Genomic DNA, 56,831 nt, shown 5'->3' with positions numbered 1-56,831 from the left:
TCCTGACCGAGACCGGGCTCGCGGACCTTGCGCCGCGGGAGGACTGACGGGCCGTACGGACGCGCCCGTGCGGCGCAGCGGGCCGTTACTCACTTTCGGGTGAGGAGGCGGGGGCGAAACCGCCCGATCCCGCAGCAAGACGGGTTTTCACGGCATAAATGGTTGCTACAGGCGACTGTCACAGATGTCTCTCGTGTCCGTCATGGCGCCCGCGCGTCCCCCGTCGGCGCCGGGGAGCGGGGCGCAGGGTGTGGGCGTGCGGCCGACCGGTCGCCACGCGCACCACACACCCTTGTGAAGGGGGACCTCGTGTCCGTTCTTGCCTCCGTCCGCAGACTGACCGCCGCCGGGGTACTGGCCGCCGCCCTGGTGGGCGCGGCGGCGCTGCCGGCCGCCGCCGCGAACCGGCCGTCGGCCCGTCCGCTCCAGGCGGTCTCCGCCGGCGACGCGCGGCACGGCTTCCCGGGGCCGGACGACCGGTGGGGCCACCGCCGTGACGACGACCGGTGGGGACACCGCGATGACGACGACCGGTGGGGCCACCGCCGGTACGACGACCGGTGGGGCCACCGCCATGACGACGACCGGTGGTACGGCCGCGGCCACCGCCACGACGACCGGCGCCACGGCCACCACGACGGCTGGGACGGCCGTCGTGACGACCGCGACCACCGCCGGGGCCACGGGCACTGAGGCGCGGCACGCCGCCGGCACCGGGGCCGGGCAGGAAGCTTCCTGCCCGGCCCCGCCACGCGCCACGGCGGCCCGCCACGCGCCGCCCTGATCCCCGGTCGCCGGTGTCACCTGCCACAATTGCCGCGCAACCTCAGTGGAGAAGGCGGTACGGGATCGTGACGACACCCGGGTCCATCGAAGCAGGATCCATCGAAGGCAGGATCGCCGAGGAACTCGGCGTACGGGAGCGGCAGGTGAAGGCCGCGGTGGAACTGCTCGACGGCGGTTCGACCGTGCCCTTCATCGCCCGCTACCGCAAGGAAGCGACCGAGATGCTCGACGACGCGCAGCTGCGCACGATCGAGGAGCGGCTGCGCTATCTGCGGGAGCTGGAGGACCGGCGGGCCGCGATCCTGGAGTCGGTGCGCGAGCAGGGCAAGCTCACCGAGGAGCTGGAGGCCCGCATCCGCGGCGCCGAGACCAAGGCGCGGCTGGAGGACGTCTACCTCCCGTACAAGCCCAAGCGGCGCACCAAGGCGCAGATCGCGCGGGAGGCGGGCCTGGAGCCGCTGGCCGAGGGCCTGCTGAGCGACCCGTCGGTGGAACCGTCGGCCGCGGCCGCCGCGTTCGTGGACGCGGACAAGGGCGTCGCCGACGCGCAGGCGGCCCTGGAGGGCGCGCGGGCGATCCTCACCGAGCGGTTCTCGGAGGACGCCGACCTGATCGGCGAGCTGCGCGAGCGCATGTGGGTGCGCGGGCGGCTCGCCGCGAAGGTGCGCGAGGGCAAGGAGGAGGCCGGCGCCAAGTTCGCCGACTACTTCGACTTCGCCGAGCCGTTCACCGAGCTGCCCTCGCACCGCGTGCTGGCGATGCTGCGCGGCGAGAAGGAGGAGGTGCTGGACCTCGTCCTGGAGCCGGAGGAGCCCACCGACGGCCCCTCGACGTACGAGGGGATCGTCGCGCACCGGTTCGGGATCGCCGACCGGGGCCGCCCGGCCGACAAGTGGCTCCAGGACACCGTCCGCTGGGCCTGGCGCACCCGCATCCTGGTGCACCTCGGCATCGACCTGCGGCTGCGGCTGCGCACCGCCGCCGAGGACGAGGCGGTGAACGTGTTCGCGGCCAACCTGCGCGACCTGCTGCTCGCGGCCCCGGCCGGCACCCGCGCCACCCTGGGCCTGGACCCCGGCTTCCGCACGGGCGTGAAGGTCGCCGTGGTCGACGCGACCGGCAAGGTCGTCGCCACGGACGTGATCCACCCGCACGTGCCGGCCAACCGGTGGGACGAGGCGCTCGCCAAGCTGGCCCGGCTCGCCAAGGAGCACGCGGTCGAGCTGGTCGCGATCGGCAACGGCACGGCGTCCCGCGAGACCGACCGGCTCGCCGCCGAACTCATCGCCAAGCACCCGGAGTTGAAGCTCACCAAGGTGATGGTGTCGGAGGCCGGCGCCTCGGTGTACTCGGCGTCGGCGTACGCCTCCCAGGAACTGCCGGACATGGACGTGTCGCTGCGCGGCGCGGTCTCCATCGCCCGGCGCCTCCAGGACCCGCTGGCCGAACTGGTGAAGATCGACCCGAAGTCCATCGGCGTCGGCCAGTACCAGCACGACCTGTCCGAAGTGAAGCTGTCCCGCTCACTGGACGCGGTGGTCGAGGACTGTGTGAACGGCGTCGGCGTGGATGTCAACACCGCCTCCGTGCCGCTGCTGTCGCGGGTGTCGGGCATCTCGGCCGCTCTCGCCGAGAACATCGTGGCGCACCGCGACGCCAACGGCCCCTTCACCTCCCGCGGGGAGCTGAAGAAGGTGGCGCGGCTCGGTCCGAAGGCGTACGAGCAGTGCGCGGGCTTCCTGCGCATCCGCGACGGCGTCGACCCGCTGGACGCCTCCAGCGTGCACCCGGAGGCGTACCCGGTGGTGCGGCGCATGGTGAAGACCACGGGCCGGCAGGTGGCCTCCCTGATCGGCAACACGGGCGTGCTGCGCTCGCTGCGGCCGGCCGACTTCGTGGACGACACCTTCGGTCTGCCGACCGTCACCGACATCCTCAAGGAGCTGGAGAAGCCGGGCCGCGACCCGCGGCCGGCCTTCAAGACGGCCACCTTCAAGGAGGGTGTGGAGAAGATCTCCGACCTGTCCGCCGGGATGGTGCTGGAGGGCGTGGTGACGAACGTGGCGGCCTTCGGCGCGTTCGTGGACATCGGCGTCCACCAGGACGGCCTGGTGCACGTGTCGGCGATGTCCAAGACGTTCGTCAAGGACCCGCGGGACGTGGTGAAGCCGGGTGACATCGTCAAGGTGAAGGTCCTCGACGTGGACATCCCGCGCAAGCGGATCGGGCTCAGCCTGCGCCTGGACGACGAGGCGGCGCCGCAGCAGGGCAGCGGTGGCGAAGGGCGCCGGCGCGGCGGTGCCCGGCCGCCCCAGCAGCGGCAGGGCGGCCAGGCGGACCAGGGCCGGCGGCAGGGCCGCGGCGGCGACCGCGGCGGCCGTCCCGCACCGGCCCCCGCGAACAGCGCCATGGCCGACGCGCTGCGCCGCGCGGGCCTGCTGGACCCGAAGCAGCGCTGACCCGCCCCGCCCCCGTGGGGCCGGAGTCCGGACGGGCTCCGGCCCCACGTCGTTTCTTCGGCATCAGCAGGAACCGGCTGAAACAGACTTTTCCCCGTATCGAGGGGTTTGGCGCGATGAAGCACGCGAAGTGGGCACAGTGTCTCCTCGCCCCCACCACACTCGCCCTGTGCACATGCCCGTGCACGCGAAACGATGGGGAGGACCCGTGTTCCGTACTTCCAGGCAGCGTCTGGCGGCGTGCACGGCCGCCGCGGCCCTCGCCGCGACGGCGGCCTCGCTCGCCGCCCCGGCGACGGCCACCGGCGCGGCGGCCCGCGGTGAACTGACCTACGGCACCGTCATCCTGCTGCAGAACCGGTACGGCGGCGACGGCGGCTACCTCGACACCAACGGCGTCTCCAGCCGGCCGGGTGCCACCTACAACGTGAGCACCAACAACCGGCCCAACAGCCGCGGACCGGCCACCTCACAGTGGCGGGTCGTCTCCGCCACCGGCAAGGCCACCGGGTCCCGCGTCGTCAGCGGGGACGTCGTCTACCTCGTGAACCAGTACGGCAACCACACCTACCTCGACACCAACGGCGTCTCCGGCCGGCAGGGCGCCAAGTACGAGGTGTCCGCGACCGCCACCAAGGACCGCGGCCCCGGCACCGGCAGGTGGCACATCTTCGGTGTGACGTCCTCGCCCACCGACGGCCACATCCGCACCGACGACACCGTGCATCTGCTCAACGACTACGGCTCCGCCAACGGCGGTTTCCTCGACACCAACGGCGTCTCCAACCAGGGCGGCGGCGCCAAGTACGCCGTCTCCACCAGTCCCTACAGCGACCGCGGCACCGGCACCGGCTCCTGGAAGGTGCTGCCGGCCACCTGATCCGGCACGGCGGGCCCGGGGATGTCGTCGTGCTCCCCGGGCCCGGCGTCAGCGCTCGGTCACCTTGCCCGCCGCGACCTCCCAGCGCCGGGTCACCCGGACCGCGTCCAGCATGCGGCGGTCGTGGGTGACCAGGAGGAGGGTGCCCGCGTAGGAGTCGAGGGCGGACTCCAGCTGTTCGATGGCGGGCAGGTCGAGGTGGTTGGTGGGCTCGTCCAGCACGAGGAGGTTGACGCCCCGGCCCTGGAGCAGGGCGAGGGCGGCGCGGGTGCGCTCGCCCGGGGAGAGGGTCGCGGCCGGGCGCAGTACGTGCTCCGACTTGAGGCCGAACTTGGCGAGCAGGGTGCGCACCTCCACCGGCTCGGTGTCCGGGACGGCCGCGCAGAACGCGTCGAGCAGGGCCTCGGGGCCGTGGAAGAGGCCCCGGGCCTGGTCGACCTCGCCGACGAGGACGCCGGAGCCGAGGGCCGCGTGCCCGGAGTCCAGCGGGACCCGCCCGAGCAGCGCGCCCAGCAGGGTCGACTTGCCGGCGCCGTTGGCCCCGGTGACCGCGATCCGGTCGGCCCAGTCGATCTGCAGGGAGACCGGCCCGAAGGCGAAGTCGCCGCGCCGGACCTCGGCGTCCCGCAGCGTCGCCACCACGGCGCCCGAGCGCGGGGCGGCGGCGATCTCCATGCGCAGTTCCCACTCCTTGCGCGGCTCCTCGACCACCTCCAGTCGCTCGATCATCCGCTGGGTCTGCCGGGCCTTGGCGGCCTGCTTCTCGCTGGCCTCGCTGCGGAACTTGCGGCCGATCTTGTCGTTGTCGTTGCCGGCCTTGCGGCGGGCGTTCCTGACGCCCTTGTCCATCCAGGTCCGCTGCATCTGCGCCCGGTCCTGGAGGGCGGCCCTCTTGTCGGCGTACTCCTCGTACTCCTCGCGGGCGTGCCGCCGGCCCACCTCGCGCTCTTCCAGGTAGCCCTCGTAGCCGCCGCCGTAGAGGTTGATCTGCCGCTGGGCCAGGTCGAGTTCGAGGACCTTGGTGACGGTGCGGGCGAGGAACTCGCGGTCGTGGCTGACGACGACGGTGCCCGCGCGCAGCCCGGCGACGAACCGCTCCAGACGCTCGAGACCGTCGAGGTCGAGGTCGTTGGTGGGCTCGTCCAGCAGGAAGACGTCGTAGCGGGAGAGCAGGAGGGAGGCGAGGCCGGCGCGGGCCGCCTGGCCGCCGGAGAGCGAGGTCATCGGCTGGTCGAGGTCGACGGCGAGACCGAGCGAGTCGGCGACCTCCTCCGCCCGTTCCTCCAGGTCGGCGCCGCCGAGCCCGAGCCAGCGCTCCAGGCTCGCCGCGTAGGCGTCGTCCGCGCCGGGCGCGCCGTCGACCAGGGCCTGGGTGGCCTCGTCCATCACCCGCTGGGCCCCGGCCACGCCGGTGCGGCGGGCCAGGAACTCCCGCACGGTCTCCCCCGGCCTGCGTTCGGGCTCCTGCGGCAGGTGGCCGACGGTCGCGGCGGGCGGCGACAGCCGCAGTTCGCCCTGCTCGGGCGGGACGAGTCCGGCGAGCATCCGCAACAGGGTGGACTTGCCCGCGCCGTTGGCGCCGACCAGCCCGATCACGTCCCCGGGTGCCACGACGAGGTCGAGCCCGGAGAAGAGGGAGCGGTCGCCGTGCCCGGCGGCGAGATTCTTGGCGACGAGGGTGGCAGTCATCAGAAGGCAGATCCTAGTGCGCCCGGCGCCCGCCGCTCAGCCCGGTTTCCCGCGCGTCCGCCGGTGCCGGGGGCCTGTGAGTATCCCCACGTCAGCGGATGTGCGCCGGGCTCTGCCGGGAACGCGCGGGCGGGGCCTATGGTCCAGGCGTGGACAGTGTGAACAGCAGGTCGCGTGACGAGGTGATCGTGGTCGGCGGCGGGGTCGTCGGACTGACCACGGCCGTGGTACTGGCGGAGGCCGGGCGGCGGGTACGGGTGTGGGCGCGCGAGGCGGCCGAGGAGACCACGTCGGCGGTGGCCGGCGGGCTGTGGTGGCCGTACCGCATCGAACCGGAGCGGCTGGTCGGCGCCTGGGCGCTGGAGACCCTCGCGGTGTACGAGGAGCTGGCGGCGCGGCCCGGGGAGACGGGCGTACGGCTGGTGGACGGCGTCCACCAGGGGGCGCGCCTGGACGAGCTGGGCGACTGGGCGGGCCGGGTGCCGGGCCTGCGGGCGGTACCGGACGGGCTGGCCGCGCGGCTGCCGGTGATCGACATGCCGACGCATCTGGCGTGGCTGCGGGACCGGCTCGTGCGGGCGGGCGGCACGGTGGAGGCCCGTGCGGCGACCCGGCTCGCCGAGGTGCCCGCCGACGTGGTGGTCAACTGTTCGGGCCTCGGGGCGCGTGCGCTGGTGCCCGATCCCGGCGTGCGGCCGGTGCGGGGTCAGCTGGTGCTGGTGGAGAACCCCGGGATCACCACGTACTACACCTCGGTCGACCATTCCTCGCCGGTCGCCGCGTACTTCATCCCGCAGCCCTACGGGCTGATCCTCGGCGGTACGGCGCAGGAGGGCGACTGGTCCACGGAGCCCGACCCGGCCACGGCGGCGGAGATCATCGCCCGGTGCGCGCGGGTGCGGCCGGAGATCGCGGGGGCGCGGGTCCTGGCCCACCGGGTGGGGCTGCGGCCGTACCGGGACGCGGTACGGCTGGAGCGGGAGGAGTTGCCCGGCGGGCGGACCGTGGTGCACTCGTACGGCCACGGCGGCGCGGGGGTGACGGTGGCCTGGGGCTGTGCCCGGGAGGCGGCCGGTCTGGTGCCGGCCGCGGCCGGCTGAACCGAGCGGGGGCGCGGGACCCGCGGCGGTGATGCGGTCCCGCGCCCGGGTGGAGCGGTGCGGTCAGTCGCCCGGGAGGCGGCCGGCCGGGCTTGGTGCGCGCAGCCCCTTCAGCGGTTCCGGTGCGGGGGTCGTCGTCGTGCCGGAGGTGGCCCGGGCGAAGGCCTGTGCCCCGCCCACCAGCGGCAGCCGGGCGGAGGTGCCGGCCAGCCGGACCGTGATCGTCGGCCTGGTGGCCGGTGGGTCGATGAGGTCGCGGTCCGTGCCCGCGACGATCAGGGCGAGCCGGTGGCCCTTGGGGATCACGTGGTCGGTGGCGGCCAGCGAGAGGGTCATGGTGTAGGGCCTGCCCGGGGTGAGCGGGCCGCCCGCGGCGAGCGAGGCGTGGTGGCCGAGGTCGGCCCAGCCGCGGCTGAACACCGTGTAGTCGACGTCGGCCGTCTTCGCCGCGGTCTCCAGGTAGCAGGCGCTGTCCCCGGCCGTGCTCTCGCCCCAGCAGGTGCGGTTCTTCAGCGTGGTGATGCCCTCGCCGGCGTCGGAGTAGTCGCGGATGGTGTCCGGGCCGACGTCCACCAGGACCGCGGACAGGTGGGCGGAGGCGGTGGACGACGTGGCGGTGACCGTGACCTGGGAGGAGCCGGACAGACGCAGGTCGCGGGTGAGCGGCGCCGTGACGAAACCGGCCTTCTGCGGGGTGGTCTCGCCGATGTGCGCGGCCCAGTCGGTCTCGCTCAGCCGCGGGTCGTCGGTGAAGGTCTCGGTGCCGGTGGCCGGGCGTGTGCCGAGGGTGCCGACGCCGGGGAGGGTGCCGGGAGCCGGGCGCAGGGTGGTGGTGCGGGTGCCGGCGGGCGGCCAGGTGGCGGAGGTGACCCACTGGTCGGGGTGGCGTTCGATGTCGGCCATCGGCTCGCGGTCGATGCCGTTGTGGTAGCCGAGGAGTTCGTGGTCGAACCAGCGGTGCAGGGTGTCCACCCAGGCGCCGCGCCGGTAGTCGAACGGGTCGACGTGGCCGGTCTGGGAGAGCCACAGCTTGCGCTTGACGCCGTGGGCCGCCAGCGCGTCCCACCACTGGCCGAAGTGCTTGGTGCGCACGTTGAGGTCCTGCATGCCCTGGGCCACGAACACGCTGGCGCGCACCTTGGCCGCGTCCTTGACGTAGTCCCGCTCGGTCCACAGCGGGGTCCAGTCGCCGCTGCGCGGGCTGCCGTCGGCGAGCCTCTTCTGTTCGGCGGCGCAGCGCGCCTGCGCCGCGTCGCTCTCGACGTAGCCGGCGAGGTCGTCGGGGCCGCCGTCGTAGAGCGGGGCGCCCTGGGCGAAGTAGTAGTCGTACCAGGAGGAGATGGCGCTGATCGGCACGATGGTCTTCAGGCCCTGGACGCCGGTGGCGGCGACGCCGTTGGCGATGGTGCCGTCCCAGCTCTTGCCGATCATGCCGGTCCGGCCGTTCGACCAGGTCGCTGCGACGGTCCGGGTGCCGGTGCGGCTGGTGTACGCCGTGGCGCGGCCGCCCAGCCAGTCGATGACGGCCTTCGCGGACCGGACGTCCGACCGGCCGCCGACGTCGACGCAGCCGTCGGAGCGGTTGGTGCCGGCGAGGTCGACGCCGATCACGGCGTAGCCGCGGGGCACGAAGTAGTTGTCGTAGAACAGCGGCATCTGGACGATGCCGCCGTCGGCGTCGTACGTCTTGACCTGGCTCTCGTTGCCGCGCCCGCAGCAGGAGTAGTACGGGCTGGCGTCCATGATGACGGGCACCTTGCGGCCCGCGCGGGCGGGTTCGGCGGGGCGGACGATGTCGACGGCGACCCGGTCGGTGCGGCCGTCGCCGTCCCCGTCGAGGCCGGTGTCCACCCACACGGACTCGCGGACGGCGTGGGCGTAGGAGTAGACGGGCTCGCTCTCGCGGGGTGGCGCGGCCTGGGCGGCGGCCGGGGTGAGGAACGCGGCCAGGAGGGCGGCGACGGCCGCCGCGACGCACGCTCGCCAGAGCGTGGGCCGGGTGCGGGGGCGCCCGCGGGCAGGTGTGCTGTTCGGCATGCGCGGACGGTACTCCCGCCAACTCCCGTGCAGAAGAGGGCTTTGCGGTATCCGGGTGGCGCGTTGCGGCCGAATGGCGATCGTGTGACGGCAGGGACCATGGACAGGCCGGGGAGCAGCGGGCCTGAATAGGCTCCGGACAGTGTTCCCCCAACGGACTTGCAGTCCAGACGACTTGGAGCTGACGTGCACCGCAGAATCATCGCGCCGGGCGCACTGGCGGCGGCCTCCCTCCTGCTGGCGATCCCGGCATCGGCCGCGAGCTACTCCCCCGGCGCGCCGGGCATCGGCGACCCCTACTACCCGTACTACGGCAACGGCGGCTACGACGTCTCGCACTACGACCTGAGGCTGCGCTACCAGCCGAAGACGGACGAGTTGCAGGGCACCGCGACGATCCTGGCGCGTACCACCCAGGATCTGTCCAGCTTCGACCTGGACTTCCTGCTGGACGTGAGCGAGGTGCGGGTCAACGGCGCCAAGGCGGCGTTCCGCCACGCCGAGCAGCACGAACTGGTGATCACGCCGCGGACCCCGCTGGCGAAGGGCACGCCGGTCACGGTCGTGGTCCGCTACCGCGGGGTGCCGTCGACGAAGAGCGCCTACGGCTTCGACACCTGGCACCGCACGCCGGACGGAGCGGTCGCGGCGGACGAGCCCGAGGCCGCCTGGTGGTGGTTCCCCAGTAACGACCACCCGAGCGACAAGGCGACCTACGACGTGTCGGTGGCCGTGCCGGACGGCACCCAGGCCATCTCCAACGGCACGCTCCAGTCGACCCGCTCCGAGCGGGGCTGGACCCGCTACAGCTGGCGGCAGAGCAAGCCGCAGGCGACCTATCTGGCCACCCTGGCGATCGGCAGGTTCGACATCACCACCGGCACCTCGGAGCGGGGGGTGCCGGTCCTCAACGCGTACAGCAGGGATCTCGGCGACAACGACGGGGCCGCGCGGGCGAGCGTGGAGCGCACCGGGGAGGTCGTCGACTGGCTGAGCAACTACTTCGGGCCGTATCCGTTCGCCTCGGCGGGCGGCTACGTCCCGAACACCACGACCGGTTACGCGCTGGAGACCCAGACCCGGGTCTTCTACAGCCCCAAGCAGTTCGCGAAGGGCACCAACACCTCGGTGGTGGTGCACGAGCTGGCCCACCAGTGGTACGGCGACGACGTGTCGGTCAAGGACTGGAAGGACATCTGGCTCAACGAGGGCTTCGCGACCTACGCGCAGTGGCTGTGGTCGGAGCACGAGGGCGAGGGCACGGCGCAGGAGCTCGCCGACTACGTGTACGCCTCGCACCCGGCCGACGACCCCTTCTGGACGGTGGCGCCGGGTGACCCGGGCGCGGACGACCAGTTCGACGACGCGGTCTACGACCGGGGCGCGGCGGCCATCCAGGCGCTGCGCGACGAGGTCGGCGACACCGCCTTCTTCCGCATCCTCAAGGGCTGGCCCAGGAGCCACGCCTACGGCAACGCCTCGGTGGCCGACTTCGAGAAGTACGCGGAGCAGGTCTCGGGCAAGCCGCTGGCGGGCCTCTTCGACACCTGGCTGTACCAGCGGTCGAAGCCGGCGGCGGGCGCGGCCCGCTCCTTCGCGGCGGCGGGTGCGGCGGGCACGGCGGTGCCGCGGCCGACGTCGTGGCGGAAGATCGAGGCGGCGCACGGGGGGCACGGCCGCTGATCCGCGCAGCGTCCCGGCCCCGCGGGCGGGCGGCGGGCCGGGCCGGCCGCCGCCCGCCCGCGGGAGGTCACGGCCGCGCCGCGCGGGTCCCGGCGCGGATGCCGGCGGGCGACTCGCGCGGGGCCGGCGACGCGGTGGCGGCGGTGCCCGTGGTGCCCCGCGGTTCCGGCAGCCACACGGTCAGCAGGGCCATCGCCGCCGTGCACACCGCGACGGCGAGGAACAGCAGGCGCACGTCGCCCCCGGTGAAGACGAGCACCGAGGTCAGCACGATGCCGCCGACGTTGCCGTACGCGCCCACCAGTCCGGCGATCTGGCCGCCGGAACGGCGGTTGACCAGCGGGACCATCGCGTAGACGGCGCCGTTGCCGCCCTGGATGAAGACCGACGCCAGCGCGACCAGCGCGACACCCGTCCACAGCCCCCAGCCGCCGGTCATCCGGGAGAGTACGGCGAAGACGGCCACGGCGCCGGTGAGCAGGATCCGCAGGGCCGTCCGCCGCTGCGCGAGCGCGTCCGACAGCAGCCCGCCCGCGGGGCGCGTGACCAGGTTGGTGCAGGTGAAGGCGCTGCCCGCGGCGGCCGCGGCGGCGACGCCGAGGCCGAAGGTGTCGGCGAAGTAGGCGGGCAGGAGGGAGGCCATCGCCAGCTCGGTGCCGAAGGTCACGAAGTACGCCAGCGCCAGCAGCGCGACCAGCCGGAAGGGGTAGCGCTCGGCGGGCGGATGGGCGTCGGCGAGCGCCGGACGGTTCACCGACAGGGTGCGCGCCGCCTGCACCGCGTAGCCGGCCACCAGTACGGCGACGACGGCGACGAAGCCGGGCCGGGGGAGCACTCCGGCGTCGTGCACCCGGTACGCGACGAGCCCGAGGACGGCGAGCGGCGGCAGTTGCACCACCAGCAGCCCGAACACCGCCCGGCGGCTGGTCACTTCCAGGGCGCCCTGGCGGCGCGGCCGGTGGTACGCCGACCCCTCGGGGGTGTCCCGCACGGCGAAGAGGTAGACGACGCCGTAGAGGGCGCTGAGCACGCCGACGGTCGCGATGCCCCAGCGCCAGCCGCCGGTGTGTCCGGCGAGGAGGACGGAGAGGCCGGGCAGGACGAGGGAGGCCGCGGCGGAGCCGAAGTTGCCCCAGCCGCCGTAGAAGCCCTCGGCCGTGCCGATCTCCTCGCGGGGGAACCATTCGGCGACCAGGCGGATGCCGACCACGAAGCCGGCGCCGACGACGCCGAGCAGCAGCCGGCTGAGGACCAGGACCGGGAAGCTCGACGCGGTCGCGAAGACCGTGTTGGGGACGGCGGCGAAGATCAGGACGGCCGCGAACACCCGGCGGGGGCCGAAGCGGTCCAGAAGCATGCCCACGCCGATCCGGGCGGGCACGGTCAGCGCCAGGTTGCACAGCGAAAGAGTGAGTAACTGGCCTTCGTCCAGGTGGAGTTCGTCGCCGATCTGGCGGGCGAAGGGTGCCATGTCGAACCAGACGAGGAAGGTGAGGAAGAACGCCAGCGTGGTCAGGTGCAGGACGCGGTGACGGCCGCGGAGGGACGCCAGCGCGCCGAGCCGGCGCAGCGCCGCGGCGAACGAGGGCGGCGCGGGGGGCGGAGGGGACGAGGGCATGGTGGACTCCCGCGGGAACGGTGGAGGGCGGACGCCGGGCGGTGGGCGGTCAGCGGGCGGCGGGCGGGGCGACCCGCACCGGCCAGACCAGCAGCCGTGCCGGGGTGCCGTCGGGTGCGGTCTCCTCGTCCAGGCACGACCCGGTGCGCAGGTCGAAGGCCTGCTTGTACATGGGCGAGAAGACCACCGGCACCTCGCCGCGGCTGCCGGTGAGGCCGCGGGACAGGACGTAGGCGTCGCTGAAGGGGTCGTAGTTCTGGACGGCGTACAGCCCGCCCGCGCGGTCCCGGAAGAGCGCGATCTGCTCACCGTGCAGGAGGACGGCCACACCGCGGCCGGGGAGCAGGTCGTCGTACCGGCACACGGTGTGCCACGCGCCCTCGTGGGCGAGCTGGATCTCGGCGGTGTGCATCAGACGCGCACCTCCAGGCGCGGCCCGGCGACGGTGACCGGGCGGATCTGGCCGCGCTCGGGGGTGAAGCGCACGGCGGGGTCGGGGACGCCGGGGGCGTTGACGAAGGAGACGAAGCGGCGCAGCCGGTCGGGGTCGGCGAGGGTGGCGGCCCACTCGTCCTCGTAGGCCGCCGTGTGGCGCCGCATCAGGTCGTCCAGGTCGTCGCAGATGCCGAGGGAGTCGTTCATGAGGACGTCCCGCAGGTGGTCCAGGCCGCCGTCGAGCCGCGCCACCCAGGGGGCGGTGCGTTCCAGCCGGTCGGCGGTGCGGATGTAGAACATGAGGAAGCGGTCGATGGTGCGGATCAGCGTGGGGCGGTCCAGACCGGTGGCGAGCAGGTCGGCGTGGCGCGGGGTCATGCCGCCGTTGCCGCCGACGTAGAGGTTCCAGCCCTCGGCGGTGGCGATCACCCCGAAGTCCTTGCTCTGCGCCTCGGCGCACTCGCGGGCGCAGCCGGAGACGGCCGCCTTGATCTTGTGCGGGGAGCGCAGGCCGCGGTAGCGCAGCTCCAGTTCGATGGCGAGGCCGACGGAGTCCTGCACGCCGTAGCGGCACCAGGTCTCCCCCACGCACGACTTGACGGTGCGCAGCGCCTTGCCGTAGGCGTGGCCCGACTCGAAGCCCGCGTCGACCAGGCGGCGCCAGATGCGCGGCAGGTCGTCGACGCGGGCGCCGAACATGTCGATGCGCTGACCGCCGGTGATCTTGGTGTAGAGGCCGAAGTCGCGGGCGATCTCGCCGATGGTGATCAGCCCTTCGGGGGTGATCTCGCCGCCCGGGACGCGGGGCACCACCGAATACGAGCCGCCGCGCTGGAGGTTGGCGAGGAAGTGGTCGTTGGTGTCCTGGAGCGCGGCCTGTTCGCCGTCGAGGATGTGGCCGCCCGCCAGACCGGCGAGGATCGAGGCGACCACGGGCTTGCAGATCTGGCAGCCCTCGCCGCTGCCGTGCTCGTCGAGCAGCCGGGAGAACTCCGTGATGCCCTTGACCCGGATGATCTCGTACAGCTCGGCGCGGGTGTGGGTGAAGTGCTCGCACAGACCGCGGGCGGCGGCGACGCCGCGGGCGGCCAGTTCGCCGGCGACGATGGTGCCGAGCAGCTTCTCGCAGCTGCCGCAGCCGGTACCCGCCCTGGTGCACTTCTTCACCTCGGGCACCGAGGCGTGGCCGTCGGCGACCGCCTGGCGGATCGCGGCCTTGCCGACATTGTGGCAGGAGCAGACGATCGCCTCGTCGGGCAGCGGGGCCGGGCCCGCGCCGGCCTGCGCGGGCAGCAGCAGCCGCTCGGGCGGCACGGAGAGCGGGGCGCCCGCCAGCAGCGGGCGCAGGGTGGCGTAGTCGTCGGTGTCGCCGACCAGGACGCCGCCGAGGAGCCGGCCGTCGGCGCCGACGACCAGCTTCTTGTAGACGCCGGCGCGGCTGTTGGCGTACACCACGTCGAGGGCGCCGTCGGTGGTGCCGTGCGCGTCGCCGAAGCTGGCGACGTCCACGCCGAGCAGCTTCAGCTTGGTCGAGGTGTCCCCACCGCCGAACTCGCCTTCCCCTTCGGCGATCTGGCGGGCGGCGGCCTCGGCCATGGCGTAGCCGGGGGCGACCAGACCGTAGACCCGGCCGTCGGCGGCCTGGGCGCATTCCCCGATGGCCCAGATGTGCGGGTCCTCGGTGCGGCAGGCGGTGTCCACGACGATGCCGCCGCGGGCGCCGACCGGCAGGCCGCACGCGCGGGCGAGCTGGTCGCGGGGGCGCACTCCGGCGGAGAAGACGACCAGGTCGACGTCGAGTGCGGTGCCGTCGGACAGCACCATCGAGCGCACCCGGCCGTCGGGGCCCGTGGTGATCGCCTCGGTGCCGGCGCCGGTGTGGACGGTGACGCCCAGTTCCTCGATCTTGCGGCGCAGCAGCAGCCCGCCGGCCTCGTCGACCTGGAGCGCCATCAGCCGCGGGGCGAACTCCACGACGTGGGTGTCGAGCCCCGCCGCGCGCAGCGCCCCGGCCGCCTCCAGACCGAGCAGTCCGCCGCCGACCACCGCGCCGGTCCGGGCCCGCGCCGCCTCCGCCTTGATCGCGGCGAGGTCGTCGAGGGTGCGGTAGACGTGGCAGCCGCCCGCGTCGTGGCCGGGCACCGGCGGTACGAAGGGGTAGGAGCCGGTGGCGAGCACCAGGGCGTCGTAGCGGATGGTGCGCCCGGCCGCCGTGGTCAGCGTGCGGCGCTCCCGGTCGACGGCGGTGGCGGGTTCGCCGAGGCGCAGGTCGATGCCGTGCTCGGCAAGGAACTCCGGCGGGCACAGGGACAGTTCGTCCTCGGTGGTGCCGGAGAACCAGGAGGTGAGGTGCACCCGGTCGTAGGCGGGCCGGGTTTCCTCGGCGAGGACGGTCACCCGCCAGCCGGGGCGGGGCCGTTCGAAGAACGCCTCCAGGAAGCGCTGGCCGACCATGCCGTGGCCGACGAGGACCAGGTCGCGCAGGGGTGCGGTCTCGGAGTGCATCACGCGGCTCCTTCTTTGGTGAGCAGGTGGAGCGGGTCGTCGGGGAGCGCTTCGTCGCACTCGTAGGCGCGGGTGAGGTCGCCGACCGTCGCGAGGTCGCCGAGGAGGATGCCGCCGACGAGCCGGTCGCCGCGCAGCACGAGCTTCTTGTACGAGCCGTACGGCCCACGGGTGGCGTCGGCGATGCGCAGCACGTCGGTGCCGGCCGCGTCGCCGGTCTCGCCGAACGCCGCGTACTCCAGCGGGCCCGCGGTCAGCCGGACCAGCGGCCGGGAGCCGCCGTAGCCGGTGTCCGGACCGGCGCCGGCGAGCCGCGCGGCGAGGACGTCGGCCTGGTCCCAGGCGGGGCCGGCGAGGCCGTGCGTGACCCCGGCGTGTTCGGCGCAGTCGCCGATCGCGAAGACGTGCGGGGCGGACGTGGCGAGCCGGTCGTCCACCACGATGCCGCCCCGGACCGTGATCCCGGCGGCGTGCGCGAGCCCGGTGCGGGGGCGGACCCCGCAGGCGAGGACCACCAGGTCGGCGTCGAGCAGGTAGCCGGTGGCGAGTCGGACGCCGGTGACCCGGGTGTCGCCGTCGAGGGCGCGGGCCCGGTTGCCGGGGTAGGTGTGCACGCCCAGCTCTTCGAGGGCCCGGCGCAGCGCGTCGCCCGCTCCCTCGTCGAGGTGGCGCTCGATCAGGTGGGGGGCCTGGTGGACGATCTCGGTGGGCAGGCCGAGCGCGGCGAGCGCCCGTGCGGCGCTCACCCCGAGGACCCCGCCGCCGATCACCACCGCGCGGCGGGCGCGCGCCGCGTCCTCGGCGAGCCGCGCGCAGTCGGCGAGGCTGCGGAAGGCGTGGACCCCGGCCTTCAGTCCGCCGTCGGCGGTGCGCAGGCCCCGGATCGGCGGCAGCACCGGGTTGGCGCCGGTCGCGAACACCAGTTCGTCCCAGCCGGCCTCCGCGCCGTCCGCCAGCGTCAGCGTCCGGGACCGCACGTCCACCGCGACGACCTCGCGGCCGGTGCGCACGGCGACCCGGGGCGCGCCGCACGGCAGCGCGACGGCGGCGGCGTTTAGGCGGCCGGTGAGCACATCGGCGAGGAGGGTGCGGTTGTACGGGCGGTGCGGCTCGGCGCCGTACAGCGTCACGTCGTCGCCGCGCTCCCGCTCGACGAGCTGCTGCGCCAGCCGGGCCGCCGCCATCCCGGCGCCGACGACGGCGATCCGCGCGCTCACCGGGCGGCCTGCGCGCGCTCGATGCGCACCGCGCACACCTTGAACTCGGGCATCCGCGAGATCGGGTCGAGGGCGGGGTGCGTGAGGGAGTTGGCGCGGCCCGGCCCCGGCCAGTGGAAGGGCATGAAGACCGTGTCGGGGCGGATGTGGGGGGTGACGCGCGCCGGTGCGGTGGCCCGGCCGCGGCGGGTGGTCAGGACGAGCGGGTCGCCGTCGGTGACGCCGAGCCGCTCGGCGAGGCGGGGGTGCAGCTCCACGAACGGCCCGGGAGCGGCCCGCTCCAGCTCCGGCACCCGCCGGGTCTGCGCGCCGCTCTGGTACTGGGCGAGCACCCGGCCGGTGGTCAGCCGCAGCGGGTAGTCCGCGTCCGGCTCCTCCGCGGCCGGCCGGTGCGAGACGGCCGCGAACCGGGCCCGTCCGTCGGGCGTGGCGAAGCGGTCGAGGAACGGCCGGGGCGTGCCGGGGTGGTCCTCGGCCGGGCACGGCCAGAAGACGCCGTCCTCCTCGCGGACCCGTTCGTAGGTGATGCCCGCGTAGTCGGCGGGGCCGCCCGCCGAGGCGGCGCGCAGTTCGTCGAAGACCTCCCGCGGATCCTCGGGGAAGCCGCGCCGCACCCCGAGCCGGGCGGCCAGCTCGCGCAGCACGTACAGGTCGGTGCGTACGCCCTCGGGCGGGGCGAGCGCCGCCTCGCGCAGCAGCACCCGGCCCTCCAGATTGGTCACCGTGCCGGTCTCCTCCGCCCACTGGGCGACCGGCAGGACGACGTCGGCCAGTTCGGCGGTCTCCGAGAGCACCACGTCGCTGACGGCGAGGAAGTCCAGCTGCCGCAGCCGGATGGTGACGTGCGCCGCGTGGGGCGCGGAGACCACCGGGTTGGAACCCATCAGCAGCAGGGCGCGCACCCCGCCGGGCTGTCCGAGGCCGTCGAGCAGTTCGTAGGCCGAGCGGCCGGGGCCGGGCAGGGTGTCCGCATCGACGCCCCACACGGCGGCGACGTGGGCGCGGGCGGCGGGGTCGGTGAGGGACCGGTAGCCGGGCAGCTGGTCGGACTTCTGGCCGTGCTCCCGGCCGCCCTGGCCGTTGCCCTGGCCGGTGAGGCAGCCGAACCCGGAGCCGGGGCGGCCCGCCTTGCCGGTGGCGAGGCACAGGTTGATCCAGGCAGCCACGGTGTCGGTGCCCTTGCTGTGCTGCTCGGCCCCGCGCGCGGTGAGCACGATCCCGGTGGCCGCCCGCGCGAACCGGCCGGCCACCTCGCGCAGCACCGGTACCGGGACGCCGGTCAGCCGCTCCACCCGCTCCGGCCAGTGCGCCATGGCGGCCGCCCTGGCCTCCTCGAACCCGGTGGTGCGGGCGGCGATGAACGCCTCGTCGCACAGCCCCTCGGCGATCACCAGGTGCAGCAGGCCGAGCGCGAGCGCCAGATCGGTGCCGGGCACCGGCTGCACGTGCAGGTCGGCGAGTTCCGCGGTGCGGGTGCGGCGCGGGTCGACGACGATCAGCCGGCCGCCGTTCTCGCGCAGCTCGCGCAGTCGGCGGACGGCCGGCGGCATCGTCTCGGCCGGGTTGCCGCCGACCAGCAGCACGCACTCGGCGCGGGCGACGTCGGCGAGCGGGAAGGGCAGGCCGCGGTCGAGGCCGAAGGCGTGTCTGAGCGCGGCGGCCGCCGAGGACATGCAGAACCGGCCGTTGTAGTCGATGTTCGCGGTGCGCAGCACCACGCGGGCGAACTTGCCCAGCAGATACGCCTTCTCGTTGGTGAGCCCGCCCCCGCCGAACACGCCGGCGGCGTCCCGCCCGTAGCGCCGCCCGGCGTCCGCGAGCCCCGCGGCCACCCGGTCGAGCGCCTCCGCCCAGGACGCCTCGCGCAGCCCGCCGCCGTCGCGCACCAGCGGTGCCGTCAGCCGCGCTCCGGGGGCGAGCACCCGGGCCGCGGTGCGCCCCTTGCCGCACAGCGCGCCCCGGTTGACCGGGAAGTCGGGCCGCTCCAGCACCTCCACCGGTGTGCCGTCCGGCTGGTCGGTGCGCGCCAGCCGCATGCCGCACTGCAACGCGCAGTACGGGCAGTGGGTGTCCACGGCCGTGGTGGTCGTCGTCATGCCGTGAGCGTCGCCGGGGCGGGTTTCGCGGCCGGGTCGGCCGTGTTGCGCCCGCGGTACGGCCGTCTCACAGCGCCGGCGGTACGGGGTGACGTCCCCGACATCTTCCGTAACGCGCGCGGACGCCCGCTTACGCCGCCGTGACGTGCGGGCAACCGGCTCGCAACGCGGCCGGTCGATGTTGAAGGGCATGGCAACGGGCACCGGCACAGACACCACGGCGGCACGGCGGGGCGGTCCGCTGACCGGCTTCACGGTCGGGGTGACCGCCACGCGCCGCCGCGAGGAACTCACGGCGCTGCTGGAGCGGCGCGGCGCCCGGGTGGTCGAGGCGCCCATGATGCGCCTCGTCCCGCTCGGCGACGACACCGCGCTGCGCGAGGCCACCGAACGCTGTCTCGCCGGGCCGCTCGACTACGTCGTCGCCACCACCGGGGTGGGCTGGCGCTGCTGGATGAGCGCCGCCGACGACTGGGGCACCGGCGCGCGGCTCGCCGCCGCCTGCCGCGCGGCGGTGGTGCTCTCCCGTGGCCCCAAGGCGACCGGCGCGGTCCGGGCGAGCGGGCTGGACGAGGCGTTCTCGCCGCGCTCGGAGGCCAACGACGAGCTGCTCTCCTGGCTGCTCGCCCGTCCGCTGGCGGGCCGCCGGATCGCCGTGCAGGAGCACGGGGTGCCGCTGGACGGCTTCGCCGCCGCGCTGCGCGAACGCGGCGCCGAGGTGATCGCGGTGCCGGTCTACCGCTGGGGGCCGCCGGACGACCCGGAGGCGGTGCGCCGCCTGGTCGAGCTGACCGTCCGGCGCGAGCTGCACGCCCTGTCCTTCACCAGTGCCCAGGCGATCGAGGCGCTGCTGGCGGGCGCGGACGGCTTCGACCGGCGCGCCGAGGTGCTCGCCGCCCTGCGCGACGACGTGCTCGCGGTGTGCGTGGGGCCGGTGTGCGCCCGGCCGCTGCTGGAGCTGGGCATCGAACCGGTCTGCCCGGAGCGCGGCCGGCTCGGCGCGCTGGTGCGCACCCTCGCCGAGGCGCTGCCGGCCAGGATGCGCCGGGAACTGGTGTACGAGGGCCGGCGGGTGGTGCTCCAGGGCAGCGCGGTGCTCACCGACGACATGCAGGTCACGCTGCCGCCGGTGCTCGCCGCGGTGCTGCGGGCCCTGTCCGACCGGCCGGGCCATGTGCTCAGCCGCGCCGAGCTGCTGCGCCGCGCCTGGCTGGCGGACCGCGCCGACGAGCACGCCGTGGAGGCCGCGATCGCCCGGCTGCGCGCCGCGCTCGGCCCGCACTCCGCGCTGATACGCACGGTGCCCAAACGCGGCTACCGGCTGGCGGTGACGGTATGAACGGGATACCGGAGCTGGCACGCGAGAGCCTCGGGGAACGCCCGGTCCTCGTCGCCGTGGGGCACGGCAGCCGGGGCCCGCAGCACGAACAGACGATCGGGCGGCTCGTCGACGCCGTACGGCGCGCACAGCCCGGACTGCGGGTCGAAACGGGCTGGCTGGACCTGGTGCGGCCGCCGCTCGCGCAGGTGCTGGCGGGGCTCGACGCCCCGGCGGTCCTGGTGCCGCTGCTGCTCGGCGGCGGTTACCACGTGCGGGTCGACATCCCCGCGGTGCTCGCGGCCGCCCCGGGCGTGCGGGCCCGGGTGGCGCGCGCCCTCGGGCCCCACCCGCTGCTCGCCGAGGCCCTGGGCGACCGGCTGGCGGAGGCGGGCTGGACCCCCGGCGGCGCCGTGGTGCTGGCCGCGGCCGGGTCGACGGATCCGGGCGCCAACGCGGACACCGCGCGGATGGCCCGGCTGCTGGCGCGACGGCTCGGCTCCCCGGTGGTGCCGTCGTTCCTGTGCGCCGGCGCGCCGACCCCCGCCGAGGCGGTGGCCGAGCTGCGGCGGCGCGGCCACGACCGGGTCGCGGTGGCCCGCTATCTGATGGCGCCCGGCTTCTTCGGCGGCCGGGCCGCCGCGGCGGGCGGCTGCGTCACCTCACCGCCGCTCGGCGCACACGAGTCGGTCGCGCGGCTGGTGCTGCGCCGCTACGACGACGCGGTACGCACGACCGTGGCGCCCGCGCCGCCGACCGGACGGCCCGTGTCGCGTTGAGGACGTCCCCCGCCCGGCAGGGCGGGTCGTACCGTGGCCGTCATCCGCCGGCGCGAGCGGGGCCGCCGGCTCGGTTCCCGGTGTGGTCACCGTGGTCGTACACCGTGACCGATATTCCCCGTCCGACCAGCCGCTCGGTGACGAGCGGCTCGACGCGGGACCACTTGCCGCCGGCCAGACCGCAGCCGATGCGGGGCATGTGCCCGACGGAGTGGTGGCGTCACCCCGGACGAACGTGATCTCCGGCATGACGCCACCATAGGGGTGGCCACCGACAGTGGCCTCGGGCCGCTACTTCACCGGCGCGGAGGGTTCCTGGTCGGCGCCGGCGTTCACGCGGCGGCGGACGCCGAACCAGCCGGCGACCAGCATGACGGCGATCACCGGGATGAGCAGCAGGGTCTTGCGGCCGACCTCGTGGTCGTCCCACATCATGCCGAGGCAGACCAGCAGGAAGACGATGGTGGCGATCTCGGTGAGCGGGGAGAACTTCAGCTGGAAGTGCGGCCGGGTCACCAGGCCCGCGCGGGCCCGGCGGACGAAGATCGCGTGGCAGATCATGATGATCACCCACGTGCTGATGATGCCGAGCGAGGCGACGTTCAGCACGATCTCGAAGGCCTGGCTGGGCACCAGGTAGTTCAGGCCGACGCCGAGCACGCAGATGCCGCAGGTCAGCAGGATGCCGCCGTAGGGCACCTGGCTGCGGCTCATCACCCGGGTGAACTTGGGCGCGGAGCCCGCCACGGCCATGGAGCGCAGGATGCGGCCGGTGGAGTACAGGCCGGAGTTCAGCGAGGACATGGCGGCGGTGAGCACCACGAGGTTCATCACGTCGCCGGCCGCCGGGACGCCGATCTTGGACAGGACCGTCACGAAGGGGCTCTGGTCGGCGGAGTACACCGAGCCCGGCAGCAGCAGGGCGAGGAGCACGACGGAGCCGACGTAGAACAGGCCGACCCGCCACATGATCGAGTTCACCGCGCGCGGGACGACCTTCTCCGGCTGCTCGGTCTCACCCGCGGCGACGCCGACCAGCTCCAGCGCGGCGTACGCGAAGATCACTCCCTGCATGACGAGGACGACCGGCATCAGGCCGTGCGGGAAGATGCCACCGTGGTCGCTGATCAGGCTCAGGCCCGGGGTGTAGCCGTCGACGTGGTGCTGGCTGGCCAGCAGGAAGATGCCGATGAGCATGAAGCCCACCAGGGTGGCGACCTTGATGATCGCGAACCAGAACTCCATCTCGCCGAAGATCTTCACCGAGATCAGGTTCACGGTGAGCACCACCGCGAGCGCGATCAGCGCCAGCACCCACTGCGGGATGGGCGTGAAGAAGCTCCAGTAGTGCGTGTACAGCGCGATCGCGGTGATGTCGGCGATGCCGGTGGTCGACCAGTTCAGGAAGTACATCCAGCCGGCGACGTAGGCGCCCTTCTCACCGAGGAACTCGCGCGCGTAGCTCACAAAGGAGCCGGAGGAGGGCCGGTACAGGACCAGCTCGCCCAGGGCGCGCACGACGAAGAAGGCGAAGATGCCGCAGACCAGATAGGCCAGGGCGAGCGCCGGGCCCGCGTTGTGCAGACGGCCTCCGGCGCCGAGGAAGAGCCCCGTGCCGATGGCGCCGCCGATGGCGATCATGTTGACATGGCGGGCCTTGAGGTCCTTGCTGTAACCGGCGTCGCCCGCGTCCGAGGGCGTCTGGACCGCCCCGGTACGGGTGGCGGCCTGTGCCGATTCCACGGCGTCCTTGCTCACGGGTGGTACCACTTCCTGGTGCGCCCGGACCACGGGGGTCCGGGGGTCGTGCAGGGCTCGGCCCGCACCACCCCGATGAGTCGCGGTACAGACCAAGCCAGCAGCTTCGCAGACGGTTCCCGCATTTGGCGGTGATCCAAGTCACAGAGCGTTACTTCTCACACGATCCGCCCAGCGTCCACATGATGTTCACCACACCGTACACACGGACGAACCGACCGGACTCCGGGCCGGGTGCCCGGCCCGGCGCGGCCTGCCGCCGGTCACCCGCCGACGGGTTTCACAGCACTGGTGTGACAGCGATACTGCTGCGCATGACGACCGATGCCGGGGAGATGAGCCTCACCGTCGACGAGCTGGCCGCACGGGCGGGGGTGACGGTGCGGACCGTGCGCTTCTACGGCAGCAAGGGACTGCTGCCGCCGCCGGAGATCGGCCCCCGGCGGGTGGGGCGGTACGGGGCCGGGCACGTGGCGCGGCTGGCGCTCATCGAGGAGTTGCAGCGCCAGGGGATGACGCTGGCGGCGATCGAGCGGTACCTGCGGCAGCTCCCGTCCGACCTGTCCCCGCACGATCTGGCGATCCACCGGGCGGTGGTCGCGTCCTGGGCGCCGGACGCCGTGGAGACGCTCTCCCTCGCCGAGCTGGAGCGGCGGGCGGGGCGGGCGCTGTCCGAGCGGGACATGGAGCGCCTGGGGGCGATGGGCGTCCTCGTGGCGGACGGCGAGGCGGGGGCCTTCCGCGTCGACTCCGGGCTGCTGCGGCTCGGGCTCGAACTGCTGGACGTCCCGCTGTCCCAGGAGGCGATCCTCGCGGCGCGCAAGGTGCTGCTGGAGCACTCGCGCGCCGCGGCCCATGAACTCGCCCGGCTCTTCCGCGGCGAGGTGGCCGAGCGGGACACCCGCGATGTGCGGGACCTGTCGGCTCATATGCATCCGCTGGTGGTGCAGGCGCTGCTGACGACCTTCCAGCGCTCGCTGCGGGAAGAGCTGAGCGAGTGGATCAGGGGATCAGGAGCGGGCTGAGTCCGTGAAGCGCTCCCCCCGCTCCGCCTTCTCCACCAGCAGCGCGGGCGGGGTGAAGCGGTCGCCGTAGCGCTCGGCGAGTTCGCGGGCGCGGGCCACGAAGCCGGGCAGGCCGACGCCTCCCCCTGCACCGCCGTCGTAGCCGTTGATGTACTGGAGCACGCCGCCGGTCCAGCCGGGGAAGCCGATGCCGAGGATGGAGCCGATGTTGGCGTCGGCCACGGAGGTCAGCACCCCTTCCTCCAGCAGCCGCACGGTGTCCAGCGCCTCGGCGAAGAGCATGCGCTCCTGCATGTCCCGGAACGGGATCTCGTGGCCGGGCCGGGTGAAGTGCTCCCGCAGGCCCGGCCAGAGCCCGGCGCGCCGGCCGTCCTCGGCGTAGTCGTAGAAGCCGGCGCCGCCGCTGCGGCCGGGGCGCTGGAACTCGTCGATCATGCGGTCGACGACGGCCTCGGCCGGGTGCGCGACCCAGGTGCCACCGGCCTCCTCCACGGCCCGCCTGGTCTCGTTGCGGATCTTGCGCGGCAGGGTGAGGGTCAGCTCGTCCATCAGGGAGAGGACCTTGGCCGGGTAGCCGGCCTGGGCGGCGGCCTGTTCCACGGAGGCGGGCTCGATGCCCTCGCCGACCATGGCGACGCCCTCGTTGATGAAGTGGCCGATCACCCGGGAGGTGAAGAAGCCGCGCGAGTCGTTGACGACGATCGGGGTCTTGTTGATCTGCCGGACGAGGTCGAAGGCGCGGGCGAGGGCCTCGTCGCCGGTGCGCTCGCCCTTGATGATCTCGACGAGCGGCATCTTGTCGACCGGCGAGAAGAAGTGCAGCCCGATGAAGTCGGCCTGGCGCTGCACGCCCTCGGCGAGGGTGGTGATGGGGAGCGTGGAGGTGTTGGAGCACAGGAGGGCGTCGGGCGCCACGACCGACTCGATCTCCTGGAAGACCTTGTGCTTGAGCGCCGTGTCCTCGAAGACCGCCTCGATCACCGCGTCGCAGCCCGCGAGGTCGGCGGCGTCACCGGTGGGGGTGATCCGGGCGAGCAGCGCGTCCGCCTTCTCCTGGCTGGTGCGGCCCTTGGCGACGGCCTTGGCGCACAGCTTCTCGGAGTAGCCCTTGCCCTTGAGCGCGGCCTCCAGAGAGACGTCTTTGAGGACGACCTCGATGCCCGCGCGGGCGCAGGAGTAGGCGATGCCGGCGCCCATCATGCCCGCGCCGAGCACCGCGACCCTGCGGACCTGGCGGGGCTCGACGTCCTTCGGCCGGTTGGCGCCGGAGTTGACCGCCTGGAGGTCGAAGAAGAACGCCTGGATCATGTTCTTGGCGGTCTGCCCGGTGACCAGCTCGGTGAAGTAGCGGGTCTCGATGGTGCTCGCGGTCTCGAAGTCGACCTGGGCGCCCTCGACGGCCGCGGCCATGATGCGGCGCGGCGCCGGGTAGGGGGCGCCGTTCGTCTGCTTGCGCAGGTTGGCGGGGAAGGCGGGCAGGTTGGCGGCGAACTTCGGGTTGGCCGGGGTGCCGCCGGGGATCCGATGGCCCGGCACGTCCCAGGGCTGCCGGGACTCGGGGTGGGCGTCGATGAAGGCGCGCGCCTTGGCCAGCATCTCCTCGCGGGTCTCGGCCACCTCGTGGACCAGCCCGTTCTCCAGGGCGCGCCGCGGGTTGTACTGGGTGCCCTGGAGCAGCACCTTCAGCAGCGCGTTGGTGATGCCCATCAGGCGCACGGTGCGAGTGACGCCGCCGCCCGCGGGCAGCAGGCCGAGGGTGACCTCGGGCAGGCCGATCCTGGAGCCGGGGGCGTCCAGCGCGATGCGGTGGTGGGAGGCGAGCGCGATCTCGTAACCGCCGCCCAGGGCCGCGCCGTTGATGGCGGCGACGACCGGCTTGCCGAGGGTCTCGATGCGGCGCAGCGCGGCCTTGATCTCGGTCGCGGCGTCGAAGACGTCCTGGGCGTCCCGGGGGCCGGCCTTGATCATGTCCTTGAGGTCGCCGCCGGCGAAGAAGGTCTTCTTGGCGGAGGTGTAGACGATGCCCCGGATGGAGTCCTTCTCGGCCTCCGCGCGCGCGGCGATCGCCGTGATGGAGGCCCGGAAGGCCTGGTTCATGGTGTTCGCGGACTGGTCGGGGTCGTCCAGGACCAGGGTCACGACACCGGTGTCGTCCTGCTCCCAGCGGATGGTGGTGCTCTCGGTCATGTGAGTCGTCTCCGTTGAAGTGGCTTGTTTCCGCGGGGAGTTCAGATGCGCTCGATGATGGTGGCGATGCCCATGCCGCCGCCCACGCACAGGGTGGCGAGGCCGTAGCGCTTGTCCTGGCGCTCCAGTTCGTCCACGAGGGTGCCGAGGATCATGGCGCCGGTCGCGCCGAGCGGGTGGCCCAGCGCGATGGCGCCGCCGTTGACGTTGACCTTGTCCAGCGGGATGCCCATGTCCTTGACGAAGCGCAGCACGACGGCGGCGAACGCCTCGTTGATCTCGACCAGGTCGATGTCGTCGATGGTCAGGCCCGCCTTGGCGAGGGCCTTGCGGGTGGCGGGGGCCGGGCCGGTGAGCATGATGGTGGGCTCGGAGCCGGAGACGGCGGCGGAGACGATCCGGGCGCGCGGGGTGAGGCCGTAGCGCTCGCCGACCTCCTTGGAGCCGATCGCGACCAGCGCGGCGCCGTCCACGATGCCGGAGGAGTTGCCCGCGTGGTGGACGTGGTCGATCTTCTCCACCCAGTGGTACTTCTGGAGCGCCACGGCGTCGAAGCCGCCGAGTTCGCCGATGTCCGCGAAGGACGGCTTGAGGCCCGCGAGGGAGTCGGCGGTGGTGCCGGGGCGCGGGTGCTCGTCGTGGTCGAGGACGACCAGTCCGGCGCGGTCCTTGACGGGGACGACCGAGCGGGCGAAGCGGCCCTCCTTCCAGGCGGTGGCGGCGCGCTCCTGGGACAGGGCCGCGTACTCGTCCACGTCCCGGCGGCTGAAGCCCTCGATGGTGGCGATCAGGTCGGCGCCGATGCCCTGGGGCACGAAGTTCACGGCCAGGTTGGTCATCGGGTCGTTGAACCAGGCACCGCCGTCGGAGGCCATCGGCACCCGGGACATGGACTCCACGCCGCCCGCGAGGACCAGGTCCTCCCAGCCCGAGCGGATCTTGGCGGCGGCCAGGTTGACGGCTTCGAGGCCCGAGGCGCAGAAGCGGTTCTCCTGTACGCCCGCCACGGTGTCCGGCAGCCCGGCGGCGACGGCGGCGATCCGGGCGATGTCGGAGCCCTGGTCGCCGACGGGGCCGACGACGCCGAGCACGATGTCGTCGACGGCGGCCGGGTCCAGGTCGGGGAAGCGGTCGCGGATCTCGTGGATGAGGCCGACGACCAGGTCGATGGGCTTGGTGCCGTGCAGGGCGCCGTTCGCCTTGCCGCGGCCGCGCGGGGTGCGGATCGCGTCGTACACGTACGCTTCGGTGCTCACTGGTGTGCCTTTCGGGAGGGTCGGCCGGGCGGGGTTCGGTCATCGTCGGGTCGGTGGGCCCGGTCGGCGGCCGGGGCGGGCCGGTCGCCGTCGGCGAGTGCGGGTACGTCCCAGTCGCGGGCCACGGCCTCCGTGTCGGCGCCGGGCAGCGCCGGGCCGGTGCGGACGGTGGCGGGGGTGGCGGAGAAGCGGGGCGCGGGGGCCGGCTGGGTGAGGCCCGCGTGCGCGGTGAAGGTGCCGCGGGCGGCCAGGTGCGGGTGGTGCGGGGCCTCGCGCAGCGAGAGTACGGGGGCCACGCAGGCGTCGGTGCCCTCGAAGACGGCGGTCCACTGCGCGCGGGTGCGGGTGCGGAAGCGGTCGGCGATCCGGGTGCGCAGTTCGTCCCAGCGGCTGAGGTCGCCGCGCGCGTCCAGCAGGTCCGGCAGGTCCAGCAGGCGCAGGAACTGCTCGGAGAACCGGTCCTCCAGGGCGCCGACGGCCATGTGTCCGCCGTCGGCGGTCTCGTAGGTGCCGTAGTAGGGGCAGCCGCCGTCGAGGAGGTTGGCGCCGCGCCGGTCCTGCCAGGCGCCGGCGGAGAGCATGCCGTGGATCATCGCGGACAGATGGGCGGTGCCGTCCACGATGGCGGCGTCCACGACCTGGCCGGTACCGGTGGCGCGCGCGTGGTGCAGCGCGGCGAGGACGCCGACGACCAGGTAGAGCGAGCCGCCCGCGTAGTCGCCGAGGAGGTTGGCGGGCACGGCCGGGGGTTCGCCGGGGCGCCCGATCAGGCCGAGGGCTCCGGTGACGGCGATGTACGACACGTCGTGGCCCGCGCGCTCGGCGAGGGGGCCGTCCTGGCCCCAGCCGGTCATCCGGCCGTACACCAGGCGGGGGTTGCGGGCGTGGCACTCGGCCGGGCCGACGCCGAGGCGTTCGGCGACGCCCGGGCGGTAGCCCTCGACGAGGACGTCGGCGCGCTCGGCGAGGTCCAGGACGCGGGCGGCGCCGTCCGGGGACTTGAGGTCGACCACCACCGAGCGCTTGTTGCGGTTGGTGACGTCGTGGGCGGGGTCGATGCCGAGGCTGGGGCCGCCGGGGCGGTCCACACGGACCACGTCGGCGCCGAGGTCGGCCAGCAGCATGGCGGCGAACGGGCCCGGCCCGATGCCGGCCAGTTCCACCACGCGCACGCCGTGGAGCGGGCCCCGCGCTGCGGTGCTCATGCCGTCCCCCAAGTGTGTGACACAACTGATGTAACACCGGTGATGCTAGGAACGCGTTCCATCCGGCACAAGACCTGAACGAGCAAGCGCTTAGCCAAGTGCCCGTCCGGCCGGGGCCACCCGGCCCGGGGAGCGCGCGGATCTCACGCTAGCCGCGGCCGCCGACGGCGGCGCGGGCTGCACGACCAAGGGGTGGCATGAACGGACCGGACAGCACGGATCGTCCCTATGACCTGGTGCTCTACGGTGCCACCGGCTTCGTCGGCGCCCTGACCGCGCGGTATCTGGCCGCGCACGCGCCCAAGGAGCTGCGCTGGGCGGTGGCCGGCCGCGACGAGGCCAGGCTGCGGCGGCTGCGCGCGGCGCTGCCCGGCGGCGCGGACATCGGTGTGCTGCGCGCCGACGCGTCCGACCCGGCCGCCGTGCGCGAGCTGGCCGGGCGGGCGCGGGTGGTGGCCACCACCGTGGGCCCCTACCTGCGGTACGGCGAGGAACTGGTGGCCGCCTGCGCCGACACCGGGACCGACTATCTGGACCTCACCGGCGAGCCGGAGTTCGTGGACCTGGTGTACGTACGGCACGACGCCCGCGCGCGGGAGACCGGCGCGCGCCTGGTGCACGCCTGCGGCTTCGACTCCGTACCCCACGACCTGGGCGTGTACTTCACGGTGCGGCAGCTGCCCGAGGGCGTGCCGCTGCGGGTGGACGGCTATGTGACGGCCCACGCGGCCTTCTCCGGCGGCACCCTGGCCTCGGCGCTCGACCAGCTCGCGCGGGGACGGCGGTTGGCGGCCGCCGCCCGCGAACGGGCCCGGCACGAGCCCCGGTCGCCCGGGCGCCGGGTGAGCGCACCGACCGGGGCGCCGCGGTTCGCCCCGGAGGTCGGCGCGTGGGCGCTGCCGCTGCCCACCGTCGACCCGCGGATCGTGCGCCGTTCGGCGCGGGCCCTGGAGCGCTACGGCCCCGACTTCCGCTACCGGCACTTCGCCGCCGTCCGGCGTCTGCCGGTCGCGCTCGGCGGGGTCGCCGCCGTCGGCGCGCTCGCGGCGGCCTCCCAACTGCCGCCCGTCCGCCGCTGGTTGTCCGACCGGCTGCGGCCGGGTGAGGGGCCGAGCGCGCAGCGGCGGGCGAGGAGCTGGTTCAGGGTGCGCTTCGTCGGCGAGGGCGGCGGGCGCCGCGTCCTCACCGAGGTGGCGGGCGGCGACCCCGGCTACGACGAGACCGCGAAGATGTTCGCCGAGGCGGCGCTGTGCCTCGTCTTCGACGACCTCCCGCCGACGTCCGGCCAGGTGACCACGGCGCAGGCGATGGGCGACGCGCTCACCGGGCGGCTGCGGGCCGCGGGGATCGGGTTCCGGGTGGTGGCGCGGCGGTAGCCGGCCGGTGTGCCCGGCACCTCTACCCCGGTTTGAGACTTCCGGCCCGTGCGGGGCGAGCCTTCCGTGCCCGTCGTCGCCGAAGTCTCACAGGGCGCGTCAATGAGACGATGGAGACCTGGACCGGTGGAGCCCGAGGAGGCGCGGCAATCGTGAAGTTCGTGCTCGAAGTGACCGTGGACGAGAACGCCCCGGCTCGGGAGCGGGCCGCCGAACTGGGGCGGATCCTGCGCTACTGGGGCGGCAGTCTGCACCACTACCCGCTGGAGCCGGGCGACGGCTCGGCCGTGTACGACTCCGGGTATCAGGAGGTCGGCGCCTGGCGGGTCACCGCCTGCTGAGCGGCCGGAGCCGCCGTCGCCTCCCGCAGGGCCCGGCGGCACAGGGCGTCGGCGCGCCGGGTGGTCTCGGGGAGGCGGTAGGCCGGGGTGAGGGCCAGGGTGTGCGCCACGGCGTTGTCCAGGCTCACCCGGTGGCCGACCGAGACGAAGACCGGCTTGACCCGGTCCCGGGTGCGCAGAGCCCGGCCGACCTCCTCGGCGCCGGCGAGCAGCGGCGTGGAACTGCCCCGGGCGGCGGCGGGATCCTCGTGGGTGAAGGTGAACGGGTTCTTGGCGACGCCGATGGTGGGCAGGCCGGTGAGCACGCCGAGGTGGCTCGCCAGGCCGAAGCGGCGCGGGTGGGCCAGTCCGTAGCCGTCGCACACCACCAGGCCGGGTGGGCACGGCAGGGCGTCGAGGGCGGCCAGCACCGTGGGGATCTCCCGGAAGGCGAGCAGTCCGGGCACATAGGGGAAGGACACCGGGCCGACGGCGGTGGCCTCGGCCACCACCTCCAGGGTGGCGGCGTCCAGGACGACGGCCGCCGCCGCGACCAGGTCGCGCTCGTCGTCGTACGCCACGTCGACCCCGGTCACCCGGCCGCTACCGGGCGGCGGCCCCGGCTCGTCGAGCACCACCCGGTCCCGCAGCTCGTCCTGGACCGCGCGGGCCTCCTCCTCGGTCGCGGGCCGGGCCAGGGGTATGCCGGGGGTCGTCATGACGGCCGACTCTAGCGCCTGTCACCGGCGGCGAGCGCCGGGGTAGGCTCGCGATCATGTTCGTACTGGAACTGACCTACACCAAGCCCCTCGACGCCGTGGACGCCCTGCTCGCCGAGCACGTGGCGTGGCTGGAGGAGCAGTACGAGAAGGGCGTCTTCCTCGCCTCGGGCCGCAAGGTGCCGCGCGACGGCGGGGTGATCCTGGCCATGGCCGAGGACCGCGCCCGCGTCGAGGAGGTGGTGGCGAGCGACCCGTTCACCGTGGGCGGGGTGTGCACCTATCGGATCACCGAGTTCATCGCCACCAAGACGGCCCCGGAACTGGCCCGGTACCGGCAGACCCTCGGCTGAGCCGCCCTTCCCGGCTCCCGCCGTCAGCCCTTCTTGGACTTCAGCGCGCGCTGGAGCTCGTCCTTGTTCATGTGCGAGCGGCCCTCGATGCCGCGCTGCCTCGCCTCGTTGTACAGCTGGTCGCGGGTCGGGCCGTGGGAGCCGACCCGGTTGCCCGACCGCTGGCCGCCGCGCCTGCTGGACGACATGTCCTGCGTCGAGGTGCGGCTGGCGGTCTTCGACTCGCCGGCGCGGGCGCGTTCCTTGTTGACGGTCCGTGCGGCGATCTCCTTCGCGCGTCCCTCGCTCTCGCCCCGGTCCTGCGCGCTCTCCTTGATGTGCTCGTACTGCCGTTCGCGCTTGGGGCTGGAACCGGCTGGCATGATCGCTCCTTTCCGCTGTGACGCCGGCACGAGTACCCGGCTCGCGGTGCTCCTACCTCACCGTTCCAGCCGGGCCACCCTGCCCTGCTCGCCCGCCGCCCAGCAGCCGAGGTCGGGGGTGCAGGACACGGTGTCGTACGAGCCGGTGTCGATGGTGCGCCAGGTCCGGCCGCCGTCGATGGTCAGATCGGTGCCGGTGGGCCCGACGGCGAGCGCGGCCGAGCGGCTGTGCGGGAGCCAGGCGACCCCGGAGCGGTAGCCGGGCGGGGGCGTGGCGGCGGGCCGCCAGCTGCGGCCGCCGTCGGCGGTGACGGCGGCGGCCCGGGGCGAGGGCTGGTCCGCGCGGTAGTCGCCGCCGACCGCGAGGCCGTGGGCGCGGTCGCGGAACGCGAGGGCGAAGACGCCGCGGGCCGGATCGCCGGCCGGGACCGGGGTGTCGGCGGCGGTCCAGGTCAGGCCCCGGTCGGCGGAGTGCAGGACGCGGGCGCGGGCGCCGCCGCCGGTGGCCGCCCAGGCGTCCCTGCTGCCGGAGGTGACCAGGCACTGCCCGCTCGCCGCGAAGCCCGCCTCGCCGTCCAGGGCGGGCGGCATGCCGGACGCGGGCAGCAGCCGCCAGGAGCGGCCGCCGTCGTCGGTGGCGAGGACGCGGAACCTGCCGTCCACCGGGTCGCCCAGCGCGAGGCCGTGGCGGCGGTCGAAGAAGGCGAGGCAGTCGTAGAACGCGTTCGGGTCGGTGTTGCGGAAGGACTCGGTCCAGGTCGTCCCGCCGTCGTCGGTGCGGTACACCCGGGACGCCTCGCCCTCGCCGATGGCCAGCACCACCGCGTGCCGGGCGTCGAAGGCCTCGACGTCCCGGAACTCCAGGCCGCCCGCGCCGGGCGGGGAGACGTCGCGCCAGGTCGAGCCGCCGTCGCGGGTGAGCAGGACGGTGCCCGCGGTGCCGGCCAGCCAGGCGGTGCGCCGGTCCACGGCCGCGAGGCCCCGGAAGCGCACCCGCGGGGTGCCGGGGTTTTTCGCCGCCCAGTGCACGCCCTGCCGTCCCGGCTGCCCGAGGGCCTGCGCCGAGGGGACGGTCAGCGCGGCGAGCGCCGCCCCGCACGCGACCCCCGCCGCCACCAGCCTGCCCGTGCGTCGCGTGCGTCCCGTGCCCCGCGTGCTCCCCATGCGCCTCATGGCGGGCGAAGCTAGCCGACCGCCGGGACGCCGTCCAGAGGGCCGACTGCCGCGCGCCGCACGGCGGCGGCGTCCCGCCCGCCGTGTGCATGAACGCGGTGACCGAGGTCACTCGTACGTCAGGTGCACGCCCCGGCCGATTCCGTCGTCTCATCCAGTGCCGGGTGTCACACCAGGACGCAGTCCAGCCGTCACGAGGGAGCAAGGCGTTGTCCACCGTCATCGAGCAGCTCGTAGAGGCCCGTCTCGTCGCCGCCGCACCGCGCATGCCGAACATTCCCGCCACGCTGCGCTACGACCGCGGCGACCCGTTCGCCGTGCGGATGACCTTCCCGGCCCCGGCCACCCTGGAGGGGGTCGAAGTGTGCTGGACCTTCGCCCGCGAGCTGCTCGCCGCCGGGCTGGAGAGCCCCCAGGGGCACGGGGACGTACGGGTGCGGCCGTACGGCTACGACCGCGTCGTCCTGGAGTTCCACGCCCCGGAGGGCACCGCGGTCATCCATGTCCGCGCGGCCGAGATACGCCGGTTCCTGGAGGCCGCCGGCGAACTGGTGCCGGCCGGCCTCGAACACCTCCAGCTCGACCTGGACGGCGCGCTGGCGGACCTGATGCGGGACGCCCAGTAGCGGGAGCGGCCCGCCGTGGGGTGCGGTCGGCCGTGTCACCCGTAAATCGCGTTGACTGCCGTCCGGCCCGCTCCTACCGTTTACCTCGGTTCTGTTGCCGTCGATCGGAGAAGGACGTTGCTCGTCTGAGGTTCGGAGACACCGCGTCGCACCGGTGAGGTGCGCGTGGCGTACGACCTCGGCGTTCGAGCCGTCCTCCGGCACAGGGCCTTTTCTTCTGCACGGCCTCCGGATGGTCCCTCGGTTCCGCCTCGCGGTGTCCCGACACGCGCCCACCGAAACCGCGACCACCCCGCGAGGCATCCATGTCAGCTTCCCTCACCTGCACGTCCCTCTCCTTCGCCTGGCCCGACGGCACCACCGTGTTCGACGGACTCGACCTCGCCTTCGGCCCCGGCAGGACCGGGCTCGTCGGCGCCAACGGAACCGGCAAGTCGACCCTGTTGAAACTGCTGGCCGGTGAACTGGTCCCGGCCGACGGCACCGTCAGGGTCCAGGGCGAGATCGGCTACCTGCCGCAGAACGTCACCCTGGACACCGCCCTCCGCGTCGACCAGGCCCTCGGCATCGCCGGGCGCCGGGCCGCGCTGCACGCCATCGAGGCGGGCGACGCCTCCGAGGAGCACTTCGAGACCGTCGGCGACGACTGGGACGTGGAGGAGCGCGCCCTGGCCACCCTCGGCGAACTCGGCCTCGCACACATCGGGTTGGACCGCACCGTCGGCGAGGTGTCCGGCGGCGAGTCGGTGCTGCTGCGGCTGGCCGCGCTGCTGCTGCGCCGCCCGGACGTGCTGCTCCTGGACGAGCCCACCAACAACCTCGACCTGTACGCGCGCCGCCGCCTCCACCAGGCGGTCGCCGCCTGGCCCGGGGTGCTGGTCGTGGTCAGCCACGACCGCGAACTCCTCGACCTGGTCGACCAGATCGCGCAGCTGCGCGCCGGAGAGGTCGCCTGGTACGGCGGCAACTTCTCGGCGTACGAGCAGGCGCTGGCCGTCGAACAGGAGGCGGCCGAACGGATGATGCGGGTCGCCGAGGCCGACGTGCGCAGACAGAAACGCGAACTGGCGGCGGCACAGGTCAAGTTGGCCCGGCGCAAGCGGTACGGGCAGAAGATGTGGGATGCCAAGCGCGAGCCGAAGATCGTGATGGGCGCCCGTAAGCGCGCGGCGCAGGAGTCGGCGGGCAAGCACCGCATCATGCACGAGGAACGGCTCGCCGAGGCCCGCGAGCGCCTGGACGAGGCGGCGGACGCGGTGCGGGACGACGACGAGATCCGCGTCGAGCTGCCGTACACCGCCGTACCGCCCGGCCGTCAGGTGCTCACCCTGGAGGGCCTGGAGACGGTGTACGGGGCACGGGTCGAGGGGGTCCTCGATCTGCGCGGCCCGGAGCGGATCGCGCTGGTCGGCCGCAACGGCGCCGGGAAGACCACGCTGCTGCGGACGGTCGCCGGGGAGCTGGCGCCGGTGGCGGGCACGGCGACGGCGCACGTCCCGCTGCGGTTCCTGCCCCAGCGGCTGGACGTGCTGGACGACGAGCTGACGGTCGTCCAGAACGTGGCCCGGTTCGCGCCGGACGCCACCAACAACCGGATCCGCGCGCGGCTGGCCCGGTTCCTGTTCCGGGGCGCGCGCGCCGACCAGCGGGCGGGCACGCTGTCCGGCGGCGAGCGCTTCCGGGCCGCGCTGGCCGCGCTGATGCTCGCCGAACCGGCACCCCAGCTGCTCCTGCTGGACGAGCCGACCAACAACCTCGACCTGGCGAGCGTCCGGCAGCTGACCTCCGCCCTGGAGTCGTACGAGGGCGCGCTGCTGGTGGCGGGCCACGATCTGCCGTTCCTGGAGTCGATCGGCGTCACCCGGTGGCTGCTGATGGAGGACGGACGGCTGAGGGAGGTGGAGCCGGAAGAGGTCGGATAGCCCCGGCCCGGCCGCTCGGCGGGAGGGCCGCGACGGCAGCGGAGCGAGAGGGCGCCGGGCCAAGTCCGGGCGGACGGCGGGGGGGTGCCGGGGCGCCGCCGGGACACCGGGCCGCGAGAGGTCCGGTCCCCGGTGCGGAGGCGGCCCGTTCCCTCCCCCGGCGCCGAGGGTCGGCTGCCGGGCGTCACCGGCGTACGAGGCGGCCCGCCGCCCGGACCGGCGTCCCCGGCGGCGGCCGGATCGGCGGCCCGGTGGTCTTCGGGCCCGCGGGCCACGGGCCCAGGGGACGCCACCGCGGCGGCGGTTTTGTGCTGGGCCCGGCGGGCTGCATGATGACGGATCGGCGTCGGGCCAACCCGGCGCAGGCACTGTGTCCCCGATCGGAAAGGCCCGTCGTGCCCAGCAAGAAGGCCCTCGTTCGCCGTCCCGGCCCGCGTCTGGCCGACGGACTGGTCACGCACGTCGAGCGGGAGCCGGTCGACGTCGGGCGGGCGGTCGAGCAGTGGGAGGCGTACGTCGAGACGCTGCGGGCGCACGGCTGGGAGACCATCGAGGTCGAACCGGCCGACGACTGCCCGGACTCGGTGTTCGTGGAGGACACCGTCGTCGTCTTCCGCAACGTCGCGCTGATCACCCGGCCGGGCGCCGCCGCCCGGCGCCCGGAGACCGCCGGGGTGGAGGAGGCGGTGGCCGGCCTCGGCTGCTCGGTGAACTGGATATGGGAGCCGGCCACCCTGGACGGCGGCGACGTCCTGAAGGTCGGCGACACGCTCTACGTGGGCCGCAGTGGGCGCACCGACGCGGCCGGGGTGCAGCAGCTGCGGGCCGTGTTCGAGCCGTTGGGCGCCCGGGTGGTGGCCGTGCCGGTGAGCAAGGTGCTGCATCTGAAGTCGGCCGTGACCGCGCTGCCGGACGGCACCGTGCTCGGACACATCCCGAGGGTGGACCGGCCCTCGCTCTTCCCCGGGTTCCTCTCCGTGCCCGAGGAGTCCGGCGCGCAGGTGGTGCTGCTCGGCGGGCACAAGCTGCTGATGGCGGCGAGCGCCCCGCGGACCGCCGAGCTGCTGACCGACCTCGGCCACGAGGTGGTCACGGTGGACATCGGCGAGTTCGAGAAGCTGGAGGGCTCGGTGACCTGCCTCTCCGTGCGCCTGCGGGAGCTGTACGCCTGACCCGGTGACACCTTCCCGCCGACGGCCCCGGGAACGACGCGTCCCGGGGCCGTTCCGCATCCCCTGCCGGTGTGTCGTCGCCGCTGATCCGGGCGCCTTTACGGCGACTTAACCTACGGTTTCGTAACCTACGGTCTCGTAGCTTACGATCACGTAGGTTTTCCGGCACCGCTCGCCGGTACCCCCTTCTTGTACTCCCCTTTGTCCGTCGTCCCCCTGGAGTTCCCGTGACCATTGCCTCTTCCCGCCTCGACAGCCCGTCCGTCTGGACCGACACCCGGCTGCTGTACGCACTGGAGGAAGTGGTGGAAAGAGAGTTGAACCGGCATCTGCAGGTCGCGAAGGACTGGATGCCGCACGAGTACGTGCCCTGGGGCGACGGGCGCAACTTCCCGGCGTTCTTCGAGGACGGCCAGGAGTGGGCGAAGGACCAGTCCAAGGTGACGGACATCGGCCGTACCGCCCTGGTGGTCAACCTGCTGACCGAGGACAACCTGCCCAGCTACCACCACGAGATCGCCAGCCTCTTCGGCCGCGACGGCGCCTGGGGTACCTGGGTGCACCGGTGGACGGCCGAGGAGGGCCGGCACGGCATCGTGATGCGGGACTACCTGCTCGCCTCCCGCGCGGTGGACCCGGATCAGCTGGAGCGCTTCCGCATGGCGCACATGAGCGAGGGCTTCGAGTCCGACAACCGGCACTCGATGCTGCACTCGATCGCCTATGTCGCCTTCCAGGAGCTGGCCACCCGGATCTCGCACCGCAACACCGGCCACCAGTCCGGTGACCCGGTGTGCGACCGCATGCTCGCCCGGATCGCGACCGACGAGAACCTGCACATGGTGTTCTACCGCAATCTGCTCCAGGCGGCGTTCGAGCTCGCGCCCGACCCGACCATGCAGGCGGTGCGGGACGTGGTCGTCGGCTTCCGGATGCCCGGACACGGCATCCCCGGCTTCGAGCGGGCCGCCGCGCAGATGGCGATCGGCGAGGTCTACAACCTGCGCATCCACCACGACGACGTACTCCAGCCGGTGCTGCGCTACCTGAAGGTGCTGCAGCTCGACGGCCTCGGGCCGGAGGGGCGCCGGGCTCAGGAGGAACTGGCTCTGTTCATGGGCGGCCTGGACGCGGAGGCCGGCCGCTTCGACGAGAAGCTGGCGGCGCGCAAGGCACGGATGGCCGCGCGGGACGCGGGGCGCTGACCGCGCGGCGCGTACGGCGCTGACGGCACGGGCCCTGGTCGGTGGGGCGGGCCGCCGGGGGTGAGGGCAGTCAGCTGCGGGGGCGGTCAGCCCGAGGTGCGGCGCAGGGCCAGGCGCTCCTTCTCGGACAGGCCGCCCCAGACGCCGAAGCGTTCGTCGTTGGTCAGCGCGTAGTCCAGGCAGGCCGAGCGCAGGTCGCACATCCCGCAGATGCGCTTCGCCTCGCGCACCGAGCTGCCCGGCTCGGGAAAGAAGAAGTCCGGGCCGGTCTGCGCGCACAGGGCCTGCGCCTGCCAGGTCTCGTCGGCCGGGGTCATCGTGTCGAAGTGCATAGCCAGGATCGTGCCCCGCGGCGAAAAACGTTCGATCAACGCGCGCTCAACGCGGTCGCCGGGGCCTTTGGCCGACCCGATGATGCTCCCCGGTCGCGGGCGGGCGCACGGCGGCGCGCGGAAACATCGAAAACTCCGGGGACGGGCCCGGTCACCCCAGGTGAGGCGGCCCCGTGCGGCGGGTGGCGGTGCTCCGGCGGCGGCTGCCGGTGGGCGGTGCCAGACTCGGCAGTGCAGCGGACGGCACCCCTTCGAGGAGGGCTCCATGCTCACCACCGATTTCGTCGACGGCGCCCCGAACTGGCTCGACATCGGCGCGCCCGACATCGACGGCGCCCGCTCCTTCTACGGCGGCCTGTTCGGCTGGCGGTTCCGGTCGGCGGGACCGGACGCCGGCGGTTACGGCTTCTTCCAGCTGGACGGGCGGACCGTCGCCGGCGGCATGCAGACCGAGCCCGGGCAGGGCCCGCCGTCCTGGACGCTGTACTTCCGCAGCGAGGACGCGCGGGCCACCGCGAAGGCGGCCCAACAAGCGCATGGCAGGGTGCTGTTCGGGCCGGTCGACGTGATGGGCCAGGGGCACATGGCGGTCCTCGCCGACCAGGCGGGCGCGACGTTCGGGATCTGGCAGCCCGGCAGGACCAGCGGAGTGGACGTGGTGAACGCGCCGGGCGCGCTGCGCTGGGCGGAGCTGCACACCCCGGACATCGCGGCGGCGGCCGCCTTCTACCACCGCGTCCTTGGCCTGGAGACCTCCGGCGTGCCGTTCCCGGGCGGCACCTACACCTGCGTCAACCCGGGCGGCGCCGGGGAGGACGCGATGTTCGGCGGGATGGTGCCGCTGGCCCACCCGGAGGACGAGCCCTACTGGCTGCCGTACTTCGAGGTCGAGGACGCGGACGCCGTCGTGGCCGAGGCGCGGCGGCTCGGCGGCACGCTCGTGGTGCCGCCGGCCACGATCGAACGGGTGGGCCGCATGGCGACGCTCGCCGACCCGTACGGGGCGCGGTTCGCGGTGATCAAGAGCGCGGGGGCGCGGGAGTGAACGCCGGTCAGGCGGACGCGCGCCGTATCAGTGTGGTCGGCAGGATCACGCCGGACGGCGGGGCGTCCGGCCGGCCGCCGGCTCGGGCGGCGGCACCCGCGGCGGCGGTCCGGGTGGCGGCGCCGTCCAGCAGCAGCCGGGCCATCAGGCGGCCCATCCGTTCGATGTCCTGACGGACGGTGGTCAGGGGCGGGTGGGACTGCTCGGCGAGCGGCAGCATGTCGTCGAAGCCGACCACGGCCACGTCCTGCGGTACCCGCAGGCCCCGCTCCCGCAGGACGCGCAGGGCGCCCAGCGCGGAGAGGTCGTTCGCGGCGAACACGGCGTCCACGTCGGGGCGGCGGGCAAGGAGTTCCCGCATGGCCCGTTCCCCGCCGGCCGGGGTGAAGTCGCTCTCCACGACCAGCGCGGGATCGGCCCCGCCCGGCGTCTCGGCCATGACGTCCCGGTAGCCGTCGAGCCGGTCCACCGCCGAGGTCTGGTCCAGGGCGCCGGTGAGGTGCGCGATCCGGGTGCGGCCCAGGGCGGCGAGATGGCGTACGGCGGTCCGGGCGCCGCCCCGGTTGTCGCAGTCCACGTACACCGCCGGGCCGGTGCCGTCCCGCCAGCCCGGCCGGCCGCCGAACACGGTCGGCACCCCGGCGTCGTGGATCAGCCGGGGCAGCGGGTCGTCCAGGTGCAGGGAGAAGACCAGCGCCCCGTCGACATGGCCACCGGCGAGATACCGGGCCACCCTCGTGTGGTCGTCGCGGCCCTCGGTGAGCAGCAGCACCAACTGGTTGTCGTGGGCCGTCAGTTCCTTGCTGATGCCGCGCAGCTGGAGGGCGAAGAAGGGGTCGGTGAAGACGCGGGTCTCGGGTTCGGCGATGACGACCGCGACGGCGTCGTGCCGCTTGGTGACGAGACTGCGCGCCGCCTGGTTGGGGACGTAGCCCAGCTCCTCGACGGCCCGCCGGACCCGCTCGGCCAGCGGTTCCCGGACGCCGGACCCGCCGTTGACCACCCGCGACACGGTGGCCCTGGACACCCCGGCCCGCGCGGCCACGGCCTCCAGCGTGGGACGCGACACTGCCTCGGGCACAGGGGGACTCCTCATCGGCCGGCTGCCGACCAGGATAACGAGGCCCGCCTCACCGGGAGTCGATGGGGCCGCACCGGTCCGGGACCGTCAGGACGGCTCCCGGCGGGCCCGGCTCGGCTGGACGCGTTTGGGTTCGCCGGGCATCTTCGGGTACTCCGGCGGATACGGCAGGTCGCCGAGACCGTGGTCGTGCTCGTCGCGGCGGGCCAGCTCCAGCAACGCCTCCAGCGAATGGGCCTGTTCCTCCATGCCGGCGTGCACGTCGCCGAGTTCCTCGAACCGGGCCGGCATGGTGGCGAGGTCGAAGTCGGCGGGTTGCACGGAGTCGATCTCGTCCCAGCGCAGCGGTGCGGAGACCGTGGCCCGCGGGCGGGGCCGTACCGAGTAGGCGGAGGCGATGGTGCGGTCGCGTGCGGTCTGGTTGTAGTCGAGGAAGATGCGCTTGCCGCGCTCCTCCTTCCACCACTTGATGGTGACCTGCTCGGGCATCCGCCGTTCCATCTCCCGGCCGACGGCGATCGCGGCACGCCGTACCTGGGTGAAGGTCCAGCGCGGTTCGATGGGCACGAAGACGTGCAGGCCCCGGCCGCCGGAGGTCTTGGGCCAGCCGCGCAGCCCGCCGAACTCGTCGAGTACGGCGCGCAGTTCATGGGCGGCGCGGACGGCGTCGGCGAAGTCGGTGCCCGGCTGCGGGTCGAGGTCGATGCGCAGTTCGTCGGGGTGGTCGACGTCGCCGGCCCGCACCGGCCAGGGATGGAAGGTGAGGGTGCCGTACTGGGCGGCCCACACCACCGCGGCCTGTTCGGTGGGGCACATCTCGTCGGCGCTGCGGCCGCTCGGGAAGGTGATGTGCGCGGTCGGGATCCAGTCGGGCATGCTCTTGGGGGCGCGTTTCTGGAAGAACCACTCGCCCTCGATGCCGTCCGGGTAGCGCTCCAGGGTGGTGGGGCGCTCGCGCAGCGCGCGCAGGATGCCGGGGCCGACCGCGATGTAGTACCGCGCGAGGTCCAGCTTGGTGAATCCCCGCTCCGGGAAGAACACCTTGTCCGGGCTGGACAGCCGTACGGTCCGCCCGGCCACCTCCAGTTCCACCGCATCAGCCATGCGGCCACCGTAGGCGCCGCCCGCGCGGCTCGCACACCGGGCGCGCGCGGGCGTGCGCGAGCAGAATCGAAGCCATGGAGCTGCCCGTCATGCCGCCCGTGAAGCCGATGCTCGCCAAGCCGGTGGCGAGGATCCCGCCGGGCATGCACTACGAGGCCAAGTGGGACGGGTTCCGCTCCATCGTGTTCCGCGACGGTGCCGAGGTCGAGCTGGGCAGCCGCACCGGCAAGACGCTGACCAGGTACTTCCCCGAACTGGTCGAGGCGTTGCGGGAGCGGGTGCCGCCCCGGTGCGTGCTCGACGGGGAGATCGTGATCGCCCGTGGGGGGCGGCTGGACTTCGACGCGCTGACCGAGCGGATCCACCCGGCCGCCTCCCGGGTGCGGATGCTCGCCGAGAAGACCCCGGCCTCGTTCGTCGCCTTCGATCTGCTGGCGCTGGACGACCGGGCCCTGCTCGACGTGCCGCTCACCGACCGCCGGGCCCTGCTGGAGGGGGCCCTCGCCGAAGTCGCCGCGCCGGTGCACCTGGCGCCCGCGACCACGGACCTGGCGGTGGCCGAGCAGTGGTTCGAGCAGTTCGAGGGGGCCGGTCTCGACGGGATCGTGGCCAAGCCGCTCGACCTGCGCTACCGGCAGGACGAACGGGCCATGTTCAAGATCAAGCACGAGCGGACCGCGGACGTCGTGGTGGCCGGGTACCGCCTGCACAAGAGCGGCCCGGTGGTGGGCTCGCTGCTGCTGGGCCTGTACGACGACGGGGGCCGGCTCCAGCATGTGGGCGTGTCGGCCGCCTTCCCCATGAAGCGGCGCGCCGAACTGGTCGAGGAGCTGGCGCCGCTGCGGATGGACGACGTCGCCGGGCATCCGTGGGCGGCCTGGTCCGAGGAGGCCGCCCACGAGACCGCCCGGCTGCCGGGGGCGCCGAGCCGCTGGTCCGGGAAGAAGGACCTGTCCTGGGTGCCGTTGCGCCCGGAGCGGGTGGCCGAGGTCGCCTACGACCACATGGAGAACGGGCAGCGTTTCCGGCACACCGCCCGTTTCCGCCGCTGGCGACCCGACCGCACCCCCGAAGGCTGCACCTACGCCCAGTTGGCGGAGCCGGTGCGGTACGACCTCGGGGAGATCCTCGGCGAGAAGGGCTGAGCTACGGCTTCATGAGGATCTTGACCGCGCCGTCCTGCTTGCGCTGGAACATCTCGTAGGCGTGGGGCGCCTCGGACAGCGGCACCCGGTGCGTGGCGAAGTCCTCGACGCCGAGCGGGTCCTCGTCGGTGAGGTACGGCATGATCTGGTCGCTCCAGCGGCGCACGTTGGCCTGCCCCATGCGCAGCTGGATCTGCTTGTCGAACAGGGTGAGCAGCGGCATCGGGTCGGCCATGCCGCCGTAGACGCCGCTGAGCGAGATGGTGCCGCCGCGCCGTACCAGGTCGATGGCCATGTAGAGGGCGCCGAGCCGGTCGACGCTGAAGCGTTCGGCGAAGGGCGCGGAGATCTTGCGCGGCAGCAGGGCGGTGGCCTGCTGGGCGAGCTTCGCGGCGGCGCTGCCGTGCGCCTCGGTGCCGACGGCGTCGATCACCGCGTCCGGACCCCGGCCGCCCGTCGCCTCCTGGATGGCGTGGATCAGCGTCTTCTCGTCGTCGAAGGCCCTGAGGTCGTACGTCTTCACGCCCCGCCGGTTCGCCCGCGCGAGCCGTTCGGGCACCAGGTCGATGCCGAAGACCTGTTCCGCGCCGCGCGCCAGGGCGATCCGGCAGCTCATGTCGCCGATCGGGCCGAGGCCGAGGACCGCGACGCTGCCGCCGGGCGGGACGGACGCGTACTCGACGGCCTGCCAGGCGGTGGGCAGCACGTCGGAGAGGTAGACGAAGCGGTCGTCCGGCGGGCCCTCGGGCACCTTCATCGGGCCGAACTGCGCCTGCGGCACCCGCAGATACTCGGCCTGGGCGCCGGGCACCGCGCCGTACAGGCGGGTGTAGCCGAACAGGGCTGCGCCCATGCCCTCGCCGGTGACCTGGGTGGTCTCGCACTGGGTGGGCAGCCCGGTGTCGCACATGAAGCAGTGCCCGCAGGCGATCTGGAACGGCACCACGACACGGTCGCCGGGCCGCAGGTTCGTCACCTCCGAGCCCACCTCCTCCACGATGCCCATGGGCTCGTGGCCGAGGATGTCCCCCGGGGTCATGAACGGGGTGAGCACTTCGTACAGATGCAGGTCCGAGCCGCACAGCCCGCTGGAGGTCACGCGGATGACGGCGTCCGTGGGTTCCTCGATCCTCGGATCGGGCACGTCCTCCACCCGCACGTCCCGCTTGCCCTGCCAGGTGACTGCCTTCATGAGGTCGCGCTCCCTTGGGTCGCATCGGTACACACCGATGTATCCGTTTTGCGGTGGCCCCCGGGTACCCGTGGGTCACCGCACCGAACCTCCTGGTGGGCGCGGTGCGGGTGCGTGGCGGGGCGCGTCCGGGTATGACCGGTGTGCGCACGGGTCCGGTCGGCGAACGGGGGCGGGCATGGGTGGCAGACACGGTGCGGTCAGGGGCGCGGCAGCGGTGTTCGCCCTGGTCTGCGCCCTCGTGTCGGGGTGCGGTGGGCACGGCCGCGGCCCGGTCCCGACGCCGCCCCCGACCGCCACCGCCGCGGCCGGTTCCCCGCTCGCCGTGAAGATCGACAATGTGCCGGGGGCGCGCCCGCAGACCGGGCTGGACGCGGCCGACGTGGTGTACGCGGAGCAGGTCGAGGGCGGCCTGAGCCGGCTGATGGCGGTGTACGCGAGCCGGTTCCCGCCGGTCGTCGGGCCGGTGCGCAGCGCCCGGGAGTCCGATCTGGAGCTGCTCGGCCAGTTCCACCGGCCGTATCTGGCCTTCTCCGGGGCCCAGCGCAGACTGCTGCCGCTGATCGACCGGGCGCCGCTGCGGCCGGAGTCCGCCGACCGGGTCCCGGCCGCCTACTACCGGGGCGGCGGCCGGGCGGCGCCGCACAACCTCTTCCTGCGCCCGGCGCGCCTGGTGTCCTCCGCGCCGGGCAGGGGCGCGCTGACCACGGGTTTCCGCTACGGCCCGACCCCGACCGGCGGCACCCCGGCGGCCTCGCGCACGGTGCGCTACCCGCAGGCCCGGTTCACCTTCACCTGGTCCGCCGTCCGGCACGGCTGGCTGATCGCCATGGACGGCACACCCACGACCACCACGGACGGGCCGCGCCCGGCCCCGCCGACCGTCGTCGTCCAGTACGTCACCGTCCGCGACTCCGCGTACCACGACGTCCTCGGCAACCCCACCCCCTACACGCAGACCGTCGGCAGCGGGAAGGCGGAGGTGCTGCGCGACGGACGCTCCTATGCCGCCACCTGGTCACGGCCCGCGGCGAGCGGCGGTACGACGTTCACCGGGGCGGACGGCGGACCGCTGGAGTTCGCCGAGGGGCAGGTGTGGGTGGTGTTCGCGCGGGCGCGCTGAACGGCCGTACGGTCCGCGTCCGTCATCTGAGCCCTTGCGCTGTCAGCGCCTCGCTCGCCTGGGCCGCCAGCCCGTCGGCCCCGCAGGAGCGGGCCAGGTCGAGGCCGCGGCGCAGATCGGCGGCGGAGCGGGCGAGGATGCCGTGTTCGATGCGGGCGGCCGCGTGTTCGTACTGGGAGGGCGAGGCCTCCAGATAGGCGACGGCGCGAGCGGCCAACTCCGCTGCGCGGCGACCGGTTTCGAGGGCGGCCGCACAGCGCAGGGCCTCGCCGATGGCGGTGTCGGTGCCGAACCGCTCGGCCTGCCGGCGGGCGTCGGCGGCGAGCCGGGCGGCGCGGGCCGGGTCCCGTCCCGCGAGGGCCCTGGCGAGGTCGACCGACCACGGCGCGAGCACGGGGTTGTGGCCGCCCCGGGAGACGGCGGTCTTCTCGGCGGCCTCCAGCTCGTTGATCCCCTCCTCGGTGCGGCCTACCGCGAGGAGCAGCCGACCGCGTACACAGCGCACGTCCGGCAGGACGATGGTGGAGGGGTAGGGCGGGGCGAAGCCGTACTGCTCGGCGACCGACCAGGCCTCCTCCGCCCGGCCGCGGGCGAGCAGGGTGTCGACCAGCCCGCAGGTGGCCGACCAGTGCAACGGCAGGCGGCGGCCGACGCGTTCGGCGAGCACGAGGGCCTCGCGCAGATGGTCCTCGGCGTCCCTGAGGCGGCCCTGTCTGCGGTAGGCGAGCCCCAGATAGGCGTTGGCCAGGGAGAGGTGGCCGCCGTGCCAGCCGGCGCCGGTGTAGACCCGCAGCGCCTCGGCGAACAGGCTCTCGGCGCGGTCGAGCCGGTCGGTGTACACGTAGGCGCTGCCGAGCATCATCAGCAGCTCGATGCCCCATTCCCGGTCGGTCCAGCCGAGTCCGGGCGCGAGCCGACCGTTGACCAGGGCCCGGTCGCACAGTTCGAGGATCTCGGCGGCGCTCTCGCCGTGGGTCATGGCGTCGAAGCCGCGCAGGATCAGCAGGGCGCGCTCGGTGTTGTCGCGGCCGGTGCAGGTGCCGGCGAGTTCGGCGAGGCTGCGGGAGCGGGCCGGGGCGACGGTCTCGCCGTGGATGCCCTCCCACATGTACTGGAAGGCCTGCAACCGCATGCGGACCGGGCCGGACTCGTGCCGGGCGGCCTCGGCCTCGATGGTGCGGACGGCCTCTTCGAGCTGGTCGTTGTGGAGCAGTGCCTGGGACAGCCGGACCACGGCGTCGACGCGGTCGCGGCCGTCGAGTCCGCGCATGCCGAGGGCGCTGCGCAGGTGGCCGATGGTGACGGCGGGCGCGGTGAGCAGGGTGGCGCAGCCGAGTTCGTACAGGACGTGGGCGTGGATCTCGGGCCGGGGCGGTTCCTCCAGGGCGCGTTCGAGGCAGCGGCGGGCCGCGTCGGGCGCGCCGACGGCGAGGTGTTCGCGGGCGGCCTCGCGGAGCTGTTCGACCAGTTCCTCGTCGTCGTCCGGGTGGACCTCCAGGAGGTGCCGGGCCGCCTCGGCGGCGCCGCGGCCCATCTCGGTGACGATGTCGGCGGCGACGCCGTGCATGGCGGTGCACACGGCCGGCGGGATGGAGTCGTAGACGGCGGAGGCGATCAGCGGGTGCACGAACTCCAGCTCGCCGCCGCGGTGTTCGCCCGCCGGATCGGGGACGGCGAGGATGCGGGCCGTGCACAGCAGGGCGGCGCAGTGCCGGGCGGTGTCCTCGTCCATGGTGGCGAGGCGGGCGACCGACTCCAGGGTGATGCGGGTGCCGAGGACGGCGGCGGCCCAGGCGAACCGGGTCGCCTCCGGGCCGAGTTCCTTGATCCGGTCGACCAGTCCGCCGCCGCGCCCGGCGCGGTTGAGGGCGCGCAGTTCACCGGCCCGGGCCTCCACCGGCGACAGTTCGCTGTCCCGGACCTTGGCGAGGAGTTCGACGGTGTCGTAGGGGTTGCCCGCGGTGACGGCCCAGACCTCGCGGCAGAACGCGTCGTCGGCGTGCCGGCCCAGGGTGGCGCGGGTGAGTCCGGCCGCGGCGTCCGGGGTGAGGGCGCGCAGGTTGTTGACGGAGCGGCCCGCGGCGGCGGCGACCGTGTCGAGGTGGCGGGCGCCGTCCCCGCCGATCTCGCCGGGCCTGCGGGCGACCACCACGAGGACGGACAGGTCGTCGAGGCGTTCGGCGAACGCGGCGAGCCAGCGCAGGGTCTCCTGGTCGGCCCAGTGCGCGTCGTCGACGAGCAGCACGAGCGGGTATTCGCGGCGGGCCAGCCGGCGCACGGCGGCGACGAGGCCGTCGCACACGTACTGCGGGTCGGCGCTCTCCTCCTGCGGTTCGGTTATGCCGAGGGCGGGCCCCGCGATGTCGTACCAGTCGCCGAGGTACTCGCGGGCCTCCTCGGGCAGCAGGGACAGCAGGGCGGGTTGCAGCAACTGCCGTACGACGTTGAAGGGTACGGATCTCAGGGTCTCGGCGCCGCGCGCGTACCACACGGTGCAGTTGCGGCTCTCGGCCATGCGGCGGGTCTCGGCCAGCAGCGCGGTCTTGCCGAGGCCGGCCTCGCCGCGGAAGACCAGCAGGCTGCCCGCGGATTCCCGGTCGGCAAGCAGCTCGTCGATGGCCCGTGCGACGGTGGCGAGCTCCGCCTCCCGCTCCCACAGGGAAGCCGCGGCGGCCGCCGACGGCCGTCCCTCCGTCATCCCGTTACCTCCCCAGGTCGCCCGAATGACGTACAGACCCCGAGCGTAGCCGTCCGGTGGGACATGTGGTGGCGGCTCGGGGCAGCTGTTGCCCCGCCGGGTGAAAGCGCGGGCGGACAGGCGACGCGGGCCCGCCCCGATCAGGGGCGTCAGCCGACGGAGCGTCAACGGCGGCCGGGAACAGACGGATTCCGGACAATCGCGCGGGGCCGGGGTCGGGGTCGGGGCCGGAGTCCGAGGGGTGCGGGTGCCCCACGCCTCCGGATTCCGGACCGAGGCGTGGTTGCGTTGGAGCGCACTCCAATTCCTAGGTTCGCAGCCATGCGATACATCAGACTCGGAACGACCGGCCTGCAAGTCTCCGCCATCGCCCTCGGCTGCATGAGCTTCGGCGAACCGGACCGGGGCGGCGAACCCTGGTCGCTGGGCGCGGGCGCCGGCCGGGACATCATCAAGCAGGCCCTCGAGAGCGGCGTCAACTTCCTGGACACGGCCAACGGGTACAGCGCCGGAAGCAGCGAGGAGATCGTCGGCCAGGCGGTCAAGGACTTCACCCGGCGCGAGGAGGTCGTCCTCTCCACCAAGGTCTGGATGCGGATGCGTCCCGGCCCGAACGGAGCCGGGCTGTCCCGCAAGGCGATCTTCGCCGAGCTCGACGCCTCCCTGAAGCGACTGGGGACCGACTACATCGACCTTTACCAGATCCACCGCTGGGACTACGACACCCCGATCGAGGAAACCCTCGAGGCGCTGCACGACGTGGTCAAGTCCGGGAAGGTCCGCTACCTCGGAGCCTCTTCCATGCACGCCTGGCAGTTCGCCAAGGCCCTGTACCTGGCCGACCTGAACGGCTGGACCCGGTTCGTGTCGATGCAGGACCACTACAACCTCATCCACCGGGAAGCGGAGCGGGAGATGCTTCCGCTCTGCGTCGACCAGGGCATCGGCGTGATCCCCTGGAGCCCGCTGGCGCGCGGCAGGCTGACGCGGCCCCAGGGCACCGCCACGACGCGCGCCGCAACCGACCCGGGCGGCGAGATCCTCTACCGCGACGAGGACCAGGCGGTGGCCGAGCGCGTCCACGAGATCGCGGGCAAGCGGGGCCTGTCCCCGGCCCAGGTCGCCCTGGCCTGGGTCATGCGCAACCCGGCGGTGACCTCACCCGTCGTCGGGGTCACCAAGCCGTCCCAACTGGCCGACGCGGTCGCCGCGGTGGACGTCGTACTCGACGAGGACGAGGCCGCCTACCTGGAGGAGCCCTACCAGCCGCACCAGGCCGCCTACCTGGAGGAGTCCTTCTACAAGCGGCAACCCCCGGCGGGCTCCCGCTGACCCGGGCCACGGCCGGGCCTGCGACGGGTCCCTTGGGGCCACTTCCACCGGTGGCGGTAGTCGTACCCCTTGCCTGCGGGCAAGTCGGCGCCGGAGATGCCCTGCGACAGCGGCACGCCGTCCCGGTCGATGGTGAGGCGGGATGCCCCCCGCGGGGGCGTCCTGCTCACCGCGCCGGCGGGCAGCGCGCGGATCACGCGGTCGCGCGCGACCACCCGCAGCACCGCCGGGCCGGCCACAAGGTGTGAAGCCGAGGCCAGAAGAGCTGTCCCGTAAGCCGTGCTTCGGCTGAAGGCGCAGGTAGACAAGTCGGTGGCAGGCTGACCGCCGGTAAGGGACGATCACGACGTGCACGGCCGTGCTCTTGTCGTATGCGCCCGAACGCATGGAGCGGTGCGATGCCGTGCTGACGTCGTATCAATGCTCGGCCTGGCGCTTCCACACCGGGCCAGAGAGGACGCGTGTGTCGCTCACTCTTGGAGATCGCTTGGCCATCACCGAACTGGTCTCGCTGCATGGTCATCTTGTTGACGACGGAAGCCTTGACCGGCTGGAGGAGTTGTTCACCGCCGATGCGGTCTACGACCTCACCGACTTCGGCCAGGAGCCGCTGTCCGGGGTGGCAGCCATCCGAGAAGCGGCATGGGCGCTGGGAGCGGCCAACCCTGTCGCGCACCATGTCACCAATGTCGTCGTAACCGCTTGGGCGGAGGACCGGGTGCAGGTCCGTTCCAAGGGGCTGGGCATCAAGGCGGACGGCTCCTGCGGTTCCGTCTCCTACGACGACACCGTCGTGCGAACCGCTGACGGCTGGCGGATCAGCCATCGCAAGCTCTCGCCGCGCCGCACCCCTTGGGCGGGATGACAAAGCCCGGCTGACCAGGCACGTCCCGCCTGGTCCTCACCGGTGAGGACGACATTGTGCAGGCGGGCGATGCCGAGCATGGCGTGGTAGGCACCGTCGCCTCAGGGGCCGCCAACGGCGACGACGAGCCGGGTGTCGGCGTCGATGACGACCTGGTGGTTGGTGGAGTACCGATAGTTCTTCGACTGCTGCTCACCATCCCAGGGGGGCGAGCTAATCAAAGCGGAAGCAGATCGTCACGGGGAATTTGGCTGACCACTTGTTCGTGGACTCGTCGTACCCGCGAACATATCCGTTGTTCGGGCCGCTACAGGGAGCGTGGAGGCGCGTATTGACGTTGACCCAGCCCCCGGCGAGACTCGGGTTTCCCCGGGCCACCACCCACCTCTTGAAATACACAGTGCCACTGTTGTGTTTCACCATCACGAAGACATGGCGGCCGAGGGTGAAGCAGCCACCCTGTATCTTCAGATCGCCGTCAAAGGCGTAGGCCGACACCCAAGGCGGAGTGGGCGCGCAATTTACTGCGGATACCGCATTGTGGGCGCGCGCGGGTATTGCCTGCGCCGATGTCACACCAGGAGCAGCGAGGCTGATGGTGACCGCCATAGCAGTCGCCATAGCGGCAGTCAGAGGCCGCCAGCTGCGCAGATTCGAGTGAGCGAGGATACCCATGTGCGTTCCTCATAGATGAACGGACCGTGCAGACTCGGGGCCTGCCACGGTCGACCGGGTGGCCATCGAGGGCAAAGGTCTAACCGGAAGGAACATTCTTCCATTCAGTTTACAGACGGCTTTAGAAAGCAGCAAATCATGCGAGATGCACATTGAATATTCAATCGGCAGATGATGTAGGCCACCTGTCGCGAAAGTTCAAGACAGGCGGCTGCGTGTCGCGCACGACGTGACGCTGGACGAAGTCGCCGGGGCGCTCAAGGGGTGCCGGGCCACGGCATCCTGGGAGTCGGTGAAGAAGCCGCTTATCAGCCGCGGCCGTCGAGGGCGGCGAGCCCGCACACCAGCATCCAGTTGTCGAAGCGGTGGTTGGAAGCTCAGCAGTCGTCCACGGAGTCCGGCAACTTCGCGGGACCGGACTCGGTACCGTACGCGGTCCGCGTAGGAAGGTTCCGGTACGAGCGATACGCGTTCTCCGCGAAGACGGCTACGACCTCGTCGGTTTGTATGCGGGGAGCCCCACGGCACCAGTGGAGGTTCAGGGTGCCACGGGCCATGTCCAGTGCGTGCGCCATCTCGTGATAAAGCTGTGCACAGGGATCTCTCCGGGGGCCGTCACTCATCGGACGAGTGTCCGTGCTGTTCCAGGCGATGACGCTGTCCGTGCCCGACCCGTTCTGCGCGTCGGCCCAATCATCGTCGGCAGGCCTCGTGAAGGAATCACCAGGGTCCTGCGGCGCGCCATTGTTGAGGACGATCTTCACGTTGTGCGGATTGAACTCAAGGTACCGCACGATGTTCAGAGGGTCGCCGCTTTCGTCCTCAGCCCGGTAGTTGTTCATGCACTTGCCGAACGCTGAACTCGCTTGTGGACTCACACTGATCAGCGCCTGAGCCGACGGGGCGGTACCCGTGATCAAACCGACGCTTGAGAGGGTCGTCAGCACGGCGAGGCCGACTGATATCCGGAGTGTACGAGCATTCCCCATGGCCACTCGCCTCTTCTTCGAACTTCAGGCACCTATGACCGCGAGGACCGTCATGACATAGGGAATACCGTCTTTTGCCGAATCGATCGTGCCGCCGACATCGAGGCCGGCTCGCGCCGAGCAGCTCGGTATATAGCCCGAAGCCTCGTCCCACACTCTGGGCAGGGTTTGCAAGCGGCCTTCCCTTTGCCAGTTGAAGTCGCGCGACCCGCCGATCAATCCGCCCATGCTTCCGCGGACGTCGAAGATGTACGTGGCCCCCGTCTGGAAGCGGATGACACACGCCTCACTGTAGTTGTATCCGACGCCGCCAGAGTTGTGCATGTGCCCGCTCCAGCTGTACGTCCCGTCCGAGTGCAGAGTCAGCGATGACCAACCGCCGACCGGGACACCATTTTTGAAACTGATGTTACGACTTTCGGTGAAATTGTCGGTGTATTGAGGGAGGATCGCGATCGATCCACCCGAATGATGCGGCCTCGTCACCAGACTTGAATCGGCCGCGACCGCGGTGGTTGGCAGAAGCACACTCCCCGCCAACAGTACCGAGGCGAAAACTGCTGTACCGTCACGCTTGAGGCTTCTCATCACGACTGCTTACTTCCTGATTGCGTCGCCGGAACCAGAACTTCCGTTACGATTCGCGTTTTGCTCCGTCAGGCCGCCCCGGTTACACCCACATAGGCCGTGTTTGCATGCCTTGAGCAACGGGCACCTGAACGGCGTAACCGACGGGCATCGCATGGAGCGCCACAGCTCCCAGGTCAACCGTCTATGTCCAGGTAACCTCCGACTATTTGGTCTCGCAACCCCCAGCCGTTAAGTTGAACAGGCGATATTGGATACATCCATTATTGAGGGGACAAGCGGCCGAGATCGGGCAGGCCGTCGGTACGAAAACCGCGTACCCGGCAGCAGTCCGGGCCGTCTCCCGGCGAAATTCCGGTACCGCTGTCGGTGAGCCCCTGTAGACGAGCGGCGACCTCGCCCGGCCGGGTCCTATCAGTCGCCGTCCGCACAGGCGCCAGTTGGAGCGAGGCTGGGCCAGGGGCGCCCCGCACTGCCGGAGGCGGCGGAACGGAGGAGGTCGAGAAGAGCGCATCCCGGGTAGCCCCGAAAGCTCACATAGGTGCCCCGGTAGTAGCAGCTCCAGTAGCTCACGACCCGCCGTTGAGTGCGCGCGAAGAAGGCAGGGTTGTCCACGATGAATTGCCCGTACGCGCGGTGGCCACAGGTGCCGGGCGTGGCGAGAACGCGGAGCTCATCGCGGATGACGACCAGGATCTCCAAGACGTACTCGCCGACCAGTTGCACGACGAAGGGGACGACCCATGGGTCCGTGGAACCAACGACCTTCTCCAGGTGCCGCTGTCTGACCACCCCGTCGCAGTGCCTTGTGTACAGGCAGTGCAGAAGCTGCCGTTGGCGCGACGAAAGGGACGCCACCGCGTCAGTTGGCGGCTCGTCGTTGTAGAGGCGCTCTGGGATCAAAAGCCGCCGGCCCGCTACAACGACCGGGAACGAGGCATGCGGCTGGTGCCGAGAATCAGGCATCACCGCCAGCACCGCCTCGGCATCGCATGCGAGCTCGGCTGGGAACGCCGCGATCAACGGATTGCCGCTGTCGGAAAGCGGATGCACGACCCGAGCATAGGCGGGCGGCTCGGCCGGGTGGCCGGCATCGACGGTCCGGCCTGTCCCGCCCACAAGGCGATCTGCCGGGGACCGAGCCATCGGCGAGGGAGCACCGATCGGGTTCAAACGGCTGATCGCCGTCCGGGCTTGACTCTGACGCCGCTGGAGAGTTGACGATCGCGCCGTAAGCGACACGCGGATTCTCATCGGAGGCGCACGGCATGCGAGGCAGAGGCATCCACTACGACACCGGCACCTTTCCCAACGGCGATACCTCCCGCCCCGTCTTCGACGCCGACGTCGTCGCACGGGACATGCGGATCATCGCCGAAGACCTGCACTGCACCGCGATCCGCATCACGGGCGGCGACCCGGACCGGATCGAGACCGCCGCGCGGCACGCGGCCGCCGCCGGGCTGGAGGTCTGGTTCTCGCCGTTCCCCTGCGAGATGACCGACGAACAGATGCTGCCGTACTTCGCCGACTGCGCCGAGCGAGCCGAACGCCTGCGCCACGACGGCGCCGACGTCGTCCTTGTCACTGGCTGCGAACTGAGCCTGTTCGCCCGCGGATACCTGCCCGGCGACACCTTCAACGAGCGCATCCCGGTCCTGGCCGGCCCCGATCGCGAGGCCGCACTCCGGCCCATCCCCGAGAAGGTCAACGCGTTCCTCGGCGATGTCGTCCGCACCGTGCGCCCTCTCTTCGCCGGCCCGGTCAGCTACGCCTCGTGCCCCCTGGACGGCGTGGACTGGAGCCCGTTCGACATCGTCGGCCTGGATGCCTTCCGGAGTCTGCGCAACGCCGCCGCGTACCGCGACGACCTGCGCAAGGAGTTCGCCCACGGCAAGCCGGTGGCCATCATGGAAGTCGGCTGCTGCACCTTCCGCGGAGCGGGCGACTACGGCGGCTCGGGCTGGTACGTGGCCATGGAGCCGGACGGGGTCACCCCCAAGCCGCACCTGGTGCGCGACGAGAGCGAGCAGGTCCGCTATCTCGACGAGCTCATGCCCGTCTTCGAGGAGGAAGGCGTCGACTCCGTCTTCTGGTTCAGCTTCGCCGGCTACGGCACTCCCCACCGTGTGTCCGGACCGGACCCCGACCTCGCCTCGTACGGCATCGTCAAGATCCTCGACGAGCACAGCGGCTACCCCGCGGACGCGCGTACGTACCCGGACATGCCCTGGGAACCCAAGGCGGCGTTCCACGCCCTGGCGAACCGTTACCAGGCCCGCAAGCAGCGGGCGACGTCCCACCGGCACCTCGAAAACCGATAGCGCCCAAGGGCCACTGAAGACCGGGAACGGGACGCTCCGGCCGCATGGGCCGACGAGAAGCCGGAGCGTCTCTTCTCCTTGTGTCGGGTGCCACTGGCCGAAGATTTCGGGAGCGAAATATCCCGGGTCGATCGGATTGGCGGCAGATCCTCTCATCCCGCTTTCACCGTTGCCTCATACGGTGGGCCCATGACGCAGGTGACTCCTCCCGGGTGGTACCCCGACCCCGGGCAGACGCAGGACGGTCCGCCCACCGAGCGCTGGTGGGACGGTGCGGCCTGGACGGACCGGATCCGCCCCGCCGGCACGGCCGCCACGTGGGGTCCCCCGGCCGCGACACCGCCCACGGGCGGGGCGGCTTCGGACCAGGCGGCTCCCGCGGGTCCGGCGTCGCCGGCCGGTGCGGCCCCGAACGCCGAGGAGGCTGCGGGGTCCACGCCGCAGGCGCCCGCCGACGGGACACCGCCCGGCCCTCCGGCGCCGCCCGCCGGCCAGGCGCCCCCGGCGTTCCCCGGCGCACCCGTGCCGCCCGTCGGCCCGGTCCACGGCGCCCCCTCCGCTCCCCAGCCTCCTCAGGGCGCCCCCGCCTACCAGGGCTACCCGTCGTACTCCGGCTACCCCGCCTATCCGGCCCCGCCGCCTCCCGCCCGGCGGGGGCTGCGGACCGGGATAGCCGTCGCGGCGGCGGTGGTGGTGCTGGCCAGCATCGGGGTCGGCGTGTACGCGCTGACGAACGACGACGGCGGCGGTGACCGCGCTGTCTCCCAGCACCATCCGGTGGGCGGTCCGGAGGACGGGCCGGGAGGCTCCGGCGGTTCGGGCGGCGGCCAGGACGGCCCCGGCGGCCCCGGCGACGGCCAGCCGTCCCCGGGTCACTCCCCCGCGCCCAAGGTCAAGGGCGGCGGGACGGTGCCGGACGCGATCGACGGCATCAGCCTGCCGGTGCCGAAGGGCTGGACCGGGGAGACGATCAGCGTCGGCGCACAGGTGACCTCGGACGACTCCTACAAGTGCCCGGGCAACAGCTCCGACACCTGCACCGCGGGCGGCGCCTACACCGCGCCCGCCGTGGCGCTGGGCACGGAGGGGGACACCCCGGAGGAGGTCGCGAAGGCGGACATCGCGGCCAACGCGAAGGAGTCGTACGGCGGCGCCAGCTACGGCGGCATCACCTCGCACCGGGTGCTGGCCTCCCAGGCGGTCACGGTGGCCGGGCAGAAGGGCTATCTGGTGCGCTGGAAGGCCGTCACCAGCAAGGGCGCCGACGGCCTGGTCGAGTCGGTCGCCTTCCCCTCGCCGAACGACGCCCGGCAGATGGTGGTCGTGCGCTTCGGCGTCGACGTCGGGCAGAACGAGTCGGTCGTCGACGAGATCCTCAAGGGGATCACGGTCTCCTCGGGCGGCGGGAGCGGCCAGAGCGTCTGACGCCCCGAAACAGCCGGCCGGGCGGGCTCCCCCTCCGCTCAAGGGGAACCCCGCCCGGCCGGGTGGTGCGCGCCGCCCCCGTCCCCACGGTGCGGCGCGGGCAGACCGCCGTTCAGTCATCCCGTGAACGGCGGCCTGGGTCTCAGCCCAGTCCGAGTGCGGGCAGCACGGTGGCCTCCACGAATCGGACAAGGTAGTCGGCGTCGGCGTACTGGCCGCTGAGCATCGGACGGATGCGCAGCACGCCGAACATCATGGCGGGGACGAACTCCAGCGCGGGATGGTCCGCGCGGATCTCGCCGCGGGCCACGCCGCGGTCGATCATCTGCTGGATCGCGGCGATCTCCGGGTACACCAGCGCCTCGCGCAGCGCCTGCGCCAGTTCGTGGTCCTGGGAGACCGCGGGCCCGAGGGCCTGGATCAGCTTGGTGTCCTTGCGGGACCAGTCACCGGCGGCCCGCGCGGTCTGGCGCAGGTCCTCGGCGAGCGATCCGGTGTCGATGCCGGCGAAGCGCACCCGCCGGTTGGCGCGCAGCGCGGCGGCCACGAACTGGGGCTTGTTGCGCCACTGCCGGTAGAGCGTGGACTTGCTGCACCGGGTGCTGGCGGCGACGCCCTCCATGGTGACGGATTCGTAGCCGCACTCGCGGATCTGTTCCAGCACGGCGTCGAAGAACTCCCGCTCACGCTCCGGCGTGATCTTGGAGCGGCGCGAGGCGACGACCGACTCCGGTCCCTCCGCGGCCTGCGACGTCATGTGCTGCTTCCCCTCACTCGTGTCGGGCGCTGCGCGATGCCCGGTTTCCAGTGTGTCGCACTTCAATCGATACGCAAGTGTACCGGTACTCAATCGTATCGGTACACTTCCGTATCGGTACATCAGCGTATCGGTACGGAGACGTATCCGAAGTTCGCGCACCGTACCGCGGGGAGCCGCCGCACGCGGCTCGCCACGACAGACAACGACCGTCAGCGAAGGGGCCGGGGGATGACCGCGCTCACCGAGCCTGCCGAGGCAGAAACGGAGTCCGACGCAGCCGCGCGTCCGGGGCTCATACGCGAGTTCCTGCTCGTCGCCGGGCTCTTCCTCGTCTACAAGCTCGGCCGGCAGCTGGCCACCGGCCACACCGCCGCCGCCTTCCACAACGCCCACCGCGTCTGGGGCTTCGAGCGGACCCTGCACCTGCCGCACGAGACCGCGGTGCAGTCGGTGCTGCTGGACCAGGGCACCGTGGTGCACCTGGCCAACACCTACTACGCGACCGTCCACTTCCCGGCCACGGTCGCCTTCCTGGTCTGGCTCTACGTCAAGCGGCCCGCGCACTACGTCTGGGCCCGCCGGGTCCTCGCCGTGGTCACCGCGGCCGCCCTGGTGCTGCCCTTCACGTTTCCGCTGGCCCCGCCGCGCATGCTGACCGGCACCGGTCTGGTGGACACCGCCCGGATCTACGGCCCGTCCGTGTACGGCCCGCCGGCCGCCGACCACCTGTCCAACCAGTTCGCCGCGATGCCCTCGCTGCACTTCGGCTGGGCGCTGATGGTGGCGATCGGGCTGATCACGGCCACCCGCTCGCGCCGGCGCTGGCTGTGGCTGCTGCACCCGCTGCTGACCCTGCTGGTGATCGTCGGCACGGCCAACCACTACTGGCTGG

General features: G+C 73.0%; 48 protein-coding genes and 1 pseudogene (2 of these 49 cut by a window edge). 24 read left to right on the top strand and 25 right to left on the bottom strand.

All coding sequences use genetic code 11. The annotated features are described in order from the left end of the window. The 4 genes from ACSP97_RS29990 to ACSP97_RS29975 form a co-directional block, all read left to right on the top strand. Nucleotides 1–47, top strand: partial view of an AAA family ATPase gene (locus ACSP97_RS29990; protein ID WP_355529944.1) — the final stretch only. Its footprint begins 499 nt before the window's first position; the window shows 47 of its 546 coding nt (coding positions 500–546); its start codon lies off the left edge, out of view; the stop codon is at nt 45–47. A 262-nt stretch (nt 48–309) separates the two neighbouring features. Further along, nucleotides 310–693 (top strand): hypothetical protein, encoded by a 384-nt coding sequence (locus ACSP97_RS29985; protein WP_355151985.1) that lies wholly within the window; start codon nt 310–312, stop codon nt 691–693. Between the two features lie 158 nt (nt 694–851). Next, nucleotides 852–3,245 carry a Tex family protein gene (locus tag ACSP97_RS29980; RefSeq protein WP_355322851.1) on the top strand — a complete coding sequence of 798 codons (2,394 nt, stop codon included), beginning with the start codon at nt 852–854 and terminating at the stop codon, nt 3,243–3,245. Nucleotides 3,246–3,453: 208 nt separating this feature from the next. Continuing rightward, nucleotides 3,454–4,125, top strand: a complete 672-nt coding sequence (locus ACSP97_RS29975) for a hypothetical protein (RefSeq protein WP_364729919.1) — start codon at nt 3,454–3,456, stop codon at nt 4,123–4,125. Nucleotides 4,126–4,173: 48 nt separating this feature from the next. Here the strand turns inward: ACSP97_RS29975 and ACSP97_RS29970 are convergent, their stop codons facing one another. Then, nucleotides 4,174–5,814 (bottom strand): ABC-F family ATP-binding cassette domain-containing protein, encoded by a 1,641-nt coding sequence (locus ACSP97_RS29970; RefSeq protein WP_440555151.1) that lies wholly within the window; start codon nt 5,812–5,814, stop codon nt 4,174–4,176. A 182-nt stretch (nt 5,815–5,996) separates the two neighbouring features. Here ACSP97_RS29970 and ACSP97_RS29965 point away from each other — a divergent pair, with 182 nt between their 5' ends. Next, entirely contained in the window at nt 5,997–6,914 is a 918-nt protein-coding gene (locus ACSP97_RS29965) for an FAD-dependent oxidoreductase (RefSeq protein ID WP_440558495.1), read from the top strand. Between the two features lie 63 nt (nt 6,915–6,977). On the opposite strand, the gene ACSP97_RS29960 is transcribed toward ACSP97_RS29965, so the two are convergent. Further along, nucleotides 6,978–8,951 (bottom strand): Xaa-Pro dipeptidyl-peptidase, encoded by a 1,974-nt coding sequence (locus tag ACSP97_RS29960; RefSeq protein ID WP_440555149.1) that lies wholly within the window; start codon nt 8,949–8,951, stop codon nt 6,978–6,980. Nucleotides 8,952–9,137: 186 nt separating this feature from the next. Between ACSP97_RS29960 and ACSP97_RS29955 the strand changes: the two genes are divergently transcribed. Further along, nucleotides 9,138–10,634, top strand: coding sequence for a M1 family metallopeptidase (locus tag ACSP97_RS29955; protein WP_440555147.1), 1,497 nt, complete (start codon nt 9,138–9,140; stop codon nt 10,632–10,634). Nucleotides 10,635–10,701: 67 nt separating this feature from the next. Here the strand turns inward: ACSP97_RS29955 and ACSP97_RS29950 are convergent, their stop codons facing one another. The 5 genes from ACSP97_RS29950 to ACSP97_RS29930 are packed head-to-tail and all read right to left on the bottom strand — an operon-like array spanning nt 10,702 to nt 18,505. Next, complete coding sequence (locus tag ACSP97_RS29950; protein WP_440555145.1) at nt 10,702–12,252, bottom strand: MFS transporter; 1,551 nt, start codon at nt 12,250–12,252, stop codon at nt 10,702–10,704. A 49-nt stretch (nt 12,253–12,301) separates the two neighbouring features. Next, nucleotides 12,302–12,664, bottom strand: a complete 363-nt coding sequence (gene nirD, locus ACSP97_RS29945) for a nitrite reductase small subunit NirD (RefSeq protein WP_355151992.1) — start codon at nt 12,662–12,664, stop codon at nt 12,302–12,304. After that, nucleotides 12,664–15,192 (bottom strand): nitrite reductase large subunit NirB, encoded by a 2,529-nt coding sequence (gene nirB, locus ACSP97_RS29940; protein ID WP_440555143.1) that lies wholly within the window; start codon nt 15,190–15,192, stop codon nt 12,664–12,666. The genes nirD and nirB overlap by 1 nt, the downstream gene beginning before the upstream one ends. Further along, nucleotides 15,192–16,409: an NAD(P)/FAD-dependent oxidoreductase gene (locus ACSP97_RS29935; protein WP_388315666.1), complete on the bottom strand. Its 1,218-nt coding sequence runs from the start codon at nt 16,407–16,409 to the stop codon at nt 15,192–15,194. The genes nirB and ACSP97_RS29935 overlap by 1 nt, the downstream gene beginning before the upstream one ends. Continuing rightward, complete coding sequence (locus ACSP97_RS29930; protein ID WP_440555141.1) at nt 16,406–18,505, bottom strand: molybdopterin oxidoreductase family protein; 2,100 nt, start codon at nt 18,503–18,505, stop codon at nt 16,406–16,408. The genes ACSP97_RS29935 and ACSP97_RS29930 overlap by 4 nt, the downstream gene beginning before the upstream one ends. A gap of 190 nt (nt 18,506–18,695) precedes the next feature. Between ACSP97_RS29930 and ACSP97_RS29925 the strand changes: the two genes are divergently transcribed. Both ACSP97_RS29925 and ACSP97_RS29920 read left to right on the top strand, forming a co-directional pair. After that, nucleotides 18,696–19,844, top strand: coding sequence for a uroporphyrinogen-III synthase (locus ACSP97_RS29925; RefSeq protein ID WP_355151996.1), 1,149 nt, complete (start codon nt 18,696–18,698; stop codon nt 19,842–19,844). Next, nucleotides 19,841–20,602, top strand: a complete 762-nt coding sequence (locus ACSP97_RS29920; protein WP_440555139.1) for a sirohydrochlorin chelatase — start codon at nt 19,841–19,843, stop codon at nt 20,600–20,602. The genes ACSP97_RS29925 and ACSP97_RS29920 overlap by 4 nt, the downstream gene beginning before the upstream one ends. A gap of 40 nt (nt 20,603–20,642) precedes the next feature. On the opposite strand, the gene ACSP97_RS29915 is transcribed toward ACSP97_RS29920, so the two are convergent. Both ACSP97_RS29915 and ACSP97_RS29910 read right to left on the bottom strand, forming a co-directional pair. Further along, nucleotides 20,643–20,801 carry a hypothetical protein gene (locus tag ACSP97_RS29915; protein WP_440555137.1) on the bottom strand — a complete coding sequence of 53 codons (159 nt, stop codon included), beginning with the start codon at nt 20,799–20,801 and terminating at the stop codon, nt 20,643–20,645. A gap of 92 nt (nt 20,802–20,893) precedes the next feature. Beyond that, complete coding sequence (locus ACSP97_RS29910) at nt 20,894–22,360, bottom strand: amino acid permease (protein WP_355151999.1); 1,467 nt, start codon at nt 22,358–22,360, stop codon at nt 20,894–20,896. Between the two features lie 314 nt (nt 22,361–22,674). On the opposite strand from ACSP97_RS29910, the gene ACSP97_RS29905 reads away from it, so the two are divergent. Further along, the gene (locus ACSP97_RS29905; RefSeq protein WP_355532294.1) at nt 22,675–23,385 is read left to right on the top strand and encodes a MerR family transcriptional regulator; all 711 of its coding nucleotides are present in this window, start codon (nt 22,675–22,677) and stop codon (nt 23,383–23,385) included. Here the strand turns inward: ACSP97_RS29905 and ACSP97_RS29900 are convergent. From ACSP97_RS29900 to ACSP97_RS29890, 3 genes are read right to left on the bottom strand one after another with little or no spacing between them, the layout of a single operon-like run. After that, nucleotides 23,371–25,572: a 3-hydroxyacyl-CoA dehydrogenase NAD-binding domain-containing protein gene (locus ACSP97_RS29900; RefSeq protein ID WP_440555134.1), complete on the bottom strand. Its 2,202-nt coding sequence runs from the start codon at nt 25,570–25,572 to the stop codon at nt 23,371–23,373. The genes ACSP97_RS29905 and ACSP97_RS29900 overlap by 15 nt on opposite strands. Before the next feature lie 41 nt (nt 25,573–25,613). After that, entirely contained in the window at nt 25,614–26,828 is a 1,215-nt protein-coding gene (locus ACSP97_RS29895; protein WP_440555132.1) for an acetyl-CoA C-acetyltransferase, read from the bottom strand. After that, nucleotides 26,825–28,033: a CaiB/BaiF CoA transferase family protein gene (locus tag ACSP97_RS29890; RefSeq protein ID WP_440555131.1), complete on the bottom strand. Its 1,209-nt coding sequence runs from the start codon at nt 28,031–28,033 to the stop codon at nt 26,825–26,827. The genes ACSP97_RS29895 and ACSP97_RS29890 overlap by 4 nt, the downstream gene beginning before the upstream one ends. A 197-nt stretch (nt 28,034–28,230) precedes the next feature. Between ACSP97_RS29890 and ACSP97_RS29885 the strand changes: the two genes are divergently transcribed. Continuing rightward, nucleotides 28,231–29,409, top strand: a complete 1,179-nt coding sequence (locus tag ACSP97_RS29885) for a saccharopine dehydrogenase family protein (RefSeq protein ID WP_440555129.1) — start codon at nt 28,231–28,233, stop codon at nt 29,407–29,409. 152 nt (nt 29,410–29,561) lie between these two features. Further along, nucleotides 29,562–29,750, top strand: a complete 189-nt coding sequence (locus ACSP97_RS29880) for a hypothetical protein (RefSeq protein WP_355152005.1) — start codon at nt 29,562–29,564, stop codon at nt 29,748–29,750. Here the strand turns inward: ACSP97_RS29880 and ACSP97_RS29875 are convergent. Then, nucleotides 29,714–30,448 (bottom strand): endonuclease V, encoded by a 735-nt coding sequence (locus ACSP97_RS29875; protein ID WP_358269617.1) that lies wholly within the window; start codon nt 30,446–30,448, stop codon nt 29,714–29,716. The genes ACSP97_RS29880 and ACSP97_RS29875 overlap by 37 nt on opposite strands. 56 nt (nt 30,449–30,504) lie before the next feature. On the opposite strand from ACSP97_RS29875, the gene ACSP97_RS29870 reads away from it, so the two are divergent. After that, nucleotides 30,505–30,801 carry a YciI family protein gene (locus tag ACSP97_RS29870; RefSeq protein WP_358269616.1) on the top strand — a complete coding sequence of 99 codons (297 nt, stop codon included), beginning with the start codon at nt 30,505–30,507 and terminating at the stop codon, nt 30,799–30,801. A gap of 23 nt (nt 30,802–30,824) precedes the next feature. On the opposite strand, the gene ACSP97_RS29865 is transcribed toward ACSP97_RS29870, so the two are convergent. Both ACSP97_RS29865 and ACSP97_RS29860 read right to left on the bottom strand, forming a co-directional pair. After that, nucleotides 30,825–31,163 carry a plasmid stabilization protein gene (locus ACSP97_RS29865; protein WP_146467289.1) on the bottom strand — a complete coding sequence of 113 codons (339 nt, stop codon included), beginning with the start codon at nt 31,161–31,163 and terminating at the stop codon, nt 30,825–30,827. A gap of 57 nt (nt 31,164–31,220) precedes the next feature. Further along, nucleotides 31,221–32,327: a WD40/YVTN/BNR-like repeat-containing protein gene (locus ACSP97_RS29860; RefSeq protein ID WP_440555126.1), complete on the bottom strand. Its 1,107-nt coding sequence runs from the start codon at nt 32,325–32,327 to the stop codon at nt 31,221–31,223. A gap of 218 nt (nt 32,328–32,545) precedes the next feature. Between ACSP97_RS29860 and ACSP97_RS29855 the strand changes: the two genes are divergently transcribed. The 4 genes from ACSP97_RS29855 (at nt 32,546) to ACSP97_RS29840 (ending at nt 37,261) form a co-directional block, all read left to right on the top strand. Continuing rightward, nucleotides 32,546–32,962, top strand: a complete 417-nt coding sequence (locus ACSP97_RS29855) for an SsgA family sporulation/cell division regulator (protein ID WP_355152009.1) — start codon at nt 32,546–32,548, stop codon at nt 32,960–32,962. A 305-nt stretch (nt 32,963–33,267) separates the two neighbouring features. Then, the gene (locus ACSP97_RS29850; RefSeq protein ID WP_440555124.1) at nt 33,268–34,884 is read left to right on the top strand and encodes an ABC-F family ATP-binding cassette domain-containing protein; all 1,617 of its coding nucleotides are present in this window, start codon (nt 33,268–33,270) and stop codon (nt 34,882–34,884) included. Between the two features lie 395 nt (nt 34,885–35,279). Further along, nucleotides 35,280–36,056, top strand: coding sequence for a dimethylargininase (gene ddaH / locus ACSP97_RS29845; RefSeq protein WP_355152011.1), 777 nt, complete (start codon nt 35,280–35,282; stop codon nt 36,054–36,056). Nucleotides 36,057–36,283: 227 nt separating this feature from the next. Next, nucleotides 36,284–37,261, top strand: a complete 978-nt coding sequence (locus ACSP97_RS29840; RefSeq protein WP_355152012.1) for an acyl-ACP desaturase — start codon at nt 36,284–36,286, stop codon at nt 37,259–37,261. An 86-nt stretch (nt 37,262–37,347) separates the two neighbouring features. Here the strand turns inward: ACSP97_RS29840 and ACSP97_RS29835 are convergent, their stop codons facing one another. Beyond that, complete coding sequence (locus tag ACSP97_RS29835) at nt 37,348–37,593, bottom strand: WhiB family transcriptional regulator (protein ID WP_355152013.1); 246 nt, start codon at nt 37,591–37,593, stop codon at nt 37,348–37,350. A 265-nt stretch (nt 37,594–37,858) separates the two neighbouring features. Between ACSP97_RS29835 and ACSP97_RS29830 the strand changes: the two genes are divergently transcribed. Further along, nucleotides 37,859–38,638: a VOC family protein gene (locus tag ACSP97_RS29830; protein WP_355532313.1), complete on the top strand. Its 780-nt coding sequence runs from the start codon at nt 37,859–37,861 to the stop codon at nt 38,636–38,638. 7 nt (nt 38,639–38,645) lie between these two features. On the opposite strand, the gene ACSP97_RS29825 is transcribed toward ACSP97_RS29830, so the two are convergent. Both ACSP97_RS29825 and ligD read right to left on the bottom strand, forming a co-directional pair. Next, a complete protein-coding gene (locus tag ACSP97_RS29825) occupies nt 38,646–39,719 on the bottom strand; it encodes a LacI family DNA-binding transcriptional regulator (RefSeq protein WP_355152015.1) in 1,074 nt (357 codons plus the stop codon). A gap of 87 nt (nt 39,720–39,806) precedes the next feature. Further along, nucleotides 39,807–40,823 carry a non-homologous end-joining DNA ligase gene (gene ligD / locus ACSP97_RS29820; RefSeq protein ID WP_355152016.1) on the bottom strand — a complete coding sequence of 339 codons (1,017 nt, stop codon included), beginning with the start codon at nt 40,821–40,823 and terminating at the stop codon, nt 39,807–39,809. 74 nt (nt 40,824–40,897) lie between these two features. On the opposite strand from ligD, the gene ACSP97_RS29815 reads away from it, so the two are divergent. Continuing rightward, on the top strand, nt 40,898–41,968 hold the full coding sequence (locus ACSP97_RS29815; RefSeq protein WP_355152017.1) for an ATP-dependent DNA ligase: 1,071 nt from the start codon (nt 40,898–40,900) through the stop codon (nt 41,966–41,968). A 1-nt stretch (nt 41,969) separates the two neighbouring features. Here ACSP97_RS29815 and ACSP97_RS29810 read toward each other — a convergent pair whose 3' ends face one another. Continuing rightward, a complete protein-coding gene (locus ACSP97_RS29810; RefSeq protein ID WP_355152018.1) occupies nt 41,970–43,160 on the bottom strand; it encodes a zinc-dependent alcohol dehydrogenase in 1,191 nt (396 codons plus the stop codon). 178 nt (nt 43,161–43,338) lie between these two features. Here ACSP97_RS29810 and ACSP97_RS29805 point away from each other — a divergent pair, with 178 nt between their 5' ends. Beyond that, nucleotides 43,339–44,283: a DUF3048 domain-containing protein gene (locus tag ACSP97_RS29805; RefSeq protein ID WP_364729876.1), complete on the top strand. Its 945-nt coding sequence runs from the start codon at nt 43,339–43,341 to the stop codon at nt 44,281–44,283. Between the two features lie 22 nt (nt 44,284–44,305). Here the strand turns inward: ACSP97_RS29805 and ACSP97_RS29800 are convergent, their stop codons facing one another. Next, a complete protein-coding gene (locus ACSP97_RS29800; RefSeq protein ID WP_440555119.1) occupies nt 44,306–46,981 on the bottom strand; it encodes an ATP-binding protein in 2,676 nt (891 codons plus the stop codon). Between the two features lie 321 nt (nt 46,982–47,302). On the opposite strand from ACSP97_RS29800, the gene ACSP97_RS29795 reads away from it, so the two are divergent. Both ACSP97_RS29795 and ACSP97_RS29790 read left to right on the top strand, forming a co-directional pair. Then, a complete protein-coding gene (locus ACSP97_RS29795) occupies nt 47,303–48,313 on the top strand; it encodes an aldo/keto reductase (RefSeq protein ID WP_440555117.1) in 1,011 nt (336 codons plus the stop codon). Between the two features lie 487 nt (nt 48,314–48,800). Then, entirely contained in the window at nt 48,801–49,178 is a 378-nt protein-coding gene (locus ACSP97_RS29790) for a nuclear transport factor 2 family protein (RefSeq protein WP_440555115.1), read from the top strand. A gap of 104 nt (nt 49,179–49,282) precedes the next feature. Here the strand turns inward: ACSP97_RS29790 and ACSP97_RS29785 are convergent. The 4 genes and pseudogenes from ACSP97_RS29785 to ACSP97_RS29770 all read right to left on the bottom strand — a co-directional run. Beyond that, nucleotides 49,283–49,369: pseudogene (locus ACSP97_RS29785) on the bottom strand (IS5/IS1182 family transposase); the annotation flags it as partial. Between the two features lie 861 nt (nt 49,370–50,230). Next, nucleotides 50,231–50,800, bottom strand: coding sequence for a M91 family zinc metallopeptidase (locus tag ACSP97_RS29780; RefSeq protein ID WP_440555113.1), 570 nt, complete (start codon nt 50,798–50,800; stop codon nt 50,231–50,233). A gap of 66 nt (nt 50,801–50,866) precedes the next feature. After that, complete coding sequence (locus tag ACSP97_RS29775) at nt 50,867–51,430, bottom strand: hypothetical protein (RefSeq protein WP_355152023.1); 564 nt, start codon at nt 51,428–51,430, stop codon at nt 50,867–50,869. Nucleotides 51,431–51,844: 414 nt separating this feature from the next. Continuing rightward, on the bottom strand, nt 51,845–52,483 hold the full coding sequence (locus ACSP97_RS29770) for a hypothetical protein (RefSeq protein WP_440555111.1): 639 nt from the start codon (nt 52,481–52,483) through the stop codon (nt 51,845–51,847). A gap of 215 nt (nt 52,484–52,698) precedes the next feature. Here ACSP97_RS29770 and ACSP97_RS29765 point away from each other — a divergent pair, with 215 nt between their 5' ends. Beyond that, nucleotides 52,699–53,754 carry a hypothetical protein gene (locus ACSP97_RS29765; RefSeq protein WP_440555108.1) on the top strand — a complete coding sequence of 352 codons (1,056 nt, stop codon included), beginning with the start codon at nt 52,699–52,701 and terminating at the stop codon, nt 53,752–53,754. A gap of 189 nt (nt 53,755–53,943) precedes the next feature. Next, nucleotides 53,944–55,179, top strand: coding sequence for a DUF2510 domain-containing protein (locus ACSP97_RS29760; protein WP_355532329.1), 1,236 nt, complete (start codon nt 53,944–53,946; stop codon nt 55,177–55,179). Nucleotides 55,180–55,321: 142 nt separating this feature from the next. Here ACSP97_RS29760 and ACSP97_RS29755 read toward each other — a convergent pair whose 3' ends face one another. After that, nucleotides 55,322–55,936: a TetR/AcrR family transcriptional regulator gene (locus tag ACSP97_RS29755; protein ID WP_355322798.1), complete on the bottom strand. Its 615-nt coding sequence runs from the start codon at nt 55,934–55,936 to the stop codon at nt 55,322–55,324. A 231-nt stretch (nt 55,937–56,167) separates the two neighbouring features. Between ACSP97_RS29755 and ACSP97_RS29750 the strand changes: the two genes are divergently transcribed. Then, a protein-coding gene (locus ACSP97_RS29750; RefSeq protein ID WP_358294709.1) for a phosphatase PAP2 family protein crosses the window boundary here: on the top strand, nt 56,168–56,831 show its 5' portion. It continues 137 nt past the right edge of the window; 664 of the gene's 801 nt are visible here — the first part of the coding sequence; it begins with the start codon at nt 56,168–56,170; its stop codon lies beyond the right edge, outside the window.

Origin of the sequence: Streptomyces sp. SCPE 10 (assembly GCF_051980735.1) — a bacterium.
Lineage (GTDB): Bacteria > Actinomycetota > Actinomycetes > Streptomycetales > Streptomycetaceae > Streptomyces > Streptomyces misionensis.
Note: the sequence above shows the minus strand (reverse complement) of the source record. Positions and strands in the feature narration are given on the sequence as shown.

Excerpts from the sequence above, each read along its gene's own strand:
- ACSP97_RS29970 (WP_440555151.1), bottom strand. The coding sequence starts at position 5,814 with ATGACTGCCACCCTCGTCGCCAAGAATCTCGCCGCCGGGCACGGCGAC.
- ACSP97_RS29960 (WP_440555149.1), bottom strand. The coding sequence starts at position 8,951 with ATGCCGAACAGCACACCTGCCCGCGGGCGCCCCCGCACCCGGCCCACG.
- ACSP97_RS29950 (WP_440555145.1), bottom strand. The coding sequence starts at position 12,252 with ATGCCCTCGTCCCCTCCGCCCCCCGCGCCGCCCTCGTTCGCCGCGGCG.
- nirD (WP_355151992.1), bottom strand. The coding sequence starts at position 12,664 with ATGCACACCGCCGAGATCCAGCTCGCCCACGAGGGCGCGTGGCACACC.
- nirB (WP_440555143.1), bottom strand. The coding sequence starts at position 15,192 with ATGCACTCCGAGACCGCACCCCTGCGCGACCTGGTCCTCGTCGGCCAC.
- ACSP97_RS29930 (WP_440555141.1), bottom strand. The coding sequence starts at position 18,505 with ATGACGACGACCACCACGGCCGTGGACACCCACTGCCCGTACTGCGCG.
- ACSP97_RS29925 (WP_355151996.1), top strand. The coding sequence starts at position 18,696 with ATGGCAACGGGCACCGGCACAGACACCACGGCGGCACGGCGGGGCGGT.
- ACSP97_RS29920 (WP_440555139.1), top strand. The coding sequence starts at position 19,841 with ATGAACGGGATACCGGAGCTGGCACGCGAGAGCCTCGGGGAACGCCCG.
- ACSP97_RS29915 (WP_440555137.1), bottom strand. The coding sequence starts at position 20,801 with ATGCCCCGCATCGGCTGCGGTCTGGCCGGCGGCAAGTGGTCCCGCGTC.
- ACSP97_RS29905 (WP_355532294.1), top strand. The coding sequence starts at position 22,675 with ATGACGACCGATGCCGGGGAGATGAGCCTCACCGTCGACGAGCTGGCC.
- ACSP97_RS29900 (WP_440555134.1), bottom strand. The coding sequence starts at position 25,572 with ATGACCGAGAGCACCACCATCCGCTGGGAGCAGGACGACACCGGTGTC.
- ACSP97_RS29890 (WP_440555131.1), bottom strand. The coding sequence starts at position 28,033 with ATGAGCACCGCAGCGCGGGGCCCGCTCCACGGCGTGCGCGTGGTGGAA.
- ACSP97_RS29885 (WP_440555129.1), top strand. The coding sequence starts at position 28,231 with ATGAACGGACCGGACAGCACGGATCGTCCCTATGACCTGGTGCTCTAC.
- ACSP97_RS29875 (WP_358269617.1), bottom strand. The coding sequence starts at position 30,448 with ATGACGACCCCCGGCATACCCCTGGCCCGGCCCGCGACCGAGGAGGAG.
- ACSP97_RS29870 (WP_358269616.1), top strand. The coding sequence starts at position 30,505 with ATGTTCGTACTGGAACTGACCTACACCAAGCCCCTCGACGCCGTGGAC.
- ACSP97_RS29865 (WP_146467289.1), bottom strand. The coding sequence starts at position 31,163 with ATGCCAGCCGGTTCCAGCCCCAAGCGCGAACGGCAGTACGAGCACATC.
- ACSP97_RS29860 (WP_440555126.1), bottom strand. The coding sequence starts at position 32,327 with ATGGGGAGCACGCGGGGCACGGGACGCACGCGACGCACGGGCAGGCTG.
- ACSP97_RS29850 (WP_440555124.1), top strand. The coding sequence starts at position 33,268 with ATGTCAGCTTCCCTCACCTGCACGTCCCTCTCCTTCGCCTGGCCCGAC.
- ACSP97_RS29835 (WP_355152013.1), bottom strand. The coding sequence starts at position 37,593 with ATGCACTTCGACACGATGACCCCGGCCGACGAGACCTGGCAGGCGCAG.
- ACSP97_RS29830 (WP_355532313.1), top strand. The coding sequence starts at position 37,859 with ATGCTCACCACCGATTTCGTCGACGGCGCCCCGAACTGGCTCGACATC.
- ligD (WP_355152016.1), bottom strand. The coding sequence starts at position 40,823 with ATGGCTGATGCGGTGGAACTGGAGGTGGCCGGGCGGACCGTACGGCTG.
- ACSP97_RS29815 (WP_355152017.1), top strand. The coding sequence starts at position 40,898 with ATGGAGCTGCCCGTCATGCCGCCCGTGAAGCCGATGCTCGCCAAGCCG.
- ACSP97_RS29810 (WP_355152018.1), bottom strand. The coding sequence starts at position 43,160 with ATGAAGGCAGTCACCTGGCAGGGCAAGCGGGACGTGCGGGTGGAGGAC.
- ACSP97_RS29805 (WP_364729876.1), top strand. The coding sequence starts at position 43,339 with ATGGGTGGCAGACACGGTGCGGTCAGGGGCGCGGCAGCGGTGTTCGCC.
- ACSP97_RS29800 (WP_440555119.1), bottom strand. The coding sequence starts at position 46,981 with ATGACGGAGGGACGGCCGTCGGCGGCCGCCGCGGCTTCCCTGTGGGAG.
- ACSP97_RS29795 (WP_440555117.1), top strand. The coding sequence starts at position 47,303 with ATGCGATACATCAGACTCGGAACGACCGGCCTGCAAGTCTCCGCCATC.
- ACSP97_RS29775 (WP_355152023.1), bottom strand. The coding sequence starts at position 51,430 with ATGAGAAGCCTCAAGCGTGACGGTACAGCAGTTTTCGCCTCGGTACTG.
- ACSP97_RS29765 (WP_440555108.1), top strand. The coding sequence starts at position 52,699 with ATGCGAGGCAGAGGCATCCACTACGACACCGGCACCTTTCCCAACGGC.
- ACSP97_RS29760 (WP_355532329.1), top strand. The coding sequence starts at position 53,944 with ATGACGCAGGTGACTCCTCCCGGGTGGTACCCCGACCCCGGGCAGACG.
- ACSP97_RS29755 (WP_355322798.1), bottom strand. The coding sequence starts at position 55,936 with ATGACGTCGCAGGCCGCGGAGGGACCGGAGTCGGTCGTCGCCTCGCGC.